The 55,079-nt window shown below is 68.7% G+C and carries 54 protein-coding genes, 2 pseudogenes and 1 riboswitch (2 of these 57 cut by a window edge); of the genes and pseudogenes, 31 read left to right on the forward strand and 25 right to left on the reverse strand.

All coding sequences use genetic code 11. The features are described 5' to 3' along the window. Positions 1-1,025, reverse strand: the 5' portion of a protein-coding gene (purT, locus tag ACHWVH_RS01180; protein ID WP_043092815.1) for a formate-dependent phosphoribosylglycinamide formyltransferase. 163 nt of this gene lie to the left of the window's left edge; 1,025 of the gene's 1,188 nt are visible here — the first part of the coding sequence; the start codon lies at positions 1,023-1,025; its stop codon lies off the left edge, out of view. Positions 1,026-1,219: 194 nt separating this feature from the next. Between purT and ACHWVH_RS01185 the strand changes: the two genes are divergently transcribed. The 12 genes from ACHWVH_RS01185 (at position 1,220) to ACHWVH_RS01240 (ending at position 9,026) form a co-directional block, all read left to right on the forward strand. Beyond that, a complete protein-coding gene (locus tag ACHWVH_RS01185; protein ID WP_394686494.1) occupies positions 1,220-2,371 on the forward strand; it encodes an aromatic ring-hydroxylating dioxygenase subunit alpha in 1,152 nt (383 codons plus the stop codon). After that, the gene (locus ACHWVH_RS01190; RefSeq protein ID WP_394686495.1) at positions 2,361-2,987 is read left to right on the forward strand and encodes a hypothetical protein; all 627 of its coding nucleotides are present in this window, start codon (positions 2,361-2,363) and stop codon (positions 2,985-2,987) included. The genes ACHWVH_RS01185 and ACHWVH_RS01190 overlap by 11 nt, the downstream gene beginning before the upstream one ends. 413 nt (positions 2,988-3,400) lie before the next feature. Next, positions 3,401-4,273: an SPFH domain-containing protein gene (locus tag ACHWVH_RS01195; RefSeq protein ID WP_026143690.1), complete on the forward strand. Its 873-nt coding sequence runs from the start codon at positions 3,401-3,403 to the stop codon at positions 4,271-4,273. A 13-nt stretch (positions 4,274-4,286) separates the two neighbouring features. After that, positions 4,287-4,577, forward strand: a complete 291-nt coding sequence (locus tag ACHWVH_RS01200; protein ID WP_394686530.1) for a hypothetical protein — start codon at positions 4,287-4,289, stop codon at positions 4,575-4,577. Continuing rightward, entirely contained in the window at positions 4,574-4,753 is a 180-nt protein-coding gene (locus ACHWVH_RS01205) for an Arc family DNA binding domain-containing protein (protein WP_148828821.1), read from the forward strand. Before ACHWVH_RS01200 ends, ACHWVH_RS01205 begins: the two co-directional genes overlap by 4 nt. Further along, positions 4,750-4,926: a DUF4177 domain-containing protein gene (locus ACHWVH_RS01210; protein ID WP_150411170.1), complete on the forward strand. Its 177-nt coding sequence runs from the start codon at positions 4,750-4,752 to the stop codon at positions 4,924-4,926. The genes ACHWVH_RS01205 and ACHWVH_RS01210 overlap by 4 nt, the downstream gene beginning before the upstream one ends. Position 4,927: 1 nt before the next feature. Beyond that, on the forward strand, positions 4,928-5,227 hold the full coding sequence (locus tag ACHWVH_RS01215) for a hypothetical protein (RefSeq protein ID WP_394686496.1): 300 nt from the start codon (positions 4,928-4,930) through the stop codon (positions 5,225-5,227). After that, positions 5,224-5,817 carry a hypothetical protein gene (locus ACHWVH_RS01220; RefSeq protein WP_394686497.1) on the forward strand — a complete coding sequence of 198 codons (594 nt, stop codon included), beginning with the start codon at positions 5,224-5,226 and terminating at the stop codon, positions 5,815-5,817. The genes ACHWVH_RS01215 and ACHWVH_RS01220 overlap by 4 nt, the downstream gene beginning before the upstream one ends. A 246-nt stretch (positions 5,818-6,063) precedes the next feature. After that, complete coding sequence (locus ACHWVH_RS01225) at positions 6,064-6,882, forward strand: APH(3') family aminoglycoside O-phosphotransferase (protein ID WP_394686498.1); 819 nt, start codon at positions 6,064-6,066, stop codon at positions 6,880-6,882. 82 nt (positions 6,883-6,964) lie between these two features. Beyond that, on the forward strand, positions 6,965-7,774 hold the full coding sequence (locus ACHWVH_RS01230) for a M15 family metallopeptidase (RefSeq protein WP_295927160.1): 810 nt from the start codon (positions 6,965-6,967) through the stop codon (positions 7,772-7,774). Beyond that, complete coding sequence (locus tag ACHWVH_RS01235; RefSeq protein WP_295927162.1) at positions 7,771-8,367, forward strand: hypothetical protein; 597 nt, start codon at positions 7,771-7,773, stop codon at positions 8,365-8,367. Before ACHWVH_RS01230 ends, ACHWVH_RS01235 begins: the two co-directional genes overlap by 4 nt. Positions 8,368-8,495: 128 nt before the next feature. Beyond that, the gene (locus ACHWVH_RS01240; RefSeq protein WP_150411129.1) at positions 8,496-9,026 is read left to right on the forward strand and encodes a hypothetical protein; all 531 of its coding nucleotides are present in this window, start codon (positions 8,496-8,498) and stop codon (positions 9,024-9,026) included. A gap of 125 nt (positions 9,027-9,151) precedes the next feature. Here the strand turns inward: ACHWVH_RS01240 and ACHWVH_RS01245 are convergent, their stop codons facing one another. The 4 genes from ACHWVH_RS01245 to ACHWVH_RS01260 all read right to left on the reverse strand — a co-directional run bounded on the left by ACHWVH_RS01245 (position 9,152) and on the right by ACHWVH_RS01260 (position 13,079). Further along, positions 9,152-9,523, reverse strand: a complete 372-nt coding sequence (locus tag ACHWVH_RS01245) for a DUF423 domain-containing protein (protein WP_017907695.1) — start codon at positions 9,521-9,523, stop codon at positions 9,152-9,154. A 101-nt stretch (positions 9,524-9,624) separates the two neighbouring features. Next, positions 9,625-10,791, reverse strand: a complete 1,167-nt coding sequence (locus ACHWVH_RS01250) for a polyketide cyclase (protein ID WP_017907694.1) — start codon at positions 10,789-10,791, stop codon at positions 9,625-9,627. 456 nt (positions 10,792-11,247) lie between these two features. Then, entirely contained in the window at positions 11,248-11,889 is a 642-nt protein-coding gene (locus ACHWVH_RS01255; RefSeq protein ID WP_017907693.1) for a response regulator transcription factor, read from the reverse strand. After that, positions 11,889-13,079: a sensor histidine kinase gene (locus ACHWVH_RS01260; protein ID WP_152240199.1), complete on the reverse strand. Its 1,191-nt coding sequence runs from the start codon at positions 13,077-13,079 to the stop codon at positions 11,889-11,891. Before ACHWVH_RS01260 ends, ACHWVH_RS01255 begins: the two co-directional genes overlap by 1 nt. Positions 13,080-13,219: 140 nt before the next feature. On the opposite strand from ACHWVH_RS01260, the gene ACHWVH_RS01265 reads away from it, so the two are divergent. From ACHWVH_RS01265 to ACHWVH_RS01285, 5 genes are all read left to right on the forward strand, one after another. Next, positions 13,220-13,813, forward strand: a complete 594-nt coding sequence (locus ACHWVH_RS01265) for a GNAT family N-acetyltransferase (protein ID WP_010341204.1) — start codon at positions 13,220-13,222, stop codon at positions 13,811-13,813. A 2-nt stretch (positions 13,814-13,815) separates the two neighbouring features. Beyond that, on the forward strand, positions 13,816-14,577 hold the full coding sequence (minC, locus tag ACHWVH_RS01270; RefSeq protein ID WP_148828815.1) for a septum site-determining protein MinC: 762 nt from the start codon (positions 13,816-13,818) through the stop codon (positions 14,575-14,577). 36 nt (positions 14,578-14,613) lie between these two features. Continuing rightward, positions 14,614-15,423, forward strand: a complete 810-nt coding sequence (minD, locus tag ACHWVH_RS01275) for a septum site-determining protein MinD (RefSeq protein ID WP_209029460.1) — start codon at positions 14,614-14,616, stop codon at positions 15,421-15,423. A gap of 2 nt (positions 15,424-15,425) precedes the next feature. Continuing rightward, positions 15,426-15,683 (forward strand): cell division topological specificity factor MinE, encoded by a 258-nt coding sequence (minE, locus tag ACHWVH_RS01280; protein ID WP_017910131.1) that lies wholly within the window; start codon positions 15,426-15,428, stop codon positions 15,681-15,683. Positions 15,684-15,808: 125 nt separating this feature from the next. Next, the gene (locus tag ACHWVH_RS01285) at positions 15,809-16,306 is read left to right on the forward strand and encodes a hypothetical protein (RefSeq protein ID WP_394686499.1); all 498 of its coding nucleotides are present in this window, start codon (positions 15,809-15,811) and stop codon (positions 16,304-16,306) included. 10 nt (positions 16,307-16,316) lie between these two features. Here the strand turns inward: ACHWVH_RS01285 and ACHWVH_RS01290 are convergent, their stop codons facing one another. Continuing rightward, complete coding sequence (locus ACHWVH_RS01290) at positions 16,317-17,630, reverse strand: HAMP domain-containing sensor histidine kinase (protein ID WP_267121227.1); 1,314 nt, start codon at positions 17,628-17,630, stop codon at positions 16,317-16,319. Then, positions 17,620-18,321 (reverse strand): response regulator transcription factor, encoded by a 702-nt coding sequence (locus tag ACHWVH_RS01295; RefSeq protein WP_010340248.1) that lies wholly within the window; start codon positions 18,319-18,321, stop codon positions 17,620-17,622. Before ACHWVH_RS01295 ends, ACHWVH_RS01290 begins: the two co-directional genes overlap by 11 nt. Positions 18,322-18,624: 303 nt before the next feature. Here ACHWVH_RS01295 and ACHWVH_RS01300 point away from each other — a divergent pair, with 303 nt between their 5' ends. The 3 genes from ACHWVH_RS01300 (at position 18,625) to ACHWVH_RS01310 (ending at position 23,176) form a co-directional block, all read left to right on the forward strand. Further along, positions 18,625-19,404, forward strand: a complete 780-nt coding sequence (locus tag ACHWVH_RS01300) for a phosphatase PAP2 family protein (RefSeq protein ID WP_295927170.1) — start codon at positions 18,625-18,627, stop codon at positions 19,402-19,404. Continuing rightward, positions 19,401-21,062 (forward strand): phosphoethanolamine transferase, encoded by a 1,662-nt coding sequence (locus ACHWVH_RS01305; RefSeq protein ID WP_017915118.1) that lies wholly within the window; start codon positions 19,401-19,403, stop codon positions 21,060-21,062. Before ACHWVH_RS01300 ends, ACHWVH_RS01305 begins: the two co-directional genes overlap by 4 nt. Positions 21,063-21,187: 125 nt before the next feature. Next, positions 21,188-23,176: a M2 family metallopeptidase gene (locus ACHWVH_RS01310; protein WP_394686500.1), complete on the forward strand. Its 1,989-nt coding sequence runs from the start codon at positions 21,188-21,190 to the stop codon at positions 23,174-23,176. A 129-nt stretch (positions 23,177-23,305) separates the two neighbouring features. On the opposite strand, the gene ACHWVH_RS01315 is transcribed toward ACHWVH_RS01310, so the two are convergent. The 11 genes from ACHWVH_RS01315 to ACHWVH_RS01365 all read right to left on the reverse strand — a co-directional run bounded on the left by ACHWVH_RS01315 (position 23,306) and on the right by ACHWVH_RS01365 (position 32,177). Further along, a complete protein-coding gene (locus ACHWVH_RS01315; RefSeq protein WP_394686501.1) occupies positions 23,306-24,655 on the reverse strand; it encodes a hypothetical protein in 1,350 nt (449 codons plus the stop codon). After that, on the reverse strand, positions 24,652-25,242 hold the full coding sequence (locus tag ACHWVH_RS01320) for a hypothetical protein (protein ID WP_394686531.1): 591 nt from the start codon (positions 25,240-25,242) through the stop codon (positions 24,652-24,654). The genes ACHWVH_RS01315 and ACHWVH_RS01320 overlap by 4 nt, the downstream gene beginning before the upstream one ends. Positions 25,243-25,312: 70 nt before the next feature. Then, positions 25,313-25,837: a hypothetical protein gene (locus ACHWVH_RS01325; protein WP_394686502.1), complete on the reverse strand. Its 525-nt coding sequence runs from the start codon at positions 25,835-25,837 to the stop codon at positions 25,313-25,315. A gap of 24 nt (positions 25,838-25,861) precedes the next feature. Then, a complete protein-coding gene (locus ACHWVH_RS01330) occupies positions 25,862-26,188 on the reverse strand; it encodes a hypothetical protein (RefSeq protein ID WP_150411123.1) in 327 nt (108 codons plus the stop codon). Positions 26,189-26,242: 54 nt separating this feature from the next. Then, on the reverse strand, positions 26,243-26,782 hold the full coding sequence (locus tag ACHWVH_RS01335) for a DUF4189 domain-containing protein (RefSeq protein WP_394686503.1): 540 nt from the start codon (positions 26,780-26,782) through the stop codon (positions 26,243-26,245). Between the two features lie 256 nt (positions 26,783-27,038). After that, positions 27,039-27,575, reverse strand: a complete 537-nt coding sequence (locus ACHWVH_RS01340) for a DUF4189 domain-containing protein (protein WP_152243684.1) — start codon at positions 27,573-27,575, stop codon at positions 27,039-27,041. A 16-nt stretch (positions 27,576-27,591) separates the two neighbouring features. Further along, positions 27,592-28,725, reverse strand: coding sequence for a type IV secretion system protein (locus ACHWVH_RS01345; protein WP_152243682.1), 1,134 nt, complete (start codon positions 28,723-28,725; stop codon positions 27,592-27,594). A 49-nt stretch (positions 28,726-28,774) separates the two neighbouring features. Further along, a complete protein-coding gene (locus ACHWVH_RS01350; protein WP_150411133.1) occupies positions 28,775-29,413 on the reverse strand; it encodes a hypothetical protein in 639 nt (212 codons plus the stop codon). 517 nt (positions 29,414-29,930) lie between these two features. Further along, positions 29,931-30,461, reverse strand: a complete 531-nt coding sequence (locus ACHWVH_RS01355) for a GNAT family N-acetyltransferase (RefSeq protein ID WP_017910137.1) — start codon at positions 30,459-30,461, stop codon at positions 29,931-29,933. Between the two features lie 4 nt (positions 30,462-30,465). Beyond that, a complete protein-coding gene (locus ACHWVH_RS01360; protein WP_394686504.1) occupies positions 30,466-30,876 on the reverse strand; it encodes a hypothetical protein in 411 nt (136 codons plus the stop codon). 50 nt (positions 30,877-30,926) lie between these two features. Then, on the reverse strand, positions 30,927-32,177 hold the full coding sequence (locus ACHWVH_RS01365) for a multidrug effflux MFS transporter (protein WP_394686505.1): 1,251 nt from the start codon (positions 32,175-32,177) through the stop codon (positions 30,927-30,929). A 290-nt stretch (positions 32,178-32,467) separates the two neighbouring features. Next, a riboswitch (glycine riboswitch) is annotated at positions 32,468-32,572 on the forward strand. Between the two features lie 102 nt (positions 32,573-32,674). On the opposite strand from ACHWVH_RS01365, the gene gcvP reads away from it, so the two are divergent. The 3 genes from gcvP (at position 32,675) to ACHWVH_RS01380 (ending at position 38,386) form a co-directional block, all read left to right on the forward strand. Next, entirely contained in the window at positions 32,675-35,551 is a 2,877-nt protein-coding gene (gene gcvP, locus ACHWVH_RS01370) for an aminomethyl-transferring glycine dehydrogenase (protein ID WP_394686506.1), read from the forward strand. A 231-nt stretch (positions 35,552-35,782) separates the two neighbouring features. Continuing rightward, entirely contained in the window at positions 35,783-37,897 is a 2,115-nt protein-coding gene (locus ACHWVH_RS01375) for a catalase (RefSeq protein WP_394686507.1), read from the forward strand. A gap of 120 nt (positions 37,898-38,017) precedes the next feature. Continuing rightward, on the forward strand, positions 38,018-38,386 hold the full coding sequence (locus ACHWVH_RS01380; RefSeq protein ID WP_394686508.1) for a VOC family protein: 369 nt from the start codon (positions 38,018-38,020) through the stop codon (positions 38,384-38,386). A 643-nt stretch (positions 38,387-39,029) separates the two neighbouring features. Here the strand turns inward: ACHWVH_RS01380 and ACHWVH_RS01385 are convergent. Beyond that, positions 39,030-40,193: a zinc-dependent alcohol dehydrogenase gene (locus ACHWVH_RS01385; protein WP_267101207.1), complete on the reverse strand. Its 1,164-nt coding sequence runs from the start codon at positions 40,191-40,193 to the stop codon at positions 39,030-39,032. Between the two features lie 155 nt (positions 40,194-40,348). Here ACHWVH_RS01385 and ACHWVH_RS01390 point away from each other — a divergent pair, with 155 nt between their 5' ends. Further along, complete coding sequence (locus tag ACHWVH_RS01390) at positions 40,349-40,699, forward strand: nucleotide pyrophosphohydrolase (protein WP_394686509.1); 351 nt, start codon at positions 40,349-40,351, stop codon at positions 40,697-40,699. A gap of 382 nt (positions 40,700-41,081) precedes the next feature. Here ACHWVH_RS01390 and ACHWVH_RS01395 read toward each other — a convergent pair. The 3 genes and pseudogenes from ACHWVH_RS01395 to ACHWVH_RS01405 form a co-directional block, all read right to left on the reverse strand. After that, a pseudogene (locus ACHWVH_RS01395) lies at positions 41,082-41,597 on the reverse strand (DNA-binding protein); the annotation flags it as partial. 124 nt (positions 41,598-41,721) lie between these two features. Beyond that, entirely contained in the window at positions 41,722-42,258 is a 537-nt protein-coding gene (locus tag ACHWVH_RS01400) for a phosphatase PAP2 family protein (RefSeq protein WP_394686510.1), read from the reverse strand. A gap of 403 nt (positions 42,259-42,661) precedes the next feature. Beyond that, positions 42,662-44,047 (reverse strand): DUF763 domain-containing protein, encoded by a 1,386-nt coding sequence (locus ACHWVH_RS01405; protein ID WP_284467648.1) that lies wholly within the window; start codon positions 44,045-44,047, stop codon positions 42,662-42,664. 409 nt (positions 44,048-44,456) lie between these two features. Here ACHWVH_RS01405 and ACHWVH_RS01410 point away from each other — a divergent pair. The 3 genes and pseudogenes from ACHWVH_RS01410 to ACHWVH_RS01420 all read left to right on the forward strand — a co-directional run bounded on the left by ACHWVH_RS01410 (position 44,457) and on the right by ACHWVH_RS01420 (position 48,127). Then, positions 44,457-45,004, forward strand: a pseudogene (locus ACHWVH_RS01410) (DUF4291 family protein). Between the two features lie 32 nt (positions 45,005-45,036). Beyond that, positions 45,037-45,627 carry a hypothetical protein gene (locus tag ACHWVH_RS01415; RefSeq protein ID WP_394686511.1) on the forward strand — a complete coding sequence of 197 codons (591 nt, stop codon included), beginning with the start codon at positions 45,037-45,039 and terminating at the stop codon, positions 45,625-45,627. A gap of 217 nt (positions 45,628-45,844) precedes the next feature. Further along, a complete protein-coding gene (locus ACHWVH_RS01420) occupies positions 45,845-48,127 on the forward strand; it encodes a glycoside hydrolase family 3 N-terminal domain-containing protein (RefSeq protein WP_017916167.1) in 2,283 nt (760 codons plus the stop codon). Between the two features lie 608 nt (positions 48,128-48,735). Here the strand turns inward: ACHWVH_RS01420 and ACHWVH_RS01425 are convergent. Together ACHWVH_RS01425 and ACHWVH_RS01430 are read right to left on the reverse strand one after the other, a co-directional pair. Next, positions 48,736-51,252, reverse strand: a complete 2,517-nt coding sequence (locus ACHWVH_RS01425; RefSeq protein WP_394686512.1) for an excinuclease ABC subunit A — start codon at positions 51,250-51,252, stop codon at positions 48,736-48,738. 134 nt (positions 51,253-51,386) lie between these two features. Further along, on the reverse strand, positions 51,387-52,028 hold the full coding sequence (locus ACHWVH_RS01430) for an HD domain-containing protein (protein WP_394686513.1): 642 nt from the start codon (positions 52,026-52,028) through the stop codon (positions 51,387-51,389). Between the two features lie 226 nt (positions 52,029-52,254). On the opposite strand from ACHWVH_RS01430, the gene ACHWVH_RS01435 reads away from it, so the two are divergent. The 4 genes from ACHWVH_RS01435 (at position 52,255) to ACHWVH_RS01450 (ending at position 54,640) form a co-directional block, all read left to right on the forward strand. After that, on the forward strand, positions 52,255-52,716 hold the full coding sequence (locus tag ACHWVH_RS01435; protein WP_295927210.1) for a GNAT family N-acetyltransferase: 462 nt from the start codon (positions 52,255-52,257) through the stop codon (positions 52,714-52,716). 148 nt (positions 52,717-52,864) lie between these two features. Then, complete coding sequence (locus ACHWVH_RS01440; protein ID WP_267105021.1) at positions 52,865-53,125, forward strand: hypothetical protein; 261 nt, start codon at positions 52,865-52,867, stop codon at positions 53,123-53,125. A gap of 78 nt (positions 53,126-53,203) precedes the next feature. Further along, positions 53,204-53,626: a hypothetical protein gene (locus ACHWVH_RS01445; RefSeq protein WP_295908245.1), complete on the forward strand. Its 423-nt coding sequence runs from the start codon at positions 53,204-53,206 to the stop codon at positions 53,624-53,626. 66 nt (positions 53,627-53,692) lie between these two features. Beyond that, complete coding sequence (locus ACHWVH_RS01450; RefSeq protein ID WP_394686514.1) at positions 53,693-54,640, forward strand: XVIPCD domain-containing protein; 948 nt, start codon at positions 53,693-53,695, stop codon at positions 54,638-54,640. A 338-nt stretch (positions 54,641-54,978) separates the two neighbouring features. Here the strand turns inward: ACHWVH_RS01450 and ACHWVH_RS01455 are convergent, their stop codons facing one another. Further along, a protein-coding gene (locus ACHWVH_RS01455) for a restriction endonuclease (protein WP_394686515.1) crosses the window boundary here: on the reverse strand, positions 54,979-55,079 show its 3' portion. Its footprint extends 790 nt past the window's final position; only the last 101 of its 891 coding nucleotides appear in the window; the start codon falls outside the window, past its right edge; it ends in the stop codon at positions 54,979-54,981.

Here is a 55,079-nt window from a genome sequence, read left to right on the forward strand (position 1 = left end):
GCATCGACGTTGCCGAAGCGCGGCACGCCTTCGCCGTGGGCCAGCAGCGCGCACGAGGCCGACGGGCCGTTCTGGCGGATCGCCGGAATCGGCAGGCCGAGGATCGCACGCGCATGCAGGGCGAACTCGCTCAGTTCCTGCGACACCAGGGTGACCAGGCCGGTGTCGTGCGGCCGCGGCGACACCTCGCTGAACCAGACCTCGTCGCCCTTGACGAACAGCTCCACGCCGAACAGGCCCCAGCCGCCGAGATCGTCGGTGACCGCGCGGGCGATGTCCTGCGCGCGTTGCAGGGCCAGCGCCGACATCGGCTGCGGCTGCCAGCTCTCACGGTAGTCGCCGTCCTTCTGCCAGTGCCCGATCGGATCGCAGAACGCGGTGCCACTGGCGTGGCGCACGGTCAGCAGAGTGATCTCGTACTCGAAGTCGATGAAACCCTCGACGATGCAGCGGCCGGCGCCGGCGCGGCCGCCGGTCTGCGCGTACTCCCACGCCGCGTCGATATCGGCGGCGCTGCGCAGCGTGCTCTGGCCCTTGCCGGAGGACGACATCACCGGCTTGACCACGCATGGCAGGCCGACCGCGGCGATCGCCTCGCGGTACTGCTCGGGCGTGTCCACGAAGCGGTACGGCGAGGTCGGCAGGCCCAGGGTCTCGGCGGCCAGGCGGCGGATGCCTTCGCGGTCCATGGTCAGCCGCGCCGCACGCGCCGTCGGGATCACCCGCTGGCCGAGGTCGCGCTCCAGCGCCACCAGGGTCTCGGTGTGGATCGCCTCGATCTCCGGCACGATCAGGTGCGGCTGCTCGCGCGCGATCAGTTCGCGCAGCGCCATCGCATCGAGCATGTCGACCACGTGGCTGCGATGCGCGACCTGCATCGCCGGGGCGTCGGCATAGCGGTCCACCGCGATCACCTCCACGCCGAAGCGCTGCAGTTCGATCGCCACTTCCTTACCGAGTTCGCCGGAGCCGAGCAGCAGCACGCGGGTGGCGGAAGCGGACAGCGGGGTTCCCAGAGTGACCATGGCGGCGGCGCCTGCGCGAAGAGGGGAGCCGTATTCTACCGGGCCAGTGCCCCACCCCGGCACAGGACCGGCCACGCCATCGTCGGTGCGCAGCGAGGTGCTATCTTCCGCAACGTCACTGGGGATGTCGCCATGCACGCACACAGCGCCGAACACCGCCACGGCACGCCCTGCCGCACCGCCGAGGCGCACCCATGCACTCGCTGATGCCGGCCGAGGCCTACATCGACGAGGCCTGGTTTGCGCGCGAGCGCGAGCTCCTGATGAAGCCGCTGTGGCAGTTCGTGGCGCCGCGCATGCTGCTGGACAAGCCCAACGCCTTCGTGCGCCGCTCGATCTGCGGCGTGGACGTGGTGGTGCAGCACATCGACGGCGAACTGCGCGCCTTCGACAACCTGTGCCTGCACCGGCAGAACCCGCTGCAACAGCAACCGCAGGGCGTGCGCCCGCTGGTCTGCAGCTACCACGGCTGGCGCTACGGCGCCGACGGCGGCGTGGACAACATCCCGTTCCAGGACGATGCCTACCGCCTCGCTCCAGAGGCGCGCGCCTGCCTGCGGCTGCGCCGCTTCGCGGTGGCCTGCATCGGCAAGCTGGTGTTCGTGAACCTGTCGCCCGCGCCGATGCCGCTGGAGGCGCAGTTCTCGCTGGAGGCGCTGGAGATGCTGCGCGCCGCTTCCGAACAGTTCGACGACGAAGTGCTGGTGGCGACCTTCGAGGCCGACTTCAACTGGAAGCTGGCCTACGAGAACCTGCGCGACGCGCTGCACCCGCGCTTCGTGCATGCGCGCACGCTGGCGCAGCAGGTGAAGTTCCAGGTGCAGATGGACGATGCCAGCGTCGCCGAGGCGCGCCGCTACCATGCCGAGGGCAGCGCCTCGCGCGAGGCGCATCTGGCGCGCCTGCGCGATTTCAGCAGCGGCGGGCTCAACGAGCCGTTGGTGGCGATGGCGCACTATCCCTGGCACGCGCACGTCGAACGCTTCGGCAACGACGACTGGTATCTGAACTGGCTGCTGTACCCGAACCTGCACATCGCCTCGGGCTCGGGTGGCTATTCCTTCATCATCGAGCACCACCAGCCGGTATCGGCGCAGCGCACCGACCTGCTGGTCTACTACGTCACCGCGCGCAAGAAGCATCGCTATCCGGGTTCCGACGCAGTGTTGCTGGGGCACCTGCACGGCGCCGAGAAGGTGCTGCGCGAGGACATCGAGATCATGGAACAGGTGCAGTCGGGACTGCGCGCCGGCGCCCCGCGCGCGGTGCTGGGCGACTACGAGCACGCCAACATGCAGATCGAACGCTGGTACATGGATGTCATGGAGGGCCGCCATGTCCTCTGACAAGTACGTGGTCGGCAGCGGTGCGCTGCTGCGCTGGGCGCTGGCGGCCTGGGCCGAGGCGGCGCCGGACTGCGTGCTGCACCCGGTGGACGTGGCCCAGGGCAAGGACTACCGCTTCGACCTGGATGCCCTGCACGCGCTGGCCGATACCGGTGCCACCGCCTTCGTCGCCTGGGGCGCGCAGTTCCTCAACTTCCGCCGCCAGGAGCTGATGGGGGAATTGAAGGCGCGCGGTTTCAGGATGCCGCCGTTGATCTGCCGCGGCGCCCAGGTGGCGGCCAGCGCACGCGTCGGCGAGAACTGCGCGATCAGCGCCGGCGCCATCGTCGATACGCACTGCGACATCGGCTTCAACGCCTGGATCGGCGCGGCGGCGGTGCTGGAATCGGCGGTCAAGGTCGGCGCCTCGGCATGGATCGAGGCCGGCGTGACGCTCGCTGCCGAAGCGCAGATCGGCGCCCAGGCCACGCTCGGCCGACAGGTCGACATCGGCCCCGGCGTGCGCATCGGCAAACGCTGCCAGATCGAGATTCCCGGCCGCTACCGCAGCGACATCGCCACCGGCACCCACCACCTCAGCGGCTTTCGCAGCCCGGTGCTGATTCTCGGCGGGTGAGTGGCCGCCGCTTGCGGCGACGGGATTGGGGATTCGGGATTCGGGATTGGCTGAAAAGCCGGGATTCGGGAGTCGGGATTGGGGATTGGTAAGAGCGGGTCAATGACGGCTGACATCGTGCCGACTGCACGCTGCCAGTCGGGGACATTGACCTCCGCCTTCCATTCGACGACCTCAGCCAGGCAGCGATCGGCTCGCTGTCGCAGCGACTTTGCACTGTGAAACAACCAAATCAGGGATTCGCGCAAGCGAACCCCTTTGTCCATCCGCGTTCCTAGCTTCTACCGCCCGACTCCCGAATCCCGAATCCCGGCTTTTCAGCCAATCCCGAATCTCGAATCCCCAATCCCGGCCCTCTTGCAACCTGATATCAATTTGATATCTTTTCGTCCAACCACCCAAGGACGTCCACCATGAAAGAGCAGCCCCGTTCCTCCCTGCCCGGCATCCCGATGATCGTGGGCCTGGTCCTGGTGTTCGTGGCCGGCGCCGGCGCGATCATCGCCACCGGCGTGCTGCAGCCGTCGGCGATGCCGTGGACCCTGCTGGTCGCGATCCCGGTGCTGACCGTCGCGCTGTTCCTGGTGGTCGGCCTGTATGCGCTGGAACCGAACCAGGCCGCGGTGCTGAGCCTGTTCGGCCGTTACGTGGGCACGGTCAAGGACCCGGGCCTGCGCTGGAACAATCCCTTCTTCAGCAAGCGCAAGGTCAGCCAGCGCGTGCGCAACTTCGAGAGCGGGCGGCTCAAGGTCAACGAACTGGACGGCAGCCCGATCGAGATCGCCGCGGTGATCGTGTGGCAGGTGATGGACGCGTCCGAGGCGGTCTACAACGTCGACGACTACGAGAGCTTCGTGCACATCCAGTCCGAGGCGGCGCTGCGCGCGATGGCCACCAGCTATCCCTACGACCAGCACGAGGACGGGCAGATCTCGCTGCGCAGCCATCCCAACGAGATCAGCGAGCAGCTCAAGCGCCACCTCGACGAACGCCTGACCCAGGCCGGCGTGGACGTGATCGAGGCGCGCATCAGCCACCTCGCCTACGCCCCGGAGATCGCCCAGGCGATGCTGCAGCGGCAGCAGGCCAATGCGGTGATCGCCGCGCGCACCCGCATCGTCGCCGGCGCGGTGGGCATGGTCGAGATGGCCCTGGCCGAACTGCAGAAGAACGGCGTGGTCGAACTGGACGAGGAGCGCAAGGCGCACATGGTCAGCAACCTGCTGACCGTGCTGTGCTCGGACCGCGGCACCCAGCCGATCGTCAACGCCGGCTCGCTGTACTGAGGTGCCGATGTCCATGCACGCCGCCATCGCGCCGCTGGCGCTCGCCCTCTCCGGCCTGCCGGCCCTGGTCATCGCCGCCTGGGTCGGCGGCAAGGGCGACGACCGCGCGCGCGGGCTGGGCCTGCGCTGGGCGCTGATCGGCCTGGCGATCCTGCTCGGCGCCGCGGCGCTGTACTGGACCGGCGGCCAGCGCGCCGGCGTCTATGCGGTGGCCATCGCACTGCTGCTGACGGTGAACGCGCTGATCGTGTCGATGCTGCTGCACCTGCGGCGCAGCGACGCCGCGCGGCAGGAGCGGTCATGAGCGAGAAGAAGGCCTATCCGCTGCGCATCAACGCCGACGTGCTGGCGGCGGCGCAGCGCTGGGCCGACGACGAACTGCGCAGCCTCAACGCGCAGATCGAATACGTGTTGCGCGACGCGCTGCGCAAGGCGGGCCGGCTGCCCAAGCCCGGCGACGACAAGGAACGCACCTCATGAGCAAGCGCTGGGAGTACCTCACCGTCGAGGCCAAGACCACGCTGATGCTGGGCCTGAAACTGGACGAACTGCAGGCCGACCTGAACAAGCACGGCAAGCTCGGCTGGGAACTGGTCAACGTCATCGCACTGCCGGGCACCAAGCCGCTGCTGCTGTTCAAGCGAGAGCTCTGACATGCGCCGGCATCGGGTTCTGACGCCTGCGCGGGTGGCGCTGCTGGGCCCTCGCACGACGCTGGCCGCGGCGCCGCATCGGACCGCCGGCGCGTTGCGGGAGCGCCTGCAGCCCGGCGACCTGGCCGCGGTCGAAACCGACCTGCACCGCTACGCCGCACTCAATCACGGAGGCATCGTCGGCACCGGTGCGCCCGGACCGGCCGCGTGCGCGGCGCCCGGCCACGTCGACCCGGCCCTGATCGCCGATGTCGTCGCCTGGGCGCGCGCCCTGCCCGCCAACCACGGAGCCACGCCATGAGCCGGCTGCGCTCCGCATCGCCCTCCTCGACGCAAAGGTATCCGGTGGCGCCGGCGCATCGGCTGGGCCTGGCGCTGTGGCTGTGGTTGCCGCTCCTGCTCGTGGCCGCGGTGATCGGCGCGTTCGCGCTGCACGCCGCGCGACCCGGTGCGCTGTGGTGGCATTTCGGGCTGCTGGCGTTGATCGGCGTGGCCGGCACCGCCACCTTCGCGCGGCAGCGCGTGCTGCTGCACGAGGGCCTGGTGGACGTGCGTGCGACGTTCCTGACCAAGCGCGTACCGCTGGCCGCGCTGCGCCTGGGGGACGCGCGCGTGATCGCGCTGTCCGAGCACACCGGCTTCAAGCCGGCCTTGAAGCTGCTCGGCTTCGGCTACCCGGGCTTCCATGCGGGCCACTACCGGACCCGCGACGGGCACAAGGCGTTCTGCCTGATCACCAGCGATCGCGTCCTGGCCGTTCCGCTGCACGCCGGCGGCTGGCTGCTGCTCAGCGTCGAACACCCCAGGCAGGTGCTGCAGGAATGGCAGACACTCGCGGCGCAAGCACACGGCGGCGAAGACACGCGCGGCACGGCGCGCCGCATGGCCTGAGTCCGGCGGGCCTCGCCGCGTCGGTCGCTGCTGCGACCGGCCGCGCAGGGCACGACATGCTGCGCGGTGCGGCAAGGTCTCGCCGCGCGACGCGCCCGATCCGTGGAGCACACCGCGTCGAGCGTTCTGGCGTACGCGAAGCGATATATGCTGGAACACCAGCCACGCGCGTCTTCGTCGCCAGCCGCGCGCGTCGCGACGACGGCGACGACGCCGCCTCCACATGACACCTCGAGGATCGGTCCGATGGACCACACCGCGCCCCGCGAGACTCCCGCCACCGCACCGGCGCTGCCGCCGACGCTGTCGGCGCGGCTGCACGGCCTGCACTGGCACCGCAATCTGGTCGGCGAAGCAGGCGCCATGGTCTATCGGCTCGGCGGCACCGGCACGCCGGACCTGTACCTCAAGCGCGGCACCGGCGCCTCGCACGACGACGTGGTGGACGAGTTCGCACGGCTGCACTGGCTGCGCGGAACAGGCTGCGTGCCGCGCGTGCTGCATTTCGAGGCCGATGCCGCCGGCGCGTGGCTGCTGAGCGAAGCGCTGCCGGGCAGGACCGCCTACCAATGGCTGCAGGACGCGCCCGCGCAGGCGCAACGCATCGCGCAGGCGCTGGCCGAGTTCCTGCGCCGCTTCCACGCCACGCTGATCGATACCTGTCCGTTCGACGCCACTCACCCGCTGCGCCTGGCCGCTGCGCAACGCCGGCTGCAGGCGGGCCTGGTCGACACCGAGGACTTCAACGCCGCGCGTGCCGGCTGGTCGGCGGAGGCGGTGTGGCAGGCGATGACCGCGCTGCTGCCGCTGGCCAGCGAGCGCGTGCTGTGCCACGGCGACTACTCGCTGGACAACATCCTGCTCGATGCGCCAGACCACGTGGTCGGCGTGATCGACCTCGGCCGCGCCGGCGTCGCCGACCCGTACCAGGACCTGGCGATCCTGGCCAGTTGCCTGGACGAATTCGACCCGGCGCTCGCCGATCGCTTCTTCGCCGCGTACGGCATCGCCACGCCGGACCTCACGCGGCTGCAGTTCCACCAGCTGCTCGACGAGTTCTTCTGAGCCGCGTCTGCCGCGTCGTGTGCAACGCGGCAGGATCGCCCCGCGACTGGCCGCCCGCGCTGCTTGGCCCTACCCTGTGCCGATGCGCACCGTCCCCAGCCTGCTGCTCAACACCGAGACCATTGAACTGCTGCCGGCCGCGCGACTGCGCGCGCGCAGCAACGCCGACGCGCGCCAGCTCGCGCAGGCGACCTGGCTGCTGCGGCGCAAGCACGACGGGCGCTACCTGGCGACCGCGAACGCACACGGACTGCACGCGCTGGTGCCGCGACTGATGCACGAACCCGGCATCGACGCGGCCCTGGATCGGCTCGACGCGCTGCCCGCACGCGGCACGATGGCGGCTGATGAGACCTGGTTGCCGCTGCACGCGCTGCAGGAGCAACTGGACCAGTTGGGCCTGGCCGCCGACGCCTACGCGCAACGCACCGGCCTGCCGCTGCAGCCGGAACCGGCCACCCTGCACGCGGCCGGCGACGACCGCTACCGACGCCCGCTGTGGCTGAGCGCCGGCGCCGCACGCGCCTGGCACGCGCTGCGCCATGCCGCCGCGCGCGATGGCGTGGTGCTGGAGGCGATCTCCGGCTATCGCAGCCACGCGTATCAACTCGGCATCTTCGCGCGCAAGTTCGCCCGCGGGCAGTCCCTGGAGCAGATCCTCGCGGTCAATGCCGCGCCGGGCTTCAGCGAGCACCACAGCGGGCACGCGCTGGACATCGGCACGCCCGGCGAGCCGCCGGCCGAGGAAAGTTTCGAGTGCACGCCGGCCTTCGCCTGGCTGCGCGACCACGCCGGCGCCTTCGGTTACCGCATGAGCTATCCGCGCGACAACCCGCATGGCATCGTCTACGAACCCTGGCACTGGTGCTGGCAGGAGGCCGCTTGCGCATGACCCGTTCCGACACCCGCCGGCCGCGCGCCGGCACCGCCGCCTGGCGGGCCTTGACCCTGCTGGCCCTGGCCCTGCCCACCTGCGCCGCCGCGCAATGGCACGACCGGCAGGGCCAGGCGCTGCCGGACAGCGCCGAGCGCGGCCACGACAAGGCCTTCGCCGCCGCGCTGCAGATCGCCGACGACGCCGACTTCAGCGCGTTCGCGCAGGAGTGGGGGCAGACCGAGGCCGCGCATGCGCCGAACCTGCGCACGATCGCGCGCGTGCAGCGCGGCCAGTTGCTCCGCGTGGCGCTGCTGTACGCCGGCTGCGCGCCCAGCCCCAACAATGGCGGCGCCTGCGATGCGCAGATGAGCCTGCGCGTGCTCGGCCCCGACGGCAGCACCACGCTGCAGGACCCGATGCGGCCCCTGGGCATGGGCGGCCCACCGGCCGCCGCCGGCCTGCTGGAACTGGCGCCGCTGTCGGTGCAACTGCGTTTCGAGGACAGCGACCCGCTCGGCACCTACACCGTGCAGGTCACGGTCAACGATCCCAACCAGGACGCGTGGGTGCGGTTGAAGGCGCAGGTGGAACTGGTCGGCGACCAGTAATAGCCGCGGCGTAGGAGCACTACGGCCGACTCAGCCCTATCGAGATGCACCGGCACACTTTGCAACAATGAAGTTTTTTGCGGCGCTGGCCGATAACGATGTCTCGCCCAACGCAAGGATGTCGCCTCGTGCCGGAAAACCCCTATGCCACGCCGCAAGCGCAGAGCGCACAAAGCGCACCACCTCTGGCGAAAGCACCCGATACCATCACACGCAAGATCGCGGTCGGTTGTATCGTTGCCTGGCTGAGCGCTGCGATCAGCCTCATCTTCGCGATCATGCAATTCGCGAATGGCAGCGTTGGCGGCGGCATCCTCTTCAGCGTCGACGTCGTGCTGATCGGGGTGTGCGCCTACGGCCTGCATCGCCATAGTAGGATCGCCGCGCTCCTGCTGGTGGGGTACTGCATTCTGGCGCGACTGATCTTGCTGGCGTCCGGCAATCTCAATGGGATGGTGCTGGGCGTGATCATCCTGCTGGTCTACTTAAGTGCCGCGCGAGGCACCTTCCAGTACCACCGTTGGCTGCAGCAGGAGCGACGCTTCCCGTCGTCGCAACGGCCAAGGGTCAGTGACGACCCATTGTTCCGCACACGTCCACCTGAGTCCACGACCGCTGAAGCAGCCATCACGGACGTACCCGTGCCGCCAGCACACTGAAGCGACACATAGCGTCGCCGCCAGGCCCACGGGCGGCAGCGCGACGCCAGGATGCGTGCTGGCGCACACCCGACCGCCGCCATCAGTTGCCTGATCCGGACTGCGAGTTTAAGCGCGCCCTGAGTTCAGCGCCGCAGCGCGTCCACCGCCCACAGCAGCCAGCCCAGCATCAGCGTGGTGCCACCGATCGGCGCCAGACGCGTCGGCCACTGCGCCAGCGCGTTGCCGGCCAGGCTGCCGGAGAACAGCACGGTGCCGAGCAGCAACAGGCACAGCGCCAAGCGCCCGAGCAGGCGCTCGCTGCGGCGTCCCAGCGCCGCCAGCGCCACGCCGTGGCCGAAGGCGTACAGCGCCGCGGTCTGCAGGTGCGATTGCGCCAGGGGCTCGGCCACGCCGTGCGAAGCATAGGCGGACAGGCCGATGGACACGGCCGCCAGCAGCGCGCCGGCACTGCACAGCCAGAACGGCCCGCGCGTACGGCGATCGAACGTCAGCATGAGGGTTTCCTCCGGGAGCGCGGCAGCGTTTGCCGGCCCCATAAACAGAACGCGCCGCAAGATGCGGCGCGTTCCGGTTCACTCGTCCACCAGGGCAGGACTTACTTGATCGCCCAGTAGATGTCGTAGGTGCCTTCCGGCGTGAACGACTTGTCCACCCCGCCCTTCCAGGCTTCGTACGGACGGTCGGTCACGTCGTAGCCGCTGGTCGCGGCCCAGGCGCGCAGCGCATTGCGCGCCGCATCCAGACCCGCCATGTGGCCGGTGTAGCTGGCGAAGGCGGAACGGTGCGCTTCGGTACGCAGGTAGGTCACCGGGGCGCCCTGCGGGATGGTCACCTTCAGCGGCTCGCCGGAGGCGGCAACCGGGGTGGCATCGACCGGCGCGGCGGCCACGTCGTCCTTCTTGTCGTCCTTCTTCTCATCCTTCTTGGCATCGTCCTTCGGCGCGCCACCGGCACGCTTGCGGACCGGCTGGGCGACGTCGAACGCGTACTTGTCCGAGCCGAAGTCGGTGGTGACGATGCGCACCGGACCGGCCGCTTCCAGGCCGTTGGCGTCCATCACTCGCTTGATCCACTCCTGGTTGTCCTTGATGGACTTCTTGATGGAGTCGTTGTCGCGGTCGATGTTGCCGGCGTTGACCACCAGCAGGTCCTCGGCCGGGACGTCGACGACCTTCAGGTCCTTCAGCGGGGTGTCGTCGGAGCGGTAGTCCACGTTCGGCACGGTGGCCAGCACGTTGCTCAGGCGCGACAGACCCAGCTTGATGTCGTCGCCGACATGGCGGCTGACGTACAGGCCGGCGTAACGACCCAGCAGGTCCCAACCGTACTTGACGGTGTAGTCCTGGGTGATCTTCACGTTGCGGCCGTTCTTGCCGGTCGACTCGAGCTTGAAGGTGGTGGTCTTGTCCTTGCCCTTGGTCTCGTCCTCGATGGCGATGACCACGTCCTTGTTCTTCTCGGTCGAGGTGATGGTCCAGCTACCCTTGCCGATGTAGCCCTCCTTGGAGCTGTAGTCCAGGCGCGCGCCGACACCGGATTCCGGGCCGGAGAGCTTCAGCTCGATGCGCGGGTCGCGCAGCACCAGGGGGTTCCAGTCCTTGAACCGACGCAGGCTGTTGACCGTGTCATAGACGATGGTCATGCGCCGATTGGTCTCGACGCTTTCGGACATGTGACGCTCCGAGGGCAGCACTACGCCGACAATGACGAACAGGCCAGCCACGATCCCCAGGGCGATCAGGAACTCGATAATACGGGTCATTCAGGAGGTCTCCGGGGCCGATCCCACGGCCGGGTTGATGAAGCGAAGCGCCCATCCTAGCAGGCTTCGCTGTCCGTGGTCAGCACATCACGGAATGCCGCTTCGCCCCGCGCCGCAACGGCCTTGCACGGTGCCGGCAGCGCCGGTGCGCGCGGCGCCAGGGACGACCAGACCATTGTCCCGATGACGGCAGCGGACAGGCGGGCGCACCCAGGACCTGCCCGCATCGAACCGAGCAACGGCGGCACTCTCGGACAGCCGGAGGTGTCCGGGCCACGCCAAGCCGAGGCCAGACCACTTGCCTGCGCGCGGCAGGCGCGACAGCGTCATGCCGGCACGGTTTGCATGGCCTCCGGTGACACGGGACCCGGCCGGCGTGCGCGCGACCCGTCTCCGCCGGCCGTCATACTGTCTCGTTCAGACCACCTGCGGCGCCGCGCGGGGCATCCTGCTCGGTCAGACCAGCTGCAGCTCGAACGCCTTCAGCACCGCACGGGTCCGGTCGCGCACGCCGAGCTTGGAGAGAATGTTGGAGACGTGGTTCTTGATCGTGCCCTCGGCCACGCCCAGCGAGTTGGCGATCTCCTTGTTGGAGAAGCCGCTGGCCATCAGCCGCAGGATCTCGGTCTCGCGGTCGGTCAGCGGGTCGGGCCGATCCAGACTGACGAAGTCGTTGCGCATATGCTCCAGGCCGGACAGCAGGCGCTGGGTCACCGCCGGCTGCACCAGCGAGCCGCCAGCGGCCACGGTGCGGATCGCGCCGACCAGCTGCTCCAGCGACACGTCCTTGAGCAGATAGCCCTTGGCCCCGGCCTTGAGCCCGGCCAGCACCAACTGGTCGTCGTCGAAGGTGGTCAGGATGATGGTCGGCGGCAGCGCGGCGGCGCGCGACAGCGTCTGCAGCGCCTCCAGCCCGGACATCGACGGCATGCGCATGTCCATCAGCACCACGTCGGGCAGCACCTGCGGGATCAACTCCACCGCCTGGCGGCCATCGCTGGCCTCGGCCACCACCTCGATGCCGCCGTCCAGCGCCAGCAGCGAGCGGATGCCCTGCCGCACCAGGGTTTGATCGTCGACCAGACACACACGGATCATCACAACACTCCTTGGGGAACGGCGGGCGGCAGCAGGGTGGCGGCGCCGGGGACCGCGGCACGCAGGCGGAAGCCGGCGCCCGGCGCGGCCGCCACGTCCAGGCTGCCGCCGTACTGGCTCAGGCGCTCGCGCATGCCACGCAGGCCGTTGCCGGGGGCCAGGGTCTCGCAACCGCGGCCGTCGTCGCGCGCCTGGATCACCACCTGCGGGCCGTCGCGGCGCACCTCGATCCACAGATTGTCGGCCTGGGCGTGGCGCACCGCGTTGGTGATGATTTCCTGGGTGCAGCGCAGCAACACGTGCGCACGCTCGGGATCCTCCACGGTCAGCGGCTCCTCCACCTGCAGATGGATCTGCAGCGACGGCACCCGCTCTGCCAGCGGCCGCAGCGCCGCCGCCAGGTCGATCGCGCCGCTGTCGCGCAACTGGCTGACCGCCTCGCGCACGTCGGTCAGCAGCAGTTTGGCCAGGGTATGCGCCTGCTGCACGTGCTCCTGCGCGCGGCCCTCGGTGATGTGGCCGGCCACTTCCAGGTTCAGGCTCAGCGCCGTCAGGTGGTGGCCGAGCAGGTCGTGCAGCTCGCGCGAGATGCGGGTGCGCTCGTTGACCCGGGCGCTCTCGGCCAACAGCGCGCGGGTGGCGCGCAGCTCGGCGTTGAGCTGGCGCTGCTCCTCCCGCGCCTGGGTCTGCTGGCGCGCGACCAGGCTGGTGACGAAGATGAACATGGAGAAGCCGCCGTACAGCAGCGACTGCATCAGCGCCTCGAACGGCGGGAAGCCGATGGTCAGGTACACCGGCAGCACCGCCAGCTGGCTCAGCAGCAGCCAGGCCACGCCGGCGCGCACCGGCAGCAGCCAGGGGATCACCCCGGCCGCGACCATCATCAGGATGCTGCCCAGCCCCGAGCGGTGCAGGTAGCCGACCGCCAGCGCGCAGATGGTCAGCAGCACCAGCATGCCGCGGTCGTACCAACGCACGCCGTCGCCGCTGTGCAGACGCCGGGTCAGCAGGAAATAGACCACGCCGAAGCCCAGGTAGCTGGCCAGCAGCAGCCACACCTCGCCGCTGGGCATCCGTCCCGATTCCTCGACCGGCTCCCAGTACAGGTACAGCAACGGCATGCAGATGACGGCCCAGGTGAACAGGCCGGCATAGCGCAGGACGCGGGTATGGCTGAGATATCCCAACATGCAGCCATCTTAGGATGAACGGCGCGCATTGCACTCCCACGGAAGTCATGCCGGCGCGGCTCGCCGCCCCGGGTCGCGCGTGCGATAATCCGCCCCTGCGGTCCGCACGGGGCCGCGCGCGCATCAGCAATGGAGTCTCAATGTCGATCGTCATCCGCGACGTGCGCGAGCACGAGCTCGATTCGGTCCTGGCCCTGAACAACAACGCCGGACTGGCGATCCTGCCGCTGGATTCGGCCAAGCTGCACCGCTTCTACGAAACCGCAGAGTACTTCCGCGTCGCCGAGCGCGACGGCAACCTGGCCGGCTTCCTGGTCGGCTTCGGCAGCGACAGCGACCACGACAGCAGCAACTTCGCCTGGTTCCGCGAGCGCTACCCGCAGTTTTTCTATATCGACCGCATCGTGGTGGCCAGCCGCCGCCGCGGCGGCGGCGTCGGCCGGGCGTTCTACGCCGACGTGCAGAGCTACGCCGAGTTGCGCTACCCGCAACTGGCGTGCGAGGTTTTCCTGGATCACGGCGCCGATGCGGCGCTGCTGTTCCATGGCAGCTTCGGTTTCCGCGAAGTGGGCCAGAACACGATGAACGAAGTGGAGGTGCGTGCGAGCATGCTGTTGAAGGATCTGTGCAGTTACGCCTGGGTGCGCGAAACCTACGGCGACACCTTGCCCGACCTGCCCTGGGCCGGCCACGCCCATCGTCTGCAGCGGGCGCAGCGCCCGACCGGGACCTGAGCGTGTCGTCGGTGAATCTGGACTTCGAGCAGGCCGGCGAACTGAAGATCGGCCAGGTCGGCATCGCCAACCTGCGCGTGCGCACGCTGGACGTGGCGCGGCTGAGCCAGGAGATGCGCGAGCGCGTGCAGCGCGCGCCCAAGCTGTTCGGCCGGGCCGCGGTGATCATCGATTTCGGCGGCCTGGCGCAGACCCCTGACGTGGCCACCGCGCAGGCGCTGCTGGACGGCCTGCGCGACGCCGGCGTGCTGCCGGTGGCGCTGGCCTACGGCACCCGCGAGATAGAGGAGCTGTCGGTGGCGCTGGGGCTGCCGCTGCTGGCCAAGTTCCGCGCACAGTACGAGCGCTTCGATGGCGGCGCGCCCGCTGCGGCGGCGGCACCGGTCTCGCCGCCGCCCCCGCCTCCGCCGCCGCCCGCTCCGGCGGCACGGCCGCAACCCGGGCGCATGCAGAAGAGCGCGGTGCGCTCCGGGCAACAGCTGTATGCGGAGAATTGCGACCTGACCGTGGTAGCCACCGTCGGCGCCGGCGCCGAGGTGATCTCCGACGGCAGCATCCACATCTACGGCACGCTGCGCGGCCGTGCGCTGGCCGGCGCCCAGGGCAACACCGAGGCGCGGATCTTCTGCCGCGACTTCCACGCCGAACTGGTCGCCATTGCCGGCCACTACAAGGTGCTGGACGATATTCCCAAGGAACTGCGTGGCAAGGCCGTCCAGGTCTGGCTGGAGCAGGACCAGATCATGATCGCCGCGCAAGACTGACGCGGCCCAACCTCGAACGTATCAGGAGATAGTCCTTTGGCTGAAATTATCGTTGTCACCTCCGGCAAGGGCGGCGTCGGCAAGACCACCACCAGCGCGAGCCTGGCCTGCGGGCTGGCGCGACGCGGCAAGAAGGTCGCCGTGATCGACTTCGACGTGGGCCTGCGCAACCTCGACCTGATCATGGGCTGCGAGCGCCGCGTGGTGTACGACTTCGTCAACGTGGTGCACAACGAAGCCACGCTGAAGCAGGCGCTGATCAAGGACAAGCGCTTCGACAACCTGTTCGTGCTGGCCGCCTCGCAGACCCGCGACAAGGACGCGCTGACCCAGGAAGGCGTGGAGAAGGTGCTCAAGGACCTGGCCGCCGACGGCTTCGACTACATCGTCTGCGATTCGCCGGCCGGCATCGAGAAGGGCGCGTTCCTGGCGATGTACTTCGCCGACCGCGCGGTGGTGGTGGTCAATCCGGAAGTGTCCTCGGTGCGCGACTCCGACCGCATCCTCGGCCTGCTCGACTCCAAGACCCACAAGGCCGAGAGCGGCAAGAGCCTGCCCGCATTCCTGCTGCTGACCCGCTACAGCCCGGCGCGCGTGGAGACCGGCGAGATGCTCAGCATCACCGACGTGGAGGAGGTGCTCGGCCTGAAGGCGATCGGCGTGATTCCCGAATCCGGCGACGTGCTCAACGCCTCCAACAAGGGCGAGCCGGTGATCCTGGACGCCGAATCCCCGGCCGGCCAGGCCTACGAGGACGCCGTGGCGCGCATCCTCGGCGAGGAACGTCCGATGCGTTTCATCTCCGTGGAGAAGAAGGGCTTCTTCACCAAGTTGTTCGGAGGGTGAGCATGGGACTATTCGATTTCCTCAAGACCAAGAAGAACACCGCCGAAACCGCGAAGAACCGCCTGCAGATCATCATCGCGCAGGAACGCAGCCAGCGCGGCGGCCCGGATTACCTGCCGCTGCTGCAGCGCGAACTGCTGGAAGTGATCAAGAAGTACGTCAACATCGACGCCGACGCGGTCAAGGTGGACTTGGTCAAGGACGGCGAGCACGACGTGCTCGACATCTCCGTCGCCCTGCCGGAAGGGCCGACGCCCTGAGGCCGCGCGTCGGCCGTGGCAGCCGCCGCGGCTGACGCGTCGATCCGGGCCGGCGCCGCGACGCGCTGTGCCTGACGTGATCGGGCGCGCCCGCCGCGCCTTTCCATCCCGACGACCTCCACACGATGCAGACCGACACCGCCCTTCCCGCCGCCGCCGCCCAGGTGCTGACCGTGGGCGCCATCGGCCTGGACGCCCCGCGCACGCTGCTGGCCGGCTACGGGCTGACCCTGCACCGCGTCGCCGACGGCGCCGCCATTCCCGGCAGCTACTGGGGCGAGCCGGAGGCGGGGGTGATCGCCAGCGACGTCTATGTGCGCGACGACACGCCGGTGCATTCGCTGCTGCACGAGGCCTGCCACCTGATCGTGCTGCCGCCGCAGCGGCGCGCGCAGGTGCATACCGACGCCACCGACTCGGTGGAAGAGGAAGACGCCACCTGCTACCTGCAGATCGTGCTGGCCGACGCCCTGCCCGGCGTGGGCCGTGCGCGGCTGATGGCGGACATGGACGCCTGGGGCTACACCTACCGGCTGGGTTCCACCCGCGCCTGGTTCGAGCAGGATGCCGACGACGCGCGCGCCTGGCTGGCGCAACGCGGGCTGCTGCCGGCGCAAGCCTAGCCCGTCGTCCTTACGGCGCGGGCGACGGCGGCGACGCGCCTGGGCGCTTCAGCGCGCTGCTCAGGTCCAGTGTCGCGCGGGTGCCGCTGCCGGCCAGCGAATCCAGGTGCAGCGCCCAGCCCAGGTGCTCGCACAGCCGAGCGATCAGGTCCAGGCCGATGCCGCTGCCCTCGCGGCTGCCGCCGCCGCGCGCCATGCGCATGTAGATCGCGCTGATCTCTTCCGGGCTCATGCCGTGGCCGGGATCGTCGATGCAGACCACGCCCGGCGCCAACATCGTGATCTGGATCTGCCCCTTGTCGCTGTTCTCGATGGCGTTGCGCAGCAGGTTGCCGATGGCCACCTGCAGGATCGCCAGCGGCGTCTCCACCTCGCACGGCGGCATCGGCGCCAGGGCCAGCTCCAGGCGCTTGTCCGCGCACAGGTGGCGGTGGTCCTCGACGATCTCCGGCAGCAACTGGTCCAGCCGCACCAGGTCGCTGCCGCGCGCCATCCGCGCCGGATCCTTGGCCAGCACCAGCAGCAGCGAGATGAGTTGGCCGACGCCGCTGGCGGTACGGCGGATGCGCAGCAACTGGTTGCGCACGCTGGGCGGTACGTCGTGCTGCTCCAGCGCCAGCTCGGCGGCGCCGCCGATCACCGCCACCGGCGTGCGCAGTTCGTGGCTGGTGCTGTCGATGAAGGCGCGCTCGCGCTCCACGAACAGGTCGTTGCGCGCCAGGTAGTCGTTCAGCGCTTCGGCGATCACCACCTGCTCGGCGCTGGCGCGCGGATGCACCTCGATGCGCTGCCCGGGCCGGTCCGGGCGCAGGCTGCCGATGCGCTGGGCCATGTCGATCAACGGCTGCACCACCCGGCCCATGCCCCAGGCCACCAGCGCGCCGAGCAGCAGCACCGCCACTGCGTTGGACACCAGCATCCACAGCGCCAGGTTGTCCTCGTGGTCGTGCAGTTCGGTGATGTCCAGCGCCAGCGCCAGGCGACGGCCGCGCACGTCCTGCACCAGCACCACCTTCTCGCTGCCTTCCAGTTGCACTTCGTCGTGCAGGCCGGGGCCCAGCGCCGCCACTGCCGGCGGCAGCGGTGCGCCGCCCTCGTCGCCGTACAGGCTCACGGTGCGGGTGTCGATCCAGCGATAGTCCGGGTCGGCCGCGCTGCGCGCCAGGAAGTGGTCCAGCTCGGAGGTCAGCAGCGAGCGCCAGGTGAGCTGCTCGGCCTGGTCGTTGACGATGTAGCCATGCACGAACACCGCCAGCGACAGCAGCGCCGCGTAGCCCACCAGCCACAGGGTCAGCCGCTGCCGCAGCCCGGCCCTAGTCGGCATGCTCGCCCTCGTGGGGGCCGACCACCGCCAGGCGGTAGCCGATGCGCGGCAGGGTATGGATCAGCTTGGCCGCGAACGGACCATCGACGCTGCGGCGCAGGTCGTAGATGTGCGAACGCAGCATGTCCCCGTCCGGCGGCTCGTCGCCCCACAGCGCCTGCTCCAGGCGATCGCGGGTGACCGCGGCCGGGCTGGCCTGCATCAGCACCTCCAGCAGCTTGCGGCAGGCCGGGTACAGATGCAGGGTGCGCCCGCCGCGGGTCACTTCCAGCGTGGACAGGTCCAGCTGCAGGTCGCCCACGCGCAGCAGCTTGCTGCGGCCGCGGCCACTGGCGCGCACCAGCAGTGCTTCCAGCCGCACTTCCAGCTCCGGCAGCGCGAACGGCTTGGTCAGATAGTCGTCGGCGCCGGCGCGGAAGCCGGCGATCTTGTCCGGCAACTCGTCGCGCGCGGTCAGCATGATCACCGGCACGTCGGCATGGTGCTCCTCGCGCAGCGCACGCAGCACCTGCTGCCCGTCCAGGCGCGGCAGCATCCAGTCCAGGATCAGCGCGTCGTAGCGCTGGGTGGTGGCCAGGTGCAGGCCGGTCACGCCATCGGGCGCCGCGTCCAGGGTGTGGCCGCGCACCTCGAAGTAGTCGAACAGGTTGGCGACCAGGTTCCGGTTGTCTTCTATGACCAGCAGCCGCATGGGGGCGCTCGAATTCGGGGGACTGACCCGCCCATGCTAGCGGAAGCGTGTCGGAACGCCGTCAGAACGGCCGCGCGCCTTGATCGAGTCTCAATAAAACCTGGAAAGGATCCCAACACGGCGACGTCAGGCTGCCTTCCGCGCCGGCCGCCGGCACGCGTGGCCCGGCGCTTGCATCAGTGCGGCCGTGCGCAACCTTCGCTGAAGCCTCGGCCCTCTCACCCGCAGTTCCGACAGCTATCCGACACCTGCAACCCGACCATGCCCCCACTTTCCCGCCGTCCCTGGCCGCCTTCGTCGACCATGTTCAGTACGCCCCTGCGATTGTCCGCTGCGGCGGCGCCCCACCTCGGCGCACGCCGGCACTTCTACCTGTCCCACCTGTGGGTGCCGCTGGCGCTGGTGCTGCTGGCCAGTGGCCTGCTGATGGGCCTGGGCGGGGATTTCTGGATCGCCGACCTGCTGTATCGCTGGGAAGGCGGGCAGTGGGCGCTGAAGGATGCGGCGCTGACCCGTAGCCTGATCCACCACGACGGCAAGATGCTGAGCGCGGCGGCATGGGCGGTGACCGCCGCGCTGGCGGTGTGGGCGTGGCGCCGTCCGGATGCCCGCCGCTACCGGCTGCCGCTGCTGTACCTGCTGCTGGCGGTGGCGCTGAGCACCGGCGTGGTGTCGCTGCTGAAGTCGGTGACCCACATGGACTGCCCCTGGGACCTGACCCGCTACGGCGGCGAGCGGATCTTCGTGGGCCTGTTCGAGACCCGCCCGGCGGGCATGCCGCGCGGGGTATGCTTCCCCGCCGGTCATTCCAGTGCCGGCTATGCCTGGGTGGGGCTGTACTTCGTCGCGCTGGCGCTCAAGCCGGCCTGGCGTTGGCCAGCGCTGGCGATCGGCCTCGGGGGAGGCCTGCTGTTCGGTCTCGGCCAACAGCTGCGCGGCGCGCATTTCATGTCGCACGACCTGTGGACGCTGGCCCTGTGCTGGGGCGTGGCACTGGGCCTGTACCGGGCGATGCTGTGGCCGCGCGCGACCCTGTCGCAGGCCGATCGACGCCCTTCCACTACCAACGATTCCGCCGCATGAGCCATTCCGTCGCCCCGCCCTCGCCGTCCACCGCCTCCCGCGCCCGCTGGTGGGCCTGGCGTCCGCAGTTGAGCAACGAGATGCTGGCGCTGGCGGCCAGCGCGTTCTTCGCCCTGGCCTGCAACGGCATGTTCTGGCGCAGCGCGATGAGCGGCCACGGCGGCGACGTCAAGCTGGCGCTGTCGCTGTTCCTGCTGCTGCTGGCGGTGCACGGTCTACTGCTGGGCCTGCTGCTGTGGCGCGGCATCGCCAAGCCGGTGCTGACGGTGCTGCTGATCACCACCGCGTTCGCCGCGCACTACATGAACAGCTACAGCGTCTACCTGGACGCGGACATGCTGCGCAACGTGCTGGCCACCGACCACAAGGAATCGCGCGAGCTGATGACCCCGGCGCTGATCGCGCCGCTGCTGTTCTACGCGGCGCTGCCGATCCTGGTGCTGTGGCGGGTGCGGCTGATCCGGCGTTCGCCGCTGAAGGCGCTGGCGATCCGTGCCGGCTTCCTGATCGGCATGCTGGCGCTGGGCGGCGTCGCTGCGATGCTGTCGTTCCAGGACCTGTCGGCGATGATGCGCAACCATCGCGAGATCCGCTACCTGGCCACGCCGATCAATTACCTGGTCGCGCTGCGGCAGAACTTCAAGTCCGACAGCCCCACGCGCAAGGCGCCGAAACTGCCGCTGGAGCACGACGCCAAGGCCACCGCGCGTGCGCCGGGCAGCAAGCCGCGGCTGCTGGTGGTGGTGCTGGGCGAAACCGCCCGCGCGCAGAACTGGGGCCTCAACGGCTATGCACGGCAGACCACGCCGGAGCTGGCCAAGCGCGACGTGATCAACTTCCCCGACATGCACTCCTGCGGCACCAGCACCGAGGTGTCGGTGCCGTGCATGTTCTCGCCGTTCGGCCGCCACGACTACAACGAGAGCAACATCCGCAAGCACCAGTCGCTGCTGCACGTGCTCGAACACGCCGGCATCAGCACGCTGTGGCGCGACAACCAGTCCGGCTGCAAGGGCGTGTGCGACGGCCTGCAGATCCAGCACCTGGACGACGCCAAGGATCCTCAGCTGTGCAAGGACGGACGCTGCATGGACGAGATCCTGCTGCAGGACCTGGCCGCGCAGGTGCGCGCCAAGCCCGGCGACCGCGTGGTGGTGCTGCACCAGCTCGGCAGCCACGGCCCCAGCTACTTCGAGCGCTACCCGGCCGCGTTCCGCCGCTTCACCCCGACCTGCGACACCGCCGACCTGGGCAACTGCAGCCGCGAACTGATCACCAACGCCTACGACAATTCGCTGCTGTACACCGACCACCTGCTGGCGCGCACCATCGACGCGCTGCAGGCGATGCCCGACTACGACACGGCGATGATCTACCTCTCCGACCACGGCGAGTCGCTGGGCGAGAAGGGCCTGTACCTGCATGGCGTGCCCTACGCGATCGCGCCGCAGGAGCAGACCCACGTGCCGATGGTGATGTGGTTCTCGCCCGGCTTCGCCAGCGCGCGCGGCCTGGACCTGGCCTGCCTGCAGGCGCGGTCGCGCCGCTACGCCGACCAGGACAACCTGTTCCCGTCGGTGCTGGGCCTGATGCAGGTCAGGACCGGCGTCTACGACCACGCGCGCGACCTGTTCGCGCAGTGCGCCAAGCCGCAATGACCGCCGGCCCACGCGCGGTCGTGGCGTAAGCGGACGCGGTGGCGCGACCCAGAGCGCGCCGCCGAACTTGCGGCGGTGCGGGCGGGCCACTAGCCTTCCGGGCAATCGCCCTGCAAGGATTCGCCGTGACCCATCGCTCTCCGCTGCTCGCGCTGTGCCTCGGCGCGAGCCTGCTGACGCTGTCCGCCTGCCGCAAGGAACCCGCGGCCGAGACCGCCGCCCCCGCCGCGGCCCAGCCCCAGGGCGAGAGCGCCGACCAGTTCGTCGCCCGCATCAACGAGGAGTACCGCGCGCTGCTGCCGGAACTGACTGCGGCGCAGTGGCTGTCGGCGACCTACATCAACGGCGACAGCGAGCGACTGGCGGCCAGGGCCAACGCGCGCTGGCTGACCACGCTCAACGGCTGGATCGCGCAGGCCCGGCGCTACGACGGCAAGCCGATGTCGGCCGACAGCGCCCGCGCACTGCGCCTGCTGCAGCAGATGACCGCGATGCCGGCGCCACGCGATCCGGCGCGGCTGGGCGAACTGGCCGGGCTGGCGACGAAGATGGAAGGCGCCTACGGTGCCGCGTCCTACTGCACCGGCGAGGGCGACGCGCGCCGTTGCCGGCAGTTGGGCGAACTGGAGGACGTGCTGCGCCGCAGTCGCGACTACGACCAGCAACTGGATGCCTGGCAGGGCTGGCACGCCGCCGTGCAACCGATGCGCAAGGATTACCAGCGCTTCGTCGAACTGGTCAACGAAGGCGCGCGCGACATGGGCTACGCCGACACCGGCGCACTGTGGCGCAGCGGCTACGACATGCCGCCGGCACAGCTCGCCGCCGAGACCGACCGGCTGTGGATCCAGGTCAAGCCGCTGTACGAACAACTGCACTGCTACGCGCGCGGCAAGCTCGACGCCGAATACGGCAAGGACAAGGGCGAGCTCGCCGGCGGCCTGCTGCCGGCGCATCTGCTCGGCAACATGTGGCAGCAGGACTGGAGCAACCTGTGGGACCTGCTGCAGCCCTACCCGGGCGCCGGCAGCCTGGACATCACCGACGCGCTGGAGCGGCAGTACCAGGGCAACCTGAGCGCGGCACTGGCACGGCGCAACGGCGACACCTCGGTGGACGCGCGGTTCATGGCCCAGCGCGAGGCGCAGTTGCTCAGCGCGCGGCAGATGACCGAGCGCGCGCAGGACTTCTATACCTCGCTGGCCATGCCCAAGCTGCCGGACACGTACTGGACGCGCAGCCAGTTCATCAAGCCGCTGGACCGCGACGTGGTCTGCCACGCCAGCGCCTGGGACATGGACATGGCCGGCGACGTGCGCACCAAGATGTGCGTCAAGCCGAACGAAGAAGACTTCACCACCATCTACCACGAACTCGGCCACGTCTATTACGACCTGGCCTACAACCCGCTGCCGCCGCTGTTCCAGGGCGGCGCCAACGACGGCTTCCACGAAGCCATCGGCGACACCGTGGTGCTGGCGATGACCCCGCAGTACCTGCATTCGATCGGCCTGGTCGACGCACCGCAGGTCGGCCGCGAGGCGCTGATCAACGCGCAGATGCGCATGGCCTTGAGCAAGGTCGCGTTCCTGCCGTTCGGGCTGATGATCGACCGCTGGCGCTGGGGCGTGTTCGACGGCTCGATCGCCCCGGACCGCTACAACCAGGCCTGGTGGGAGCTGAAGGCCAGGTACCAGGGCGTGGCGCCGGCGACACCGCGCGGCGAGGACTTCTTCGACCCCGGCGCCAAGTACCACGTGCCGGCCAACACCCCCTACACCCGCTACTTCCTCTCGCACATCCTGCAGTTCCAGTTCTACAAGAGCCTGTGCGACGCCGCCGGCTACAAGGGCCCGCTGTACGAGTGCACCTTCTACGGCAACAAGGAAGCCGGGCAGAAGTTCTGGTCGATGCTGCAGCGCGGCGCCAGCCAGCCATGGCAGGCCACGCTCAAGGAACTGACCGGCAGCGAGCGCATCGACGCCGGCCCGCTGCTGGAATACTTCGCGCCGATGCAGGAGTGGCTCAAGCAACAGAACCAGGGGCGGATGTGCGGATGGGAGGCATCTGCGGCAACGCAACCCACTGCAGTGCCGGCGCAGAAGCAAGGCTGAGGCGGTGCGGCGGCCGCAACGCCGAAGCGCAGTCGTCAGGACACAGACAGTGGAGGTCAGCGCGCAGAGGAGATACGCGGCGTGCGGATCAGTCAGGCGAGGAAAGAAGCCGCGACATGCCTGAAGTGCTCATCGCGTCCGTGCAGACACGTGCTGCGCCTCGCTGTCGGCCTGCGGCAAAGCGAGCGCCGCCCCGTCCTTGGCGGGTGATGCGATCGCCTCTTCGGGTCGCGATGGCACCGCAGAGAGATCGACCTTCACCCGGAACCCCGGCGTATACCCTTCGATCCAGGCGTTGCCGCCATCGACCATGACGTGTTTGATCTGCTCGGGCCGCGTCATGCCGTCGTGCTGTGCCTGTGCCGCGGCATGCCTCAGCGTCGCATCCGGCGTGGCGGCCGGGAATCGCTCCTTGATGGCACGAAACAGCGTGTCTCCGTCCCGCACTGCCGCCTCCTGCTCCGGCACCTTCAGCGGCACGTGCCAACCCTGCGGCGCGTGGGCTTCCTGCTTCGGCAGATGCAGCCGCCGCATGTGCTCCGACCATTCCGGCGCACCGATGCCCTGCCGGCCTTCGCCCGGCGGCAACGGCCCGCGCAGTTCGTCGACGGCGTCACCGGCCAGCCCGCGCACGCCGCGCGTCAGAAGCGTGGTGCCGATGCGCATGGATTCGACATCCTCGCGATACCTGCCGATCATCGGCGCGTACTGCGCGGCGCGCTGCTGCGCCGCCGGATCTTCCAGCACGGACCGGTCGGGCCGCCCGTTGCCGTCCACCGGCAGGAAGTTGTGCATGCGGTGCGACTCGACGATCAACCCGCCGACCGCGCTGAAGGGATTGCGCGCCTCCCAGCCGCCCCTGCTGTTGTCGTAACCGGTGCGCTGCAGCGTGGCGACTTCCTCGGGCGTGGCGTAGATGCGGACCCGGCCGTAGTGCCGACTGGCGGCGCTGACCGGGTCGCCGGCCATGACGTGGTTGACGACGTCGGTGCCGCCTTCGGGGATGCGTCGATCCAGGCTGACCGCGCCGTAGGCGTTGAAGGTTTTGCCCTTCAGGTCGAAGTGGTGGGCCGTGACCTGCGCGAGATCGCCGCCCAGGGAGTGGCCGGTGACCGTGACGGCCGGCTTATGCCCATCTCGCTGCGCCTGGCTTTCAGCCAGTTCCAGCGCGTGCTTGGTGAACTGGACCGCATCAGCCACCTGCGCGTTGTGGCGAGTTGCCACCATCCCGCCATCAGCTCCGAGCCCGTCAAGCAGCGGTTGCCGATCGAATTCCGTCCCGCGGTGCGCAACGACCAAGTCACCCGTATCCAGCCGTTGGTAGAGCATGCCTTGGTAGCCGGACGGGCGATCCACGTACTCAAGTCGCTTGTAAGCCACCCCACCGATAACGACCGGCTTGCTGTCCTCTCCTGTCTCGCGCGGCGTTCTATACACGTCATCCGCGAGAGAAGCGTACTGTTGACTTGTCAGATTCATGGCGCTTCCTTAGTGGAAGACAACGTGATCTTGAACAATGCGCGCTGCAATTCCTGCTTGAACTTCTCTGGATCGCGATGACCCGAATCCGGGTAATTTTCCATCTGGTCGCGTGGATAGCCGCCTTTCCAGAAGTACGTCGCGATAGAAGCAGCCTTCTCGACCTCGCCCTTGAAAAGCGCAGGTTGAAAGCGGGTTTCGACCCGGTTGCCAGTCGCTCTCAGCGTCACGCCCACACCACTCAGCGCGAACCTGCATACTCCTTTGCCGTAATAGTTTTCATCGACCATGCCATCCGCGTAGACCGTTCCGACGTACGTACTTTCATCGACTTTCTTGAAGTCGATCGGTATGCCACTTTCGCCAGACTTGCTCCACACCCCCTCGATTGGTTCGATAGGCGTGCATTGCTCATGATTGATCATGTCGTAGAAAGCCGTACCTGACACGTATCCGAACGGTCCCGGCGCCCCCTCGATCGTCATCGTGATCCGATACGCCTGCGTCGGATGCGGATTCTTGCGGTACACCGGGTCACCATGGGCGTCGACATGAGGACTGGCAGCATTTTCCGAGGCAGTGTTCATCGGGTTGCACCCTGTCAACAAAAGCAGAAGGGAAAAAGCGCAAAGGATCTTGGCGTTCACGGAAAGGGCCTCAGGCCACGAGGGTGCGCCGCGCGGCATGCTCGGCGGCGGCAAGGGCGTCGGTGAGCCGGCGGCAGCCATGGCGCACGTGCAGGCGCTGCATGAGCAGCAAGGCGATCAAGATCGGCAGCGACAGGCCCAGTTCCGGCACCTGGATGAAGAGCGGCAGGGAACCGGGGAGCGCGACAGCCGCCAGGGCAGACAACCACATCAGCAAGGTCATCGCGGCCACCTGCAGGATGGCATGGCACAACTGCCTGGACTGCACCGTCCGCTTGCCACCGGAGCGCAGACGCCACCAGGCGCGCGACGCGCGCACGACCAGCAGCGCCAGCATGCCCACCATGCCCAGTTGCAGCAGAGCACCCAATACCGCCAGTGTCTGGGCCATCAGCAGTGCCGTGCCACCCGCATGACGGTAGGCCAGCGCGGCCATCCCGGCGGTGAGCAGCAGTGCCAGCAGCGACGTGGTCAGCAGCGCACACGTGCGCCGCACGCAAATCTGCCACTCCTTCGACCACAGCATATGGGACATGTCACGGCTCCTGCATCGACCAAGTCAGGGAACGGCAGCGCTGTCCCGCACCACGGAAGAGCGTGGCGTCGCCGCCGCTGACCCCATCTTGCCGCTCGTGAATGCATGGGGGCAGACACGCGCATACATCGCGGACGAGTACGCGTTGTAGCAGTACGGATTGGTGACGGTGAAGGCGCCGGTGGCGGGATTGATCGGCGCCCAGCAGTCGCTGGGCACACCGATCGTGCAGAAGAGGAAGGGATCGTTGTCGTAGTACGGAATGAACTCGTAGTAGCCGTCGGTCTGCGCCGACGAGGGCAACGCCATCACTGACAGCAGCGCCAAGGGAAACAATCCACGCTTCTTCACTACCCTTTCTCCTTGATGGGTTACCAATCTTCCAGACCCGCTTGAGGCCAGGCATCAATAGCGCTTGAAAACCGCCTTGGAACATGCGGTATAGATGACCTTGCATTGCATGCCGGTGACCGCGCGATTGTCTTGCTCGCAACGCTGCACAGCGACATCGCCGGCTGCTTCCTCGCTGCCAGCCGCGACGAAGTTAGTCAGGCCGTCGAGATACGACTTCCCGCCAATTTGTGGCTCCGCGACGGCGGCGCACTGGTTCCGGTAAGAAAGGCCAATTCGGCAGTCCTTGACTCCATTGGAAACGCAGCGCTTCAGCGCGTCAGCCTCCGCTTCGGATTTCGATGCCTTGCCTGTCGTCACCCCAAAGCTGTTCCAGCCATCACCAGGCCCCATGGCAATGGCCCCCCAGGTCTTGACCCAATAGCCGGTCGGCCGGGGAGCCTCCTGCGGGGCCGCTTGGCTCTGTGGTATCGGAGCGCAACCGGCAACGCCCTGGCCTCCGATTGGATACTGGCCGGGGGGACATCCGCCTTCCGCATGGGTGAAATGGGCGGCAGCCATCAAAACGCACAGCAGTAGGAATTTGAACTGCATTGGTCTCTCTTTCACATCAGCCTATCGGAAGACCCTGGCTGACCACCCTTCTGCGCGACCTGGCCACCGGTAGTAGTATTGCCCGGAAGGACAATTTCCTTCAGCAGTCACAAAGGCAGAAACGCACAGCAATGCAAAAATAATAAAATTCGCGCCCCAGGCATTTTTACATCGAATTTAAATCAAGAAGCCTCCCAGGCCATGATTCCAAGTCCGACCCAGACGGCCACCATTTCTATGCATGGCAATAGCGCAATCAAAATTTCTCGAAAATTTGCTTTGTACAAGCTTTATAGATAACCTTGCATCGATTATCGGGATTACTTTTCTCGCACGCCGCTTGCGCAAGTGCCACAGCCTTCTCTATCGACTCGGCCCCATTAAAATTCACCGTTCCCATTAGATTTGGTTTTCCGGCAATCTGCGGCTCTCCGATTGCCGCGCACTGATTGAAGTACGCCAGCCCGATCTGACAGTCTTTCTCGCCATGCTTGGCACAGCGGGCCATAGCATCTTCTTCGGCTTCTGATTTCGATAGCTTGCCTGTAGACACGCCGTAGTTTCGCTCAAGCCCCACCGAACCCATCGCTATCGCTCCCCAGGTCCTGATCCACCTACCAAGGGGTCTCGGAGCCTGTTGCTCTGTGGGCTGAGCTTGAGGAATCGGAGCACATCCAACTGCGCCTTGCCCCCCGACAGGATACTGTCCCACGGGACAGCCCCCCTCTGCACTGACATCAAGAGAAAATGCCATCAGCAAAACTCCGGCCCACCTAATAAAATCCACTTTCATTGTAGACCTCTCTTCTTCAGCTTATACCGCTATCTCTTGATCCAGCGAGCCCACGTGAACCTGTCGGCTGGCTCAAGTCAGGAGCCCCATTTTGGCTGCTAGTCACCCTTGCCGCCCCTGTATTCAGCGCTCCGGCTGGTAACGATCTGTCATTTGGCAGCTCCCGTGGCACATATGACCCCGGCGGCTGCCCCTGCGGCCCCGGCGAAGACGCAGTCGCGGGGCCGAAGGCCGTGTAGGTCATGAACGTACCCATGTTGCCTTGCCAGACCGCCGCCGCGATCGTGGGCACCGTGACGATCAGCACCGTCATCAGCAACCCGATCCCGCCCTGCTGCAATGCCTGGGACGACAGGCCTTCGGCGTTGGCCAATGGAATGAACTTCATCGCCCAGTACGCCGCCGCCACCTTGGCCGTGAACTTCAAGACCATCGCCGACACCACCGACAGCATCGACATCGAGAACAGGGTGCCGATCACGTAGAACAGCCACTTCCGGAACAGGTCCTTGGTCTGGTCGAACATCAGGAAGAAGATGAAGATCGGGCCGATGCCCACCAGGAATGCCATGGTGAACTTGAACAGCAGCAACATCGCGCCCGCCGCCATGGGCGGGCTGGCCGTGCCGAAACTGGCCAGCAGCATCGAGCGCCCCTTCTTCTCGATCGATTCGGGATCGTTGGCGTCCACACGCACCGCGTCGAGCGCGGACAGGGCCAGCTGGGTGTACTTCAGGTTGTCGTCGATCGAGTCGGCCGCGCTGCTGGTGTCGTCTCCGGTGAACAACCCGTGGATCTCCATGTCCAGGTTGTCGGTCATCGCCTTGTGCAACGCCGCGCCGTTCGCACCCAGGGTCGACGCGATCATCAGGATCACCGCCACCTTGGCCGCCTTGACCATCGTCGCCATCGCCGATTCGCGCGACTGCCCGGTGACGATGCGGTAGCCCTGGATCAGGATCCAGAACGTGGTCGCCGTCAATGCGATCACGCTCACCCAATGCATCGCGCGGCGCATCAGTTCAAGGCCGAACTCGGCGATCTCGTTGGTGAAGTAGTTGTTCACCAACCGGAAGAACAGGAAGTCGCCCAGATTGGCGTCCGCCAACGGCTGCATCCAGTGCGTGGCGGTGTCGAAGAATCCGTTCATGCTGCGTGCCTACCCGATGTCGCGTGCTGTGTTGGAGTTGCCTGTGCCATCACTTGGACAGCGCCCCAGCGAGCACACCCGCCTGGATCACCTGCCCCAGGATGTTGTTCTTGTTGCCATCCAGCGCCCGCCGCGCCAATCGCGACTGGTCGTCCTTGAGCGCCACGATGTAGGTGTCGTAGGCCTTCATCTGCGCCTGCCAGTAATCCAGGTCCATGGCGTTCTGCGCCACGAAGCGCCGCACCTCGTTGTCGTTGGCGGCCAGCGCGCCCTGGCTGGTCCCGATGCCGTCGCGCTGCGACTGCACCTGCTTGAACTGCTCGTTGCGCTGGATCAGGCGCTTGAGCATGCGCACCGTCTCGTTGTACTGGGCGTTCTTGGCCATCACGATGCGCGCGCAGACCTTCATCTGCTCGTCGACCGCGCTGCCGTTCATGTCCGGCGCCAGCGCCTTGAACTGGTTCATCAATCCGGCGATGCCGCTCTGGCTCGCGCCGGGGCAGCTATCCTCCAGCCCGTAGTCCTGGGGACGCTCGGGAAAGTTGTCGGCCATGGTGGAGTCGCCGAACTGCAGCCGCTGGAGCTTGATGAGCTGCTGCTGGTAGTGCTCCAACTGCATCTGGTACTGCTTGATCGTCTCGCCCCAGCGTTTGGCCTGCTCGGCGTATTCCTGCAACGCCTTGGCCATCGACATCGGGTCGTTGACGATCCAGGTGGCATTGGCGGGGCCGGCAGCCAGGAAGGCGGCGAGTGCGACACCTGCGAACAGGCGCGACAAGCGGGGGCGACGGGTCGAGGAGTGGGTCATGGGCGATCTCGGCAGGTCTCGTGCGATACAGGGCGCAGCGACGGTTTCCAGCTGCTGTGCGTGGGCGGCAGAGGCCGACGGACAGCCGTCGGCGGCAGCAGCGGAGCCACTGGGTGGTCGGATTGGGGAACCTGCTGCGGCCATAGTCCTTTATGAGCGGATGAGGCAGGGTGCGGCGGACTCTTGCATGATGTGCATTCCATTTCCACCGCTCCATGCGGCCCCGTAGGGAAGCACATTCAGCGAAGCCAGGCACGCCAATGGTTTCACCGATCGGGGTAGGAAAACTCCGACATTTCGTCGCGGCATGTCCCGAGCCAGCCAGCGACGCTGCCACCGTCCGTTTTGCGCAGCCAGGTCCACGCCGGCCCGCCCAGGCCGACCGCGGTGCGCCAGCTCAGTCGTCCGCCAGCCGCGCCCAGCGCTCGTGGTCGCGCCAGACCCCGCCGATGCGCAGGTAGCGTGGCGAATAGCCTTCGCGGCGGAAGCCGGCGCGCTGCGCCAGCGCCAGCGAGCGGGTGTTGTCCGGCTGGATGTTGGCTTCCACCCGGTGCAGGCCCAGTTCGGCGAAGGCGTAAGCCACGCACAGGCGCAGCGCATGCGTCATCAGTCCGCGGCCTTCGCAGCCGGCCATGGCGTGGTAGCCGAGGTAGGCGCTCTGGAAGCAGCCGCCGACCACCTGGCTGAAGGTGAACAGGCCGGCGAGCGCGCCGCTGCCGCGCTCGCGCGCCAGCAACGCGATGTTGCTGCCGTCCAGGGTCTGCGCGTACCAGGCCTCGAAACCGGGCACGTCGGTGAACGGATAGGTCCACGGGTGATGCAGGGCGACGCTGGCGCGGTGCGCCTGGATCAGCGCGATGCCGTCGCGGCGCCGTACCCGCGCCAGCGACACGGCCTCCTGCGCAGCCTGGCCCGCGCTCTGGCCCATGGCCTCAGGCCGGAGCCGCCGCGCCGTCGTCGCGACGCATGACCTGGGCGTGGCGCGTCTTGAACTCCTCGAAGCTCAGGCCCTGCGCCTGCGCATCGGCCTGCGCGGCGTCCTTCAGCGCGTCCGAGTACATCAGCCGCACCGGCGTGCCGGCGCGTTCGTGCAGTTCCGCCGCCTGCATGATCAGCGACAGCACCTGCGCGGCGCTCTCGCTCTGGCCGGCGATGCGCCCGTCCATGCCCAGCACCCACTCGCCGTCGCGGCGCACGATGCCGGCCAGCAGCGTGCGCTGCTGGTCGCGCAGTTCCGCATGCGGCTCGATGGGCGCGACCGGCGCGGCGTCCTCGGCACGGTGGCGCAGGCGCTCGGCCAGCTTCTTGCGCAGATCGCGGCGCTGCTTGGACTGGATGGACATGCGGTTTCCTCAACGATGACCCGACGACGATAGCCCAACCGCGACGCCGCTCACAGCGGGTCCGCCGGTTCGAGCCGCGGCACCTGCGCATCCGGCCGCGGCAGGCGCTTGCCGCTGCGCCGCTCCCAGCGCCAGAAGCCCCAGCCGAGCAGGAAGAACGCGCCCGAACCCAGCGCCAGGTGCAGCGCATGGCCGCTAAGCAGCGGCGACAGCACCCCGGCCACCAGCACGGTGACCATCAACTGGGTGAAGGCCTGCAGCGACGAGGCCAGCCCGCGCTGGCGCGGGTACATGTCCAGCACCGCCAGCGCCAGGATCGGGAAGATCAGCGCGGTGCCCAGGCCGGCGAAGAAGATCGGCAGCACCGCCCACGGCAGCGCGATGGCCGGCGCCAGCGCGGTGTAGGCGATGTTGCCGGCCATCGACAGACCGCAGCAGACGAAACCGACGCGCACCTGGCGCATCGGCCCCAGCCGCCCGGCCATGCGCCCGGACAGGAACGCGCCCAGGGTCATGCCGCCGATGGTGGGCAGGAACAGCCAGGCGAAGTCGCGCTCGGTCTTGCCCAGCAGGTCGATCATGAACACCGGCGCCGAGGCGATGTACAGGAACACCCCGCCGAAATTGAACGCGCCGGCCGCGGCCAGGCGCTGGAAGCGCGGATTGAGCGCGATGCCGATGTAGTCGCGCAGCAACGTGCGCGGCGCCAGCGGCGTGCGCGCCTGCGGCGGGTGCGTCTCCGGCATCCAGCGCAGGGTGGCGACCAGCAGCAACGAGGAGAAGCCGACCAGGAACCAGAAGATCGTCGGCCAGCCGCGGCCGCTACCCAGGATCCAGCCGCCGATGATCGGCGCGATCGCCGGGGCGATGCCGAACAGCATCGACACCTGGCTCATCAGCCGCTGCGCATCGTCGCCGTGGAACAGGTCGCGGATCACCGCCCGCCCGACGATCATGCCGACGCCGGCCGAGACGCCCTGCAGCGCGCGGAACACCAGCAGGGTCGGCAGGTCGCGCGACAGCGCACAGCCGGCCGAGGCCAGGATGAACACGACCAGCCCGGCCACGATCACCCGGCGCCGCCCCAGCGCGTCGGACAGCGGCCCGTGCGCCAGGCCCATCAGCGCGTAGGCCAGCAGGTACACGCTCACCGTCTGCTGGATCGCCACCGGATCGGCATGCAGGCGCTGCGCCAGCTGCGGGAACGCCGGGAAGATGGTGTCGATGGAGAACGGGCCGAACATCGCCAGCCCGGCCAGCAACAGGGCCATGCGGCGTGTGGACACGGATGGGAGCGTCATGGGGAACATCGTCCTGAAAAGCCCGCCGCGGCGGCCGCAGGCCGGGCGCACACGCGACGACGCCGTCCGGCAGGGACGGGCGCGAGAAAAGGGGGTGCGGCGATGATACGCGCTGCGGCCGCTGGCGCACATCCGCCACGGCTTGCCCATTCAGCCTGGCGTGGGTGCCGGCGACCCGCCGTGGGCGCCGCCGGCCACGCTATAATCGCGCCGCAGCAAGGTGGGAGAAGCGGGGCGACCCGCTGCCGAAGGCGCAAACGCCCGTAATCGCTCAGGCCCGATACCACCCGCACCAAGACTCTGGAGAGACCGGTCAAACCCGGCGCCGAAGGGGCACGAAGCGCAGCGCCAGCCGCCGCTTCCAAACTCTCAGGCAAAAGGACAGAGGGGCATTGGGAAGACGCGTGCTTCCCGTCGATCGTGCCCGCCGCTGCGGCCCGACGACGGCCTTGCGCGCGTCCCTGCCTCCTCGTGCCTTCCTCAGCCGGACGACTGCCATGTCTCACACCTCTTCCCTGCGCGACCTCGAACACCACTCGGCCTTCATCGAGCGCCACATCGGCCCGAACGACGCCGAGATCGCGCACATGCTGCGCACCGTCGGCCACGACTCGCTGGAGGCGATGACCGACGCCATCGTGCCCGGCCTGATCAAAATAGGCACGGACAAGTCGCCCGCCGCGCTGGCGTTGCCCGACGCCATCACCGAGGAGGAGGCGCTGGCCAAGATCCGCGCCATCGCCGACAAGAACACCGTGTTCCGCAGCTTCATCGGCCAGGGCTACTACGGCACCCACACGCCGAAGGTGATCCTGCGCAACATCCTCGAGAACCCGGCCTGGTACACCGCCTACACCCCTTACCAGGCGGAGATCTCGCAGGGCCGCATGGAAGCGCTGATCAACTTCCAGACCATGTGCGCCGACCTCACCGGCATGGAAATCGCCAACGCCTCGCTGCTGGACGAAGCCACCGCCGCGGCCGAGGCGATGACCCTGGCCAAGCGCTCGGCCAAGTCCAGGTCCGACACCTTCTTCGTGCACGACGCGGTGCACCCGCAGACCCTGGAACTGCTGCGCACCCGCGCCGAGCCGCTGGGCATCGTGCTGCGCGTGGGCACGCCGGAGGAAGCGCTGCAGGCCGAGTGCTTCGGCGTGCTGCTGCAGTATCCGGACAGCTTCGGCCACATCGGTGATCACCAGGCGCTGGCCGACGCGGTGCACGCGCAAGGCGGCCTGGTCGCGGTCGCCACCGACCTGCTCGCGCTGACCCTGATCGCCGCGCCCGGCGAATGGGGTGCGGACATCGTCGTCGGCAACTCGCAGCGCTTCGGCGTGCCGTTCGGCTTCGGCGGCCCGCACGCCGCGTTCATGGCCTGCCGCGACGCCTACAAGCGTTCGATGCCGGGCCGCCTGATCGGCGTGTCGATCGACGCCGCCGGCAACCCCGCCTACCGCCTCACCCTGCAGACCCGCGAGCAGCACATCCGCCGCGAGAAGGCCACCTCCAACATCTGCACCGCGCAGGTGCTGCTGGCGGTGATGGCCTCGATGTACGCGGTGTACCACGGCCCCGAGGGCCTGGTGCGCATCGCCCGCCGTACCCACCGCCTGGCCGCGATCCTCGCCGCGGCGCTGCGCGGCGCCGGCGTCGCCGTCGGCGAGCGCTTCTTCGACACCCTGCACGTCACCGGCGTCGACGCCGAGGCCATCCACGCCAAGGCGCGTGCGGCCGGCATCAACCTGCGCGCGATCGACAGCGCGTCGCTGGGCATCAGCCTGGACGAGACCGCCACCCGCGCCGACGTGGTCGCGCTGGCGCAGCTGTTCGGCGCGCAGGCCGACGTGGACGCGCTCGACGCCGCCACCGCCGATGCGCTGCCGCCGCAACTGCTGCGGCACAGCGCGTTCCTGCAGCACCCCGTGTTCAACACCCACCACAGCGAGCACGAACTGCTGCGCTACATGCGCGCGCTGGCCGACAAGGACCTGGCGATGGATCGCACCATGATCCCGCTGGGCAGCTGCACCATGAAGCTCAACGCCACCGCCGAGATGATCCCGGTGACCTGGCCGCAGTTCGGCGCGATCCATCCGCTGGCCCCGGCCGAGCAGAGCGTCGGCTACAAGCAACTGATCGACGAACTGGAAGCGATGCTGGTCGAGTGCACCGGCTACGACGCGGTCAGCCTGCAGCCCAACTCCGGCGCGCAGGGCGAGTACGCCGGCCTGCTGGCGATCCGCGCCTACCACCGCGCCCGCGGCGAAGGCCATCGCGATATCTGCCTGATCCCCGAATCGGCGCACGGCACCAACCCGGCCTCGGCGCAGATGTGCGGCATGACCGTGGTGGTGACCAAGTGCGACGGCAACGGCAACGTCGACGTCGCCGACATCCGCGCCAAGGCCGAGAAGTATTCGGACCGCCTGGCCGCGCTGATGATCACCTACCCGTCCACCCACGGCGTGTTCGAGGAAGACGTGGTGGCCATCTGCGAAGCGGTGCACGCGCACGGCGGCCAGGTCTACACCGACGGCGCCAACATGAATGCGCTGGTCGGCCTGGCCAAGCCCGGCAAGTGGGGCTCGGACGTGTCGCACCTGAACCTGCACAAGACCTTCTGCATCCCGCACGGCGGCGGCGGCCCCGGCGTCGGCCCTTGCGCGGTGAAGGCGCATCTGGCGCCGTACCTGCCCAAGACCCTGGGCGGCGACGGCGAGGTCGGCATGGTCAGCGCCGCCAGCTTCGGCAGCGCCTCGATCCTGCCGATCAGCTGGATGTACATCACCATGATGGGCAACAGCGGGCTGCGCAAGGCCACCCAGGTCGCGCTGCTCAACGCCAACTACATCGCCAAGCGCCTGGCGCCGTACTACAAGACGCTGTACACCGGCCGCAATGGCCTGGTCGCGCACGAATGCATCCTCGACGTGCGCCCGCTGGAGAAGACCAGCGGCATCGGCGCCGAGGACATCGCCAAGCGCCTGATCGACTTCGGCTTCCACGCGCCGACGCTGAGCTTCCCGGTCGCCGGCACGCTGATGGTGGAGCCGACCGAGAGCGAATCGCAGCACGAGCTGGACCGTTTCATCGACGCGATGATCCAGATCCGCGAGGAGATCGCCGCGATCGAGGACGGCCGCCTGGACCGCGAGGACAACCCGCTCAAGCACGCCCCGCACACCGCCGCGCAGGTCACCGCCAGCGAGTGGACCCACGCCTACCCGCGCGAGCTGGCCGCGTTCCCGCTGCCGACGCTGAAGCAGCAGAAGTACTGGCCGCCGGTGGCGCGCGTGGACAACGTGTACGGCGACAAGAACGTGATGTGCGCGTGCATCCCGGTGGATGCGTACAAGGAAGACGCGGTGGTCTGAGCCGCGTTCTCGTTCGACGCTGCACCCGAGACCCAGCCTCGTGCGCGAGGCTGGGTTTTTTATGCGTGCGCAGTGCGCGTACCGAGGTAGACAAGTGCGCGCGATGCGGCGCGTTGCACGGCTCGTTCACGCCGCGCCGCCCAGGATCGGGACTTCCGCCGCGCCCGCATCCTCACGCACCGGGCACCCCACCGCGACGCCTTCTTCCGCCACGCACCGGAGCGATCTCCCATGGCCAGCCGCAAGCGCACGCCCAGCGATTCCGCATCGTCCACCGCCCCCACGTCCACCGCCGCGCCCGCCGATCAGCGCGGCCATGGCGACGAACTGCACCAGCAGGCCGGCGGCACGCATCCGCCGCTGACCACCAACCAGGGCATTCCGGTCGCCGACAACCAGAACTCGCTGCGCGCCACGCCGCGCGGGCCGACGTTGCTGGAAGACTTCATCCTGCGCGAGAAGATCACCCACTTCGACCACGAGCGCATTCCCGAACGCATTGTGCACGCACGCGGCAGCGCCGCACACGGCTACTTCGAACTGACCAAGTCGCTGGCCAAGTACACCACCGCCGCGCTGCTCACCGAGGTCGGAGTGAAGACCACGGTGTTCACCCGCTTCTCCACCGTCGCCGGCGGCGCCGGCTCGGTGGACACGCCGCGCGACGTGCGCGGCTTCGCGGTCAAGTTCTACACCAAGGAAGGCAACTGGGACCTGGTGGGCAACAACATCCCGGTGTTCTTCATCCAGGACGCGCTGAAGTTCCCCGACCTGATCCACGCGGTGAAGATGGAGCCGGACCGCGGCTTTCCGCAGGCGGCCAGCGCACACGACACGTTCTGGGACTTCGTCTCGCTGATGCCCGAATCGCTGCACATGATCATGTGGGCGATGAGCGACCGCACCATCCCGCGCTCGCTGCGCATGATGGAAGGCTTCGGCATCCACAGCTTCCGCCTGCTCGACGCCGAGGGCCGCAGCACGTTCGTCAAGTTCCACTGGCGGCCCAAGCTCGGCCTGCAGTCCACGATCTGGGACGAGGCGGTGAAGCTGGCCGGCGCCGACCCGGACTTCCACCGCCGCGACCTGTTCGAGGCGATCGAACGCGGCGACTTCCCGGAATGGGAACTGGGCGTGCAGTTGTTCACCCAGGAACAGGCCGACGCCTTCCCGTTCGACCATCTGGACGCCACCAAGCTGATCCCGGAGGAACTGGTGCCGCTGCAGATCGTCGGGCGCATGGTGCTGGACCGCTGGCCGGACAACTTCTTCGCCGAGACCGAGCAGGTGGCGTACTGCCCGGCCAACATCGTGCCCGGCATCGACTTCTCCAACGACCCGCTGCTGCAGGGCCGCCTGTTCTCGTACCTGGACACCCAGCTCAGCCGCCTGGGCGGGCCCAACTTCCACCAGTTGCCGATCAACGCGCCGAAGTGCCCGTTCGCCAACATGCAGCGCGACGGCCACATGCAGATGGGCGTGCCCAAGGGCCGCGTCGCCTACGAACCCAGCTCGCTGCAGGCCGACAGCCCGCGCGAGACCGCGCGCGGCTTCGTCAGCCACCGCACCCAGCCCGACGACGGCGCCAAGGGCCGCGTGCGTGCCGAGAGCTTCGCCGACCACTACAGCCAGGCGCGGATGTTCTACCGCAGCCAGACGCAGCCGGAACAGGCGCACGTGGCCTCGGCGCTGGTGTTCGAGCTGTCCAAGGTCGACACCGCGCACGTGCGCGAGGCGGTGGTCGGACACCTGCGCCACGTCGATCCCAAGCTGGCGCAGCGCGTCGCCGACGGCCTGGGCCTGGACGCGCTGCCGCCGGCGCCGCCGGCCGCGGTCGCGCCGCAGGACCTGCCGCTGTCGCCGGCGCTGCAGCTCATCGGCAAGATGAAGCCGACCCTGCAAGGCCGCGCCGTCGGCATCCTGATCGACGACGGCTCTGACGCCAAGACCGTGCGCGAACTGCGCAAGGCGGCCAGCGATGCCGGCGCGACGGTCAAGATCGTCGCGCCCAAGTTGGGTGGAGCCACGCTAAGCGACGGCAAGCGCCTGGCCGCCGACGGCCAGTTGGCCGGCACGCCCTCGTTCGTGTTCGACGCGGTGGCGGTGGTTCTGGCGGCCGACGCCGGCAAGCGGCTGAGCAAGGAGGCCGCGGCGATCGACTTCGTCAGCAACGCCTTCGCCCATCTCAAGGCGATCGCCGCCGATGCCGGCGCGCAGCCGCTGCTGAAGGCCGGCAACGTTCAGAAGGATCCCGGAGTGGTCGAGGCCAGCGACAGCAAGGCGTTCCTGGCGGCGGCCAAGACCCGCCAGTGGAGCCGCGAGCCGAAGCTGCGCCTGCTGGCCTGAGGTTGGCCATGGGCTGCGCCACCTCGCGCCGTTCGCGTGCGTGGCGCAGCGCTGATGCATGCCTGCTTTGTCGGGACCGTCTCGCGCCACGCCCGGCACCATGATGCTACGCTGCGCGCCATGCGCATCGAACGCCTGGACCATGTGCAACTGGCGATGCCGCCCGGCCGCGAAGACCAGGCGCGCGCCTTCTACGCGGGCCTACTGGATATCCCCGAAGTCCCCAAGCCGCCGCATCTGGCCGCACGCGGCGGTTGCTGGTTCGAGCGAGGCGCACTGAAGCTGCACCTCGGCGTCGAAGCCGATTTCCGCCCCGCCCGCAAGGCGCACCCCGCGCTTGTCGTGGACGGGCTGCAGGAGCTGGTGGCGACGTTGATGGAGCGCGGCTACCGGGTGGTCGAAGACGCGCCGCTGGACGGCTACACGCGGCGTTACATCGACGATCCGTTCGGCAACCGGATCGAACTGATGGAACCGGTGGCCGGCTGAGGCTGCGCCGCTGCTGCCCCCTGTCGATTGCTCCCCGCCGGCGACGCGGCGGCGGCCTGCGCGCGCAGCCCTGGCAACGAGCGCCGTCGGCGCTGGCCCGAGCGCATCGAAAACGCCGCGCAAAGCGAGCCGCCGATCCGGTCCATCGCGGCGGCAGAAAGCGCCTGGTCAATTTTTCGCCACCCCTCTTGACACTGTTGTGTCACGGGCCGGCATCGGCCTTATCCACAACCTTATGCAGAAGTCATCCACACCCCCTGTGGACAAGCCGCCGATGCCACCCTCACCGCACCAGAACATCCAAGTCATTGATTCGTGGTCAAAAAGCTTGTCACGCACTTGACAAGAAGCGGGCGAGCCACTCCCGCGTGGCCGCCTGACAGCGACGGCGGGAAAAACTTATCCCGAGCCTCGGGGCGGCGCGTCTACATCGGAGCAAGGTGAAGGAGGCGTGAAATCTTCACCTGCTCGCGACGGACGGTTGGCGCTATGTCCCCCACTCGCGCCAGGCAGGCCGAACGCCCATGCCCAGGCGCGCAGGACCGCCTCGCAGGTGGTGCAACGCACCATGCTTTACGCCCGTTCCGACACCTTCAGGCGCGGGCCCGGGTGACCCGCCATGGGGCACCCGGCCACACCACGGTCACGGCGTCAGGATCACCTTGCGGCAGTCCTGCTCCTTCTTGTCGAAGATCGAATACCCCTGCGCCGCCTCGGCCAGGCTCAGGCGGTGGGTGATGATCTCGTTGGGCCGCAGCCGGCCCTCGCCGATGTGCTCCAGCAGTTCGGGCATGAAACGCTGCACATGGGTCTGGCCCATCTTGAAGCTCAGCCCCTTGTCGAAGGCGTCGCCGAACAGGAAGCCGTGGATGAAGCCGGCATACACGCCCGGCACGCTGACCGTGCCACCGCGGCGGGTGGCGGCGATGCACTGGCGCAGCGCCGTGCCGCTGCTGCCTTCCAGCTTCAGCGTGGCCATCACCGTCTCCACCGTGCTGCCCTTGGCCTCGAAGCCCACCGCGTCGATGCTGGCATCCACGCCACGCCCGTCGGTCTGGCCAACGATGATGTCGGCCGGATCGTCGATCTCCTCGAAGTTCAGCGGAATCACCCCGTAGGTGCGCTGGGCGAAGTCGAGCCGGTACGCATAGCGATCGACCATGAAGATCCGCTCGGCGCCGAGCATGCGGCAGCAGGCCGCGGTCATCAGCCCGACCGGGCCGGCGCCGAAGATCGCCACGGTACTGCCCTGACGCACGCCCGCGTTGACCGCGGCCTGATAGCCGGTGGGCAGGATGTCGGACAGGAACAGCACCTGCTCGTCATGCAGCACGTCCGGCACCACCAACGGGCCGACATTGGCCTTGGGCACGCGCACGTACTCCGCCTGGCCACCGGCCACGCCGCCGTACAGATGGCTGTAGCCGAACAGCGCCGCCGGCGGGCGGATGCCTTTCTGGTTCAGCGCCGCGCCCTTGCCGGGGTTGGTGGTCTCGCAGGCGGCATATTCGGTCAGGCGGCAATGGAAGCACTCGCCGCAGGCGATCACGAACGGGATCACCACGCGGTCGCCCTTCTTCACCCGCTGCACGTCCGGGCCAACGTCTTCCACCACGCCCATGAACTCGTGCCCGAGCACGTCGCCGGTGTGCAGATCGGGGATCTTGCCGCGGTAGAGATGCAGGTCCGAGCCGCAGATCGCGGTGGCGGTGACACGCAGGATGATGTCGTCGGTCTCGACCAGCACCGGGTCGGGAACGGTTTCCACGCGCACGTCCCGGGTGCCGTGATAGGTCAGAGCTTGCATGGGTAGGTCCTTTCGTCTGCGAACACGTGCCCGCAGTGTCGCCGCCGATGCCGTGCATCGTCGGTGACCACGCCGTGAGTCCGATGTCGCGACCGCAGTGCCTGCGCGCGTGATTGCTGCTTTACCATGCGCCGTCCCCACTGCGAGCCGATGCCATGCCCGACAGCCTCCACGACCTGCAGGCCGCCCAGCGCGCCTTCGCCGACGCCCGCGACTGGGGTCAGTTCCACAGTCCGCGCAATCTCGCCGCGGCGCTGTCGGTGGAAGCGGCGGAATTGCTGGAACATTTCCAATGGCTGGACGATGCGCAGAGCCGCCAGCTTCCTGAAGAAAAAAAGCAGCAGGTCGGCAGCGAGATCGCCGACGTGCTGCTGTATCTGGTCCAGTTGTGCGACAAGCTGGAGATCGATCCGATCGACGCCGCGCAGCGCAAGATGCTGGCCAACGCCGCCAAGTATCCGGTGGAGCGCGCCAAGGGCCGCATCACCAAGTACACCGAGCTGTAAGACCCCGGCGAGTCGCGCCGATCGCGGATGCGTCGACGCGCGGCGGTGGCATCCGCCGCCGCGCGCCATGGAGCGACTAGCCGCTCGAGCGCGAACCGCGTGTGCGCAAGGACGACGTCTTGCCTGCGCGCTTACTGGTCGTGCGTTTGCTGGATGCGCTCTTCTTCGCTGGTGTCTTCCTGGCGACCGCGGTTTTCGCCGTCGACTTTTTCGACGCTGTCTTCCTGGATGCAGTCTTCTTCGATGCCGTCTTCTTCGAGGCCGTCTTCTTGGTCGCAGTCTTCTTTGCCGAAGAAGTCTTGCTCGCCGCCTTCTTGCTCGCGGCCTTCTTGGCCGGCGCCTTCCTGGCCGAAGCGGTCTTCGCCGAGATCTTCTTCGCGGCGGCCGTCCGCGTGCCGGCCTGTTTGGCCCGGGTCTTCGCGGCCTTCTTGGCCGCGCTCTTGCGCACCGTCGCGCCCTTGGTCTGTGCGGCCTTCTTCGCCGCGGCCGAGCGGCTGCCGGCGCTACGCTTCTTCGCCGCGCGCTTGGTCTGCGTCGACAGCGCCTGGCTGCCCACGGTCTGCGTCGCGCTCTTGCCCTTGCTGGCGGTCTTCAGCGCCTTCTTGGCGCCGCGCGAGCGCGTTGGCGACGGCTTGGCCTGCTTGCCGCCCTTGGCCTCTTCCTGGGCAACCTTCTTCCTGGTGACTTTCGACGCGGTCTTCGACGCGCCGGTCTTGACCCCGGCGCGGCGCGCCTTGGACAGGCCGATGGCGATCGCCTGCTTGGTCGATTTCACCTGGGTCTTGCCCTCGCGCACGCGGTCGATTTCCTCGCGCACGAACTCGCCGGCCTGGGTCGTGCCGGCCTTGCCTTCGCGCTTGGCGCGGCGCGCACGGGTGGTGGTGGATTGCTCCGGCATCGATACATCTCCTGAAAGCGGCCACGACGGCCATCGGCTCCGGGTGTAGCAACGCGCAGGTCAAGAGCAGGCATACGATAGGCGAAGCGCACGTGCATATGCCTGCACACGGAAGACGGCGCCATCAGCTGTCGCGACCGCACAACGCCGGCGAATAGGTCTGGATGGCATGCTGGATCGGCGCGTGGCGTCCGTACATCAACGCGCCGACCAGGACCACCGACACGAGGGCGTACATGCGCAGCCGCGCGGGCAGCTGCGGCGCACCGCGCCACTGCAGATAGCACGCCGTCGTCGCGGCCCCGACCACCACACCGGCAGCGACCTCGGACAAGCTGTGCGCTCGCGCGTAGACGCGGGCAATGGCGATCACGCTGGCGATGGCGAAACCGCAGGCGATCGCCAGCCGCGGCCGCGGACGGGCGCGCAGGCACAGCATGCAGGCCATCGGCCATACGCAGGCGGCGAGCATGGTGTGTCCACTGATCATCCGGAACTGCAGCGCGCGCAGTTCCACCCCACAGCCGGCGTAGAGAATCTTGGTCGCCCCGACCAGGGCCGCGGCGCTCGCCAGCAGGCCAAGCCACGTCGCCGCGGCACGCCATCCCGCGCTACCCAGCGCCAGCCACAGTGCGCAGACGAGCGCGAGCGGCAGCGTCATCGCCGCGTCGCCGAAGTTGCTGATGGCAGACCACATGCTGGGGAAAACGTCCTTCGGCGTACGCGTCGTTCGGAGCCACCGACGCCGTGCGCCGGGGGCGGCCATGATACGGGCGATCGCTCGAACGGGAGGAACCTGGCACGCGCTCAGACCGCGCCCCCTCCTCCGACCAGCGCTATGGCATGACAGCGGACTCCCGGAGAGGCGCAACCGTGATCTTCCGCGCAAGGGCCGACGGCAGCGCTGACCACAAGTCCCTGCTTGTGGGAGGAACTTCAGTCCCGACTGCAACGAGGTCGGTTGCGCAGATGGACTCGCGCATCGCGGGCGAATCGCCGTCGACGCCTGCACGACACCCGACCGCCGGTTCGATCGCGTCGCACTCAGACCACTAGCCGAGCTCTTACTTTGCGCGTGCGGTGCGCCACTCCGCGACCGCCTGTGGCACCGGCTCCCAGCCGAACACACTGCGCCCGCCATAGGCATGCGACTGCGCGCGTTCCTCGGCGATGTAGTCGTCCACCGACGGCCCGCGCACGGTCGGTTCGAGCAGGCGCGCCTGCGCGTCCAGGCGGCGGATCGCGTCAAGTTTCTCCTCGCGGCCCAGCTTGGCTTGCGCCACCGCCGTCTTGAGCACGCCGATGGTGTGGTCGTAGACCCGCGTCGGCACCGGGAACGGATGCCGGTCCTTGCCGCCATGGGCCAGCGAGAACCGTGCCGGATCGCTGAAACGGCACGGCGCGCCGTGCAGCACCTCGGCCACCAGCGCCAGCGCGCGCACCGTGCGCGCGCCGACGCCCGGCACCTGCAGCAGGTCGGCGAAATCGCGCGGACCGCATTCGGCAGCGGCGGCCAGCGCCCCGTGCAGTCGCCGCACCACGATGTCGCTGCCGCGCACGTCGTGGTGGTCGGGCAGCGACAGATGCGGCAGGTCGGCCGGCCGGCGCTCGGGCACCGTGGCGGCCGCCGGCGCGAACAGGTCGCCGGTCTCCGCGAACAGCGCATCGGCGGCCGGCGCGGTGGCGCCCCGCCCCTGCGCGGCGTGGGTCGGCGCCGCGGCGGCCGATGCCGGCGTCTGCGCGGCCTCCAGCGCAGCGTATTCGCGGGCGATGCGCTCCGGTGCCAGCGTCTGCAGCAGCTCCACCTGCGCCGCACGCGCGGCGGCGGCGCGATGATCGGCGAGATTGACGATGCGGCCCTGGCGCGGGCCGTCGATCGCCGCATGCGGTGCATCGACGAAGCTGCTCAGGCCTTCCGACAGCCAGTGGTAGCGGCGTGCCTGCTTGCGCGCGCCGTGCATGCCCTGCTGCACCACCACCCAGCGCCCGTCGTCGCTGACGATGAAGCCGTGCAGGTACAGGTCGAAGCCGTCCTGCACCGCGGCGCTGTCGACCTTGGCCACCAGGCGGCTGACCCGCGCCAGTTCCGCGCCGTCCAGGCCGGTGCGCTCGCCCACCGCCTGCAGTTCGTCCGGCGTGGCCCGCGAATGCCGCCCACGGCCGCCGCACACGTGGATGCCCAGTTCGCCGGACAGCGGCGCCAGGCCGCGCTTGAGCGCGCCCAGTACGCTGGTGGTGATGCCGGAGGAATGCCAGTCCATGCCCATCACCGCCCCCAGCGACTGGAACCAGAACGGATGCGCCAGGCGCCGCAGCAATTCGTCGCGGCCATAGCTGTGCACGATGGCCTGGCACATCACCGCGCCGAGCCGGGTCATGCGCGCGCCCAGCCAGTGCGGCACGCGACCGCCATGCAGGGGCAGATCGGCGCTGCCGGAACGTCGGCTCATGGGGGCTCCGAGGAACGGGGTGCGCCAGGGTAGCCAGTGCGGGTCTCAGCGCGCGAGTCTGGAGGCGAGCGCAGGCTGAGTGATTCAGTGCGGCCGCACGCGCGAAAGCACCCAGGGCGCTGCATGGATCGGCCCTGCTCGTTGCGTGTCCCGCACAGCATGCCTTTCGACGACGCCGGCGGGCAACTGGATCCCACGGGAAGTCAGCGCCGCTCTCACGGCGGCAAGCACCTCCGCGCAAACGCGCCTGCCGTCGAGGCTTCAGCCCTGAGAGGCGTTACGGCTGGCGTCCCGATCCAGGCGAACGCATCGCGCGGCATCCGGCGGCACGGGAGACGCGGCAGCGGATCGACGACGTTGCTGCGACGACGTAGGCTGCGCGACGCTGCATCCCGTTCCTTGCGCTGCCTTGCAGCTCACCTGGCCGTGCCGGGGTCGTGACATCCTGTCGTGCTTCGACACCGATGCGATCGATGTCTACAAGGTGGATCGCCCTGCGATTGCGCGGTTCGCCATGGACCATCAGCGCTTCGGCGGCGAGTTCAGCTACGACCGGATGAGCTGGATCAAGCCGAATTTCCTGTGGATGATGTCCCGCGCCGGTTGGGCGCAGAAGCAAGGCAGGAGCGGATCCTGGCGATCCGGCTGCCACGCGCCTGCTTCGACCCCCTACTGCGTGCCACGGCCCCGTCGACCTTCGATCCGGCGCGATTCGCCAGTCAGGTCGCCTGGAAAGACGCGATCGAGCGGTCCGATGTGCGCCTGCAATGGGACCCCGACAGCGTCGCGGCAGGTGTCGTACGAGCTGGTCCACGTGCCGCAAGCCAGCGCGGCGCAGAACATCGGGCTGGACAACCAGCCCTGTCGTCGGCCGCAGCGCCGCACGCGCCAGGTGCCCGTTGCAAGCGCTGCCGGCACGGCATCACGCACACGGCGCACGACACGCGCCGGGCATAATGCGCCTCAGGTCCACTGTCGCCACACGCCCGATGTCCTACGCCACCCTCCGCACGCTGCTCGCCTCCTGGGGCGAACTGCGTCCGCAACCTGCATCCGACTGGCAGGGCACGCTGCCGCTGCCACAGGTGCTCGCCGACTTCTATGCGCAGGTGGGGCCATGGGGCGACATCCGCGACGCCACGGCCGGCCCGACCGGCCTGTCGCTGCAACTCGGCGGCAACCCGCTCGACATTCCGCCGTTGTGCAAGCTGTGGGCGCTGCAGGCCGGCTACCGCTGGAACGCGATCGACGGCAAGCCCATTGCCGCCTGGCGGGACCACTGGCTGGTGATCGCGGACCAGGGCGCGGACCCTGTCATCCTCGACACCGCCAGCGGCGGCGTGCTGTTCGCGTTCCACGGGGCCGGCGGATGGCGCCCCCGACCGCTGGCCGCCAGCCTGGAGATCGCATTCGGTGGTCTGGTGACCATGGCCAACACCATGGCCGAACTCGGCGATGCCGCATTCGACGACAGCGCCGCGCTGTGCGCCACTGCCCGCAACGCGGTCGCCGCGTCGCTGGCTGCCTATCTGGGCAGCGACGCCGAGGCCGCGCGCTTTCTGGAAACGCTGGATTGGTAGCGGGCTGAGCAAGCAAGGCGCGGCTGCGCCAAGCGCGACGTCTACGCCAGATTGGCGACAGCATCGCCCCTGCCGGTCGCCCCATCGTGATCACGCGGCTGCATGGTGATGTTTCAGGGAGCGCGCCTGCCGACCCACGATTATCGTGCACCGCATCACAACTTCTCGCTCCCGATGAGGTAGCGTGACCATCGGGGTCCAAACAGGGGATTTGCCGATGACGTTTCGTACCACGCGGCGCGGGCTGTTGCTCGGCGCCGGTTCGTTCGCGTTGCTGTCGCACGTGCCGATGGGCCTGGCCCTGCCGCGCACGCCAGCGAAGACGCCGGCCTTCATCGATGCGCTGATCGCGCGGATGACGCCGGAAGAGAAGGCCGGGCAGCTGACCCTGTTCGGTTCGGCGCAGCAGACCGATGCGGCGGCCGCCGCCAATCCGGTCAACGTGCGCCCCACCGCCGAGGGCCAGTTGGCCGCGGCGCGCGCCGGACGCCTGACCGGCATCTTCAACGGCTCCAACGTGCGCTGGCACCAGCAACTGCAGCAGGCCGCGCTGGAGAGCCGGCTGAAGATCCCGATGCTGTTCGCCGCCGATGTGATCCACGGCTTCACCACCGTGTTCCCGGTGCCGCTGGGCGAAGCCGCCAGCTTCGAGCCGGAGCTGGCGCAACGCACCGCGCGTGCCGCCGCACTGGAAGCCAGCGCGGTCGGCATCGACTGGACCTTCGCGCCGATGGTCGACATCGCCCGCGATGCGCGCTGGGGCCGCGGCGTGGAAGGCAGCGGCGAGGACGTGCTGCTGGGCCGGCGTTTCGCCGAGGCCCGCGTGCGCGGCTTCCAGGGCGAGGGCATCGACCATGCCGATGCGCTGGCCGCCTGCGCCAAGCACTTCGCCGCCTACGGCGCGGCCGAGGCCGGCCTGGACTACAACACCGTCGACATCTCCGAGCGCACCCTGCGCGAGGTGTATTTCCCGCCGTTCCAGGCCGCCTTCGGCGCCGGCGCGGTGACCACCATGGCCTCCTTCAACGAGCTGTCCGGCGTGCCCGCCACCGCCAACACCTGGCTGCTGAGCCAGGTGCTGCGCGGCGAATGGAACTACAGCGGCCTGGTGGTCTCCGACTACACCGGCGACCTGGAACTGGTCGCGCACGGCTATGCGCGCGATGCGCGCGACGCGGCGCGGCTGGCGTTCCTGGCCGGGGTGGACATCAGCATGCAGAGCGGGCTGTATCTGCAACACCTGCCCGGCCTGGTCGCCGACGGTGCGGTGCCGATGGCGAGGCTGGACGATGCGGTACGCCGCGTGCTGCGCTTCAAGGCCGCGCTGGGCCTGTTCGACGACCCGTTCCTGCGCATCGTGCCCGAGCGCGCGCAGGCGCGGCAGCGGCGCCCGGAGACGCTGGCACTGGCGCACGAGGCCGCACGCAAATCGGTGGTGCTGCTCAAGAACGAGGGCGAACTGCTGCCGCTCAAGCGCCAGGGCCAGCGCATCGCCCTGATCGGGCCGATGGCCAGCAACTGGGTGGAGAGCGCCGGACCGTGGACGCTGTTCGGCGGCGACGACAGCGGCAACGACCTGGCCACGGCCCTGCGCGCGCAACTCGCCGATCCGGCCACGTTGCAGGTGGTGGAAGGCTGCGCGTTCGAACACGCACTGCCCGGCGGCGTGCAGGCGGCGGTGGCCGCGGCGACCGCCGCCGACGTGGCGATCCTGGCGATCGGCGAACCGCTGCGCTACTCCGGCGAAGCGCAGTCGCGCACCGACATCAGCATCCCCGGCGCGCAGCAGTCGCTGCTGGCCGCCGTGGCGGCCACCGGCACGCCGGTGGTGGTGGTGCTCAGCAACGGCCGTGCGCTGGTGCTCGACGGCGCGGTGCTGGACGCGCCGGCGATCCTGGTCAGCTGGTTCCTCGGCTCGGCCTCCGGCCCGGCGCTGGCCGACATCCTGCTCGGCGTGCACGGCCCCTCCGGGCGCCTGCCGGTGAGCTTCCCGCACGAATCCGGGCAGTCGCCGTACTACTACGCGCACAAGCCCACCGGTCGCCCGGATCCGCGCCCGAACGCGCTGACGCCCTTCACCACCCACTACCGCACGATCTCCAACACCGCGTTGTTCCCGTTCGGCCACGGCCTGACCTATGGCCGCATCGAGTACGGCGAACTGACCTTGAGCACGTCGCGGCTGGCCGCCGGCGGCACGCTGAAGATCGCCGCACGCATCCACAACCGCGGCCACCGCGACGCCGAGGAAGTGGTGCAACTGTACGTCCGCGACCGCAGCGCCAGCATCACCCGCCCGGTCCGCGAACTGAAGGATTTCCGCAAGGTCGCGGTGCCGGCCGGCGGCAGCGCCAGCGTGGACTTCGTGCTGCGTCGCGAGGATCTGCTGTTCGTGGGCCAGGCGCTCAAGCCGACGGTGGAACCGGGCCAGTTCGATCTGTGGGTCGCGCCCTCGGCGCAGGCACCGGGGCTGACGGCCAGCTTCGAACTGCTGGGCTGATCGCCGCCTCGGCAACCGCTGGCGGTGGCGGCCACGCGGTCGCCACCGCGGTCGGCGCGTGGCCAACGTGGGCGGCGTTTCACGCCGGCGGCACTGCGGGCTGTCGCGTCACGATGCGCGATGCGCAATGCGCGATGCGGCATGGGACCTCATTGCGGGAGCGGCTCCAGGCGGTTTTGAGACTACACGGAGCCCTTCCCGCAGAGCCGTGCGAAGCCTTACCCGGGTGCACTGTGGGAGGGACTTCAGTCCCGACGCTTTGCAGGGTCTGGCGGTGGCGGCCACGCGGTCGCCACCGTGGCCGACGCGTGGCCAACGTGGGCGGCATTTCACGTCGGCGGCACTGCGGGCTGCCGCGTCACGATGCGCGATGCAGCATGAGACCTCATCGCGGGAGCGGCTCCAGGCGGTTTTGAGACTACACGGAGCCCTTCCCGCAGAGCCGTGCGGAGCCTTACCTGGGTGCACTGTGGGAGGGACTTCAGTCCCGACGCTTTGCAGGGTCAGGCACCCGGCAGGCTTCGCTCGCTGCGACTGCATCATCGTGCATTCCGGCATGCCCTCGCCGTGTCAGAACTGACGAAGACCACGCGCCGCGACGTGCGCGCCTACCCCGCCAATTCCGCAGCCAGGAAAGGCGCCGTTCGGCTGCCTGCCCGCGTCGCCACAACTTCCGGCACACCTGCCGCCACGACCTTGCCGCCCGCCCCGCCCGCGCCTGGCCCCATGTCGATGATCCAGTCGCTGGCCGCGGCCACGCGCATGTCGTGCTCCACCGCCACCACGGTGTTGCCGGCCTCCACCAGCCCATGCAACTGCCGCAGCAGCGTGTCCACGTCGGCCGGATGCAGGCCGGTGGTGGGTTCGTCCAGCACATAGACGGTGCCGTGGCGCTGCGCGCGCTGCAGCTCGGTGGCCAGCTTGATCCGCTGCGCCTCGCCGCCGGACAGCTCGGTGGCCGGCTGGCCCAGCCGCAAGTAGCCCAGCCCCACCTCCACCAGCACCTGCAGCGGCCGCGCGATCGGCGCATCCTCGGCGAAGAAATCCAGGGCCTGCGCCACGGTCATGCGCAGCACCTGCGCGATGCTGTGGCCGCGCAGTTCGATCTCCAGGGTCTTGGCGTTGTAGCGCGCGCCATGGCAGGTAGGGCATGGCGCATACACGCTGGGCATGAACAGCAGTTCCACGCTGACCGCGCCCTCGCCTTCGCAGGTCGCGCAGCGGCCCTTGGCCACGTTGAACGAAAAGCGCCCGGCGTCGTACTTGCGCTTGCGCGCTGCCGGCGTGGCCGCAAAACGCTTGCGCACATGGTCGAACAGGCCGGTGTAGGTCGCCAGGTTGGAGCGCGGCGTGCGCCCGATCGGCGCCTGGTCCACCTGCACCAGCCGCCGCACGTGCTGCAGCCCGTCGGCGATGTAGCCATCGGTGGCGACACGCGCACCGCGCTCCAGCGGATCCAGTTCCTCCTCCGCCTCGGCCGGCGCCTGCCCCAGTTGCGTGCCCAGCAACTCCACCAGCGCCTGGCTGACCAGCGAGGACTTGCCCGAGCCGGACACGCCGGTGACCGTGGTGAACACGCCCAGCGGGATGTCCACGTCCAGCGCGACCACATTGTTGCGGCTGACCTCGCGCAACTGCAGCCAGCCCTCCGGCGTGCGCGGCGCATGGGCGGCGGCGTGCGGTTCGACGAACAGGTAGCGGCGCGTGGACGAGGCCTGCACCTGCGCCAGTCCCGCCGGCGGACCGCTGTACAGCACCTGCCCGCCGTGCTCGCCGGCACCAGGGCCGACATCGACGATCCAGTCGGCATGGCGGATCACGTCGATCTCGTGCTCGACAACGAACAACGAATTGCCCGCGCCCTTGAGCTGGTCAAGCGCGCCCAGCAACGCCTGCGTGTCGGCCGGATGCAGGCCTGCCGACGGCTCGTCCATCACGTAGACCACGCCGAACAGTTGCGAGCGGATCTGCGTGGCCAGGCGCAGCCGCTGCAGTTCGCCCGGCGACAGCGTCGGCGTGCTGCGCTCCAGGGTCAGATAACCCAGGCCCAACGCCTCCACCACCTGGATCCGCGCCAGCAGGTCCTGGGCGATGCGCTGCGCGGCCAGCGCCTGCTCCGGATGCCGAGAGCGGCCCTGCATGCGCCCCTCGGCCGCGGGGCGCAACAACTCGGCCACCTCGCCGAGCGGGCGCTGCGACAGTGCGCCGATGTCCAGCCCGGCGAAGGTCACCGACAGCGCCTCGCGGCGCAGCCGCTTGCCGTCGCAGCTGGGGCACGCGCTGCTGATAAGGTACTGCGCCACGCGCCGCTTGATCAGCGCGCTCTGCGTGCTGGCGAAGGTGTGCAGCACATAGCGGCGCGCGCTGCTGAAGGTGCCCATGTACGCCGGCTCCTGCTTGCGCTTGAGCGCGCGCTGAGTCTCGGCCAGGGTGAAGCCGGGATACACCGGCACGGTCGGCTGCTCGTCGGTGTACAGGATCCAGTCGCGGGTCTTCTTCGGCAGCTTCGCCCACGGCACGTCGACGTCGTGGCCGAGCGTGGTGAGGATGTCGCGCAGGTTCTGCCCGTGCCAGGCCGGCGGCCACGCCGCCACCGCCCGCTCGCGGATGCTCAGCGTGCGGTCCGGCACCATCGACGCCTCGGTGGCGTCGTAGATGCGCCCCAACCCGTGGCAGGTGGGGCAGGCGCCGGCCGGCGTGTTCGGCGAGAAGCCATCGGCATGGATGATGCCCTGCCCCGGCGGATACGTGCCGGCACGCGAATACAGCATGCGCAGCGCGTTGGAGATGGTGGTGACGCTGCCCACCGACGAGCGCGTGCTCGGCGCGCCGCGATGCTGCTGCAGCGCGACCGCTGGCGGCAGACCGTCGATGGCGTCCACGTCGGCGACGCCGGCCTGGTCGATCAGGCGCCGCGCATACGGCGAGATCGAATCCAGATAACGCCGCTGCGCCTCGGCGAACAGCGTGCCGAACGCCAGCGACGACTTGCCCGAGCCGGACACCCCGGTGAACACCACCAGCGCATCGCGCGGCAGCTCCACGTCCACGTCCTTGAGATTGTGCTCGCGCGCGCCGCGGACGCGCACGAAGCCGGAAGCGGCGAAAGCGGAAGGCGTGGACATGAGCAGGACCGGCGACGCGAAGGAGCGCGCAAGCTTAGCCGGTCGGCCGCCATGATCGCGTCGCGGCGGCGACGTGGCAGCGTGTCTGTCCGTCATCGGCGCAGAACAGCGCGCCGTCGCCGGTAACGCAGGTCTCAGCGCAAGGCAGGCGCGGCCAGCGTGCCGGCGTCCTCGTCGCGCGCAGCCAGCGCCTGCATCTGCGTCACCGCACTGGCGAAGGCGCGCAGCACCGCCACCCCGCGTTCGGCGTAGATCGCATGCAGCGCCTGGTAGTACCACAGCGTGCCGTCGCGGCCGGCGGTGAAGCGTTCGAACACCGCCGTACCGACCTCCGGGTCCTCCAGGTCGGCGACGATGCTGCGCGCGTTGTAGAGCTTGTCGCAGGCCGACACCAGCAGCACCGCGTCCGGCGCCTCGGCCAAGTGCGCCAGGTACGCCTGCTTGCGGATGCGCCAGTCGCGGCGCTTGGCCGGCACGTCCGTGGGCACCGCCTTGCGCTCGGCCGTGGCGTCGGTACACGCCATCACCATGTCCGCCACCGCCTCGCCGAACTGCGCGCGGATCACCGCCTCGTGGCCGGCGCCGCAATCCTCCACCACGTCGTGCAGCAGCGCCGCGATCGCCTGGTCCTCGTCGCCGCCGGCCTCCAGCACCAGCGTCGACACGCCCAGCACGTGGCTCAGATACGGCACCGTGCCGCCCTTGCGGAACTGGCCGGCGTGGGCGATGCGCGCGTAGTCCACGGCGCGCGCGTAACGTTCGGTGAGAGCGGTCATGCGGCGATCCTGACGGAACAGTCCGGCATTATCGCCAAACTTGCCGACGTGAGCGCGTGGAGACGCGGGTGGACGTGGCTGCCGTTCAAGCCGCGTGCGGCGTCCCATTGCATGCGTGATGGGCCGACAGCCCGCACGGACGCGGCTGCCGCGCAGCCCTGCCCTGGTCCAAGCGCGTTCCCCGCTTACACTTCCCTGTTCCCGCACCACCGCAACGCTCGCACGCATGAACGTCCGTCATCTCGACCGGCACGCCCCGGAACTGCCGCAGATCGCCGCCTGGTACCACGCGGCCTGGGGTCGCGAGGCCGGCTTCTCGCTGGACGACGAACTGCGCCAGCTCCAGCGCGCCCCGGATGCGCACGGCCTGCCGCGCGTGCTGGCGGCCTTCGACGGCCGTCGACTGATCGCCGCCGTGCAGCTGAAATACCGGGAAATGGACGCCTTCCCGAAATACCCGTACTGGTTGGGCGGCATGTACGTCGCCGATGCCTATCGAGGGCGCGGCATCGCCGGTCGCCTGCTCGCCCATGCCCTGGCAGACGCCGCGGACCTGGGCCTGGACGCCCTGTACCTGCAGACCGAGCACTTGGACGGCGGCCTGTACGCACGCCACGGCTGGCAGCCCGTGCAGGAAGCCGATTCCTACGGCACCCGCGTGTTGCTGATGGTCCGCCAGGTCGGCTGAGCCAACGCCAGCGGGACCCGGGGCGCCTGCACATTACTTTTCCCCCGCGCCGCGTTAACGTGGCGCTTGGAAAGATAGGGCGTCAGCCACCAACCGACCGCTCGATCGACAGACACGCATGAACGCAGCGCCGAGGATGCAACCCACCATGATCACCGACACCGTCCACGCCGTGGACGACACCGCTACCGACAGTGCCCCGACCCCGCCCGCTCGCCGAGCCGCCGTCTCCGGCCGCGCCGCCGCGCACAGCGTGTACCGCTCGCCGCTGTCCGCCGACGACGCCAGCGGCGACGCGCTGCGCCTGCGCGAACAACGCGCCAAGCGCGCGGCACAGGTCGCCGCCGTCGGCACCGTCGCCGCCCTGGCTGCCGTGGCCCTGATCGCCTGGCGTCGCGCGCGGCGCTGACCGCGCAACAGCCCGAGACGCATCCGGCATCATGCGCCGAGCAGGAAGCTCGCCACCGCCCACGCAAGGAACGTCCTCATGACGCCATGGCACCGCATCGCCCAATTCGCCGGCCTGGCGCTGGTCGCCAGCGCCTGCAGCATGCCCGCCGCCGCCCGCAAGACACCCATGGCCTCGGCGGTGCTGCGCGTCCCGGCCGACCTACCCAACCAGCGCCTGTTCGACTGCGCCGAATCCAGCATCGCCACCCTGTCGGAGACGAGCAGCTCCTGGCCCAAGGTCACCCGCGAAGACCCGGCCAAGGGCATCCTGGAATCGGGCGACTTCCCCGAAACCAACCGCAGCGGCTTTCGCCTGCGCCTGGAGCGTCCACCGGGCGCCAACCAGGCCAAGCTCGCCCTCAAGGGCGCCGGCGCCTATTTCGTCGACCTGGGCGTCGACAAGGCGATGCAGGATCTCAAGACCGCGTTGGATCGCTGCGTCGCCACGCAGCCGCTGTGAGCCGAACGACCGGAATACGACAGCCCTGATTCCCCCGTCGAGCATCGACCAAGGAAGGACACGACCATGCCTAATTACGCCATCGAAGCCCGCTCGCTCGGCGTCATCGGCATCGCCGGCCACGCCTTCTGGGTGCTGCGCGAAGAACACGGCAAGGCCGTGGCGGAACTGCACGGCCTGGCCACCGATCGCCAGACCGGCCAGGCCATCCCCATCGGTACCGACCAGACCCGGCACTCGCTGCGTGCCTGGCACTACCCGCACGATCCTGCCTATGCCCGCTCCATCGGCGAGAAGGTCGACAGCACCACCTACATCCGCGACGACCAGCCGGCGCGCACGGTGGCCACGGGCGACAAGCACGAGATCCTGGAGCGCTGGAATACCGCGGTGCGCGCCGTGCCGGAACTCAACGCCCAGGACCGCGACTATCCGAACTACGGCTTCAAGGTCTTCGGCGACACCGTCAACAGCAACTCCGCCTACCGCACCTTCGGCGAGCTGATGAAAGTGCGCGTACAGCGCTTCCCTGGACGCCTCGAACCGGGCATCGGCCACCGCATGCTGTCGCCGGAACGCACCGAGGAACTGCGGTATCACGCACCGGGCGAACAGAAACAACAACGCGCGCCAGCCCCCGCGGCCGATCCCACGCGCACCGACCATCCCGATCACACGCTGCTGCAGCAGATCAGCGACAAGGTCCAAGGCCTCAACGGCCCTGGCCAGTTGAACCCGGCCGACAACGACCGCGTCAGCGCCAGCCTGTACGCCCTGGCCAAGCAACATCACTTCAGCAGCGTCGACCAAGTTGCGCTCAGCCAGCAGACCGCAACCGCTGCCGCAGGCAAAACATCTTCATCGTGCAGGGGCTGCCAACGATCCGGCCATGCAGCGTGCGCACATGTCAAAGGCGTGCCTCACCGCCGAGTACAAAGGCTAATCACGAGGCTGGATGCAACATCGACTCAGGATTCAGAAGTACGAACGATGCTGTATCCGTCTTTGCTGTAGAGACCATTGAGCCTTGAATCCAGCGCACACATGCGAACGGAGTAACCCAAAGCGAATAGGTGATGGAAGACTTTCCTGACACCCCCCCAACTCGATCTGGTTTACGCTTCGATTGGCGCCAGTACCCGGCTGTGCAACCCGAAAGGCCACTCTACCTGTATCGCGGCGCTTTACTCTTCAGTGGTACAGCCGGACGCCGTTAAGGTGCTCGAACCAGAAGCTCGTATCTATACGTGTCACGTGCATAGCAACTCCCTGAAGTAGGCCCCGGTTTCCAGCTAGCCGCCCAGCACAACAGGCGCTCCCAGCGAAAAAAAGACCAAGTACGAAATCCGTCCTTACTCCTCCCCAGCCAGGAACCAAACAGGCTTGAGCGGCAGACGCACGCGGGCAACGTCGTCGAGCTGAGCATAGTGCGCCGTCCACAACCCCAGCAGCT

Origin of the sequence: uncultured Xanthomonas sp., from assembly GCF_964278005.1 — a bacterium.
GTDB classification, from domain to species: domain Bacteria; phylum Pseudomonadota; class Gammaproteobacteria; order Xanthomonadales; family Xanthomonadaceae; genus Xanthomonas_A; species Xanthomonas_A sontii.

Bases quoted from the DNA above. Each gene is read 5' to 3' on its own strand.
- ACHWVH_RS01185 (WP_394686494.1), top strand. From the start codon at position 1,220: ATGCACTCGCTGATGCCGGCCGAGGCCTACATCGACGAGGCCTGGTTT.
- ACHWVH_RS01190 (WP_394686495.1), top strand. From the start codon at position 2,361: ATGTCCTCTGACAAGTACGTGGTCGGCAGCGGTGCGCTGCTGCGCTGG.
- ACHWVH_RS01195 (WP_026143690.1), top strand. From the start codon at position 3,401: ATGAAAGAGCAGCCCCGTTCCTCCCTGCCCGGCATCCCGATGATCGTG.
- ACHWVH_RS01200 (WP_394686530.1), top strand. From the start codon at position 4,287: ATGCACGCCGCCATCGCGCCGCTGGCGCTCGCCCTCTCCGGCCTGCCG.
- ACHWVH_RS01205 (WP_148828821.1), top strand. From the start codon at position 4,574: ATGAGCGAGAAGAAGGCCTATCCGCTGCGCATCAACGCCGACGTGCTG.
- ACHWVH_RS01210 (WP_150411170.1), top strand. From the start codon at position 4,750: ATGAGCAAGCGCTGGGAGTACCTCACCGTCGAGGCCAAGACCACGCTG.
- ACHWVH_RS01215 (WP_394686496.1), top strand. From the start codon at position 4,928: ATGCGCCGGCATCGGGTTCTGACGCCTGCGCGGGTGGCGCTGCTGGGC.
- ACHWVH_RS01220 (WP_394686497.1), top strand. From the start codon at position 5,224: ATGAGCCGGCTGCGCTCCGCATCGCCCTCCTCGACGCAAAGGTATCCG.
- ACHWVH_RS01225 (WP_394686498.1), top strand. From the start codon at position 6,064: ATGGACCACACCGCGCCCCGCGAGACTCCCGCCACCGCACCGGCGCTG.
- ACHWVH_RS01230 (WP_295927160.1), top strand. From the start codon at position 6,965: ATGCGCACCGTCCCCAGCCTGCTGCTCAACACCGAGACCATTGAACTG.
- ACHWVH_RS01235 (WP_295927162.1), top strand. From the start codon at position 7,771: ATGACCCGTTCCGACACCCGCCGGCCGCGCGCCGGCACCGCCGCCTGG.
- ACHWVH_RS01245 (WP_017907695.1), bottom strand. From the start codon at position 9,523: ATGCTGACGTTCGATCGCCGTACGCGCGGGCCGTTCTGGCTGTGCAGT.
- ACHWVH_RS01250 (WP_017907694.1), bottom strand. From the start codon at position 10,791: ATGACCCGTATTATCGAGTTCCTGATCGCCCTGGGGATCGTGGCTGGC.
- ACHWVH_RS01255 (WP_017907693.1), bottom strand. From the start codon at position 11,889: ATGATCCGTGTGTGTCTGGTCGACGATCAAACCCTGGTGCGGCAGGGC.
- ACHWVH_RS01260 (WP_152240199.1), bottom strand. From the start codon at position 13,079: ATGTTGGGATATCTCAGCCATACCCGCGTCCTGCGCTATGCCGGCCTG.
- ACHWVH_RS01265 (WP_010341204.1), top strand. From the start codon at position 13,220: ATGTCGATCGTCATCCGCGACGTGCGCGAGCACGAGCTCGATTCGGTC.
- minE (WP_017910131.1), top strand. From the start codon at position 15,426: ATGGGACTATTCGATTTCCTCAAGACCAAGAAGAACACCGCCGAAACC.
- ACHWVH_RS01285 (WP_394686499.1), top strand. From the start codon at position 15,809: ATGCAGACCGACACCGCCCTTCCCGCCGCCGCCGCCCAGGTGCTGACC.
- ACHWVH_RS01290 (WP_267121227.1), bottom strand. From the start codon at position 17,630: ATGCCGACTAGGGCCGGGCTGCGGCAGCGGCTGACCCTGTGGCTGGTG.
- ACHWVH_RS01295 (WP_010340248.1), bottom strand. From the start codon at position 18,321: ATGCGGCTGCTGGTCATAGAAGACAACCGGAACCTGGTCGCCAACCTG.
- ACHWVH_RS01300 (WP_295927170.1), top strand. From the start codon at position 18,625: ATGTTCAGTACGCCCCTGCGATTGTCCGCTGCGGCGGCGCCCCACCTC.
- ACHWVH_RS01305 (WP_017915118.1), top strand. From the start codon at position 19,401: ATGAGCCATTCCGTCGCCCCGCCCTCGCCGTCCACCGCCTCCCGCGCC.
- ACHWVH_RS01315 (WP_394686501.1), bottom strand. From the start codon at position 24,655: ATGAATCTGACAAGTCAACAGTACGCTTCTCTCGCGGATGACGTGTAT.
- ACHWVH_RS01320 (WP_394686531.1), bottom strand. From the start codon at position 25,242: ATGAACACTGCCTCGGAAAATGCTGCCAGTCCTCATGTCGACGCCCAT.
- ACHWVH_RS01325 (WP_394686502.1), bottom strand. From the start codon at position 25,837: ATGTCCCATATGCTGTGGTCGAAGGAGTGGCAGATTTGCGTGCGGCGC.
- ACHWVH_RS01335 (WP_394686503.1), bottom strand. From the start codon at position 26,782: ATGCAGTTCAAATTCCTACTGCTGTGCGTTTTGATGGCTGCCGCCCAT.
- ACHWVH_RS01340 (WP_152243684.1), bottom strand. From the start codon at position 27,575: ATGAAAGTGGATTTTATTAGGTGGGCCGGAGTTTTGCTGATGGCATTT.
- ACHWVH_RS01345 (WP_152243682.1), bottom strand. From the start codon at position 28,725: ATGAACGGATTCTTCGACACCGCCACGCACTGGATGCAGCCGTTGGCG.
- ACHWVH_RS01350 (WP_150411133.1), bottom strand. From the start codon at position 29,413: ATGGCCAAGGCGTTGCAGGAATACGCCGAGCAGGCCAAACGCTGGGGC.
- ACHWVH_RS01355 (WP_017910137.1), bottom strand. From the start codon at position 30,461: ATGGGCCAGAGCGCGGGCCAGGCTGCGCAGGAGGCCGTGTCGCTGGCG.
- ACHWVH_RS01360 (WP_394686504.1), bottom strand. From the start codon at position 30,876: ATGTCCATCCAGTCCAAGCAGCGCCGCGATCTGCGCAAGAAGCTGGCC.
- ACHWVH_RS01365 (WP_394686505.1), bottom strand. From the start codon at position 32,177: ATGACGCTCCCATCCGTGTCCACACGCCGCATGGCCCTGTTGCTGGCC.
- gcvP (WP_394686506.1), top strand. From the start codon at position 32,675: ATGTCTCACACCTCTTCCCTGCGCGACCTCGAACACCACTCGGCCTTC.
- ACHWVH_RS01375 (WP_394686507.1), top strand. From the start codon at position 35,783: ATGGCCAGCCGCAAGCGCACGCCCAGCGATTCCGCATCGTCCACCGCC.
- ACHWVH_RS01380 (WP_394686508.1), top strand. From the start codon at position 38,018: ATGCGCATCGAACGCCTGGACCATGTGCAACTGGCGATGCCGCCCGGC.
- ACHWVH_RS01385 (WP_267101207.1), bottom strand. From the start codon at position 40,193: ATGCAAGCTCTGACCTATCACGGCACCCGGGACGTGCGCGTGGAAACC.
- ACHWVH_RS01390 (WP_394686509.1), top strand. From the start codon at position 40,349: ATGCCCGACAGCCTCCACGACCTGCAGGCCGCCCAGCGCGCCTTCGCC.
- ACHWVH_RS01400 (WP_394686510.1), bottom strand. From the start codon at position 42,258: ATGACGCTGCCGCTCGCGCTCGTCTGCGCACTGTGGCTGGCGCTGGGT.
- ACHWVH_RS01405 (WP_284467648.1), bottom strand. From the start codon at position 44,047: ATGAGCCGACGTTCCGGCAGCGCCGATCTGCCCCTGCATGGCGGTCGC.
- ACHWVH_RS01415 (WP_394686511.1), top strand. From the start codon at position 45,037: ATGTCCTACGCCACCCTCCGCACGCTGCTCGCCTCCTGGGGCGAACTG.
- ACHWVH_RS01420 (WP_017916167.1), top strand. From the start codon at position 45,845: ATGACGTTTCGTACCACGCGGCGCGGGCTGTTGCTCGGCGCCGGTTCG.
- ACHWVH_RS01425 (WP_394686512.1), bottom strand. From the start codon at position 51,252: ATGTCCACGCCTTCCGCTTTCGCCGCTTCCGGCTTCGTGCGCGTCCGC.
- ACHWVH_RS01430 (WP_394686513.1), bottom strand. From the start codon at position 52,028: ATGACCGCTCTCACCGAACGTTACGCGCGCGCCGTGGACTACGCGCGC.
- ACHWVH_RS01435 (WP_295927210.1), top strand. From the start codon at position 52,255: ATGAACGTCCGTCATCTCGACCGGCACGCCCCGGAACTGCCGCAGATC.
- ACHWVH_RS01440 (WP_267105021.1), top strand. From the start codon at position 52,865: ATGATCACCGACACCGTCCACGCCGTGGACGACACCGCTACCGACAGT.
- ACHWVH_RS01445 (WP_295908245.1), top strand. From the start codon at position 53,204: ATGACGCCATGGCACCGCATCGCCCAATTCGCCGGCCTGGCGCTGGTC.
- ACHWVH_RS01450 (WP_394686514.1), top strand. From the start codon at position 53,693: ATGCCTAATTACGCCATCGAAGCCCGCTCGCTCGGCGTCATCGGCATC.